At 61.2% G+C, this 56,236-nt stretch carries 51 protein-coding genes, 1 tRNA gene and 5 pseudogenes (2 of these 57 only partly in view); 32 read left to right on the top strand and 25 right to left on the bottom strand.

Annotated elements, in window-relative coordinates; genetic code table 11:
- From P2W41_RS18840 to P2W41_RS18880, 9 genes are all read left to right on the top strand, one after another.
- On the top strand, window positions 1-579 hold the 3' end of the coding sequence (locus tag P2W41_RS18840; RefSeq protein ID WP_223006663.1) for a multicopper oxidase family protein. The gene continues 807 nt to the left of window position 1, outside the view; 579 of the gene's 1,386 nt are visible here — the last part of the coding sequence; its start codon lies off the left edge, out of view; the stop codon is at window positions 577-579.
- A gap of 97 nt (window positions 580-676) precedes the next feature.
- Entirely contained in the window at window positions 677-961 is a 285-nt protein-coding gene (locus tag P2W41_RS18845) for a hypothetical protein (protein ID WP_404935022.1), read from the top strand.
- 58 nt (window positions 962-1,019) lie between these two features.
- Window positions 1,020-1,577 carry a L,D-transpeptidase gene (locus P2W41_RS18850; protein WP_240532833.1) on the top strand — a complete coding sequence of 186 codons (558 nt, stop codon included), beginning with the start codon at window positions 1,020-1,022 and terminating at the stop codon, window positions 1,575-1,577.
- The gene (locus P2W41_RS18855) at window positions 1,577-1,888 is read left to right on the top strand and encodes a hypothetical protein (protein WP_009452581.1); all 312 of its coding nucleotides are present in this window, start codon (window positions 1,577-1,579) and stop codon (window positions 1,886-1,888) included. Before P2W41_RS18850 ends, P2W41_RS18855 begins: the two co-directional genes overlap by 1 nt.
- Window positions 1,885-2,361, top strand: a complete 477-nt coding sequence (locus tag P2W41_RS18860) for a DUF411 domain-containing protein (protein WP_009452582.1) — start codon at window positions 1,885-1,887, stop codon at window positions 2,359-2,361. The genes P2W41_RS18855 and P2W41_RS18860 overlap by 4 nt, the downstream gene beginning before the upstream one ends.
- The gene (locus P2W41_RS18865; protein ID WP_255606518.1) at window positions 2,358-3,023 is read left to right on the top strand and encodes a L,D-transpeptidase; all 666 of its coding nucleotides are present in this window, start codon (window positions 2,358-2,360) and stop codon (window positions 3,021-3,023) included. The genes P2W41_RS18860 and P2W41_RS18865 overlap by 4 nt, the downstream gene beginning before the upstream one ends.
- A 14-nt stretch (window positions 3,024-3,037) precedes the next feature.
- Window positions 3,038-3,535, top strand: coding sequence for a cytochrome c (locus tag P2W41_RS18870; protein WP_255606531.1), 498 nt, complete (start codon window positions 3,038-3,040; stop codon window positions 3,533-3,535).
- Window positions 3,536-3,572: 37 nt separating this feature from the next.
- Window positions 3,573-5,066: a multicopper oxidase family protein gene (locus P2W41_RS18875; protein ID WP_223006661.1), complete on the top strand. Its 1,494-nt coding sequence runs from the start codon at window positions 3,573-3,575 to the stop codon at window positions 5,064-5,066.
- Between the two features lie 31 nt (window positions 5,067-5,097).
- Window positions 5,098-6,024, top strand: coding sequence for a cation diffusion facilitator family transporter (locus tag P2W41_RS18880; RefSeq protein ID WP_223006660.1), 927 nt, complete (start codon window positions 5,098-5,100; stop codon window positions 6,022-6,024).
- Between the two features lie 119 nt (window positions 6,025-6,143).
- Here P2W41_RS18880 and P2W41_RS18885 read toward each other — a convergent pair whose 3' ends face one another.
- Together P2W41_RS18885 and P2W41_RS18890 are read right to left on the bottom strand one after the other, a co-directional pair.
- A complete protein-coding gene (locus P2W41_RS18885; RefSeq protein ID WP_009452587.1) occupies window positions 6,144-6,608 on the bottom strand; it encodes a hypothetical protein in 465 nt (154 codons plus the stop codon).
- A gap of 218 nt (window positions 6,609-6,826) precedes the next feature.
- Window positions 6,827-7,690 (bottom strand): HNH endonuclease signature motif containing protein, encoded by an 864-nt coding sequence (locus P2W41_RS18890; RefSeq protein ID WP_255606517.1) that lies wholly within the window; start codon window positions 7,688-7,690, stop codon window positions 6,827-6,829.
- 273 nt (window positions 7,691-7,963) lie between these two features.
- Between P2W41_RS18890 and P2W41_RS18895 the strand changes: the two genes are divergently transcribed.
- The 4 genes and pseudogenes from P2W41_RS18895 to P2W41_RS18910 all read left to right on the top strand — a co-directional run bounded on the left by P2W41_RS18895 (window position 7,964) and on the right by P2W41_RS18910 (window position 10,972).
- Window positions 7,964-8,212 carry a hypothetical protein gene (locus tag P2W41_RS18895; protein ID WP_223006659.1) on the top strand — a complete coding sequence of 83 codons (249 nt, stop codon included), beginning with the start codon at window positions 7,964-7,966 and terminating at the stop codon, window positions 8,210-8,212.
- 8 nt (window positions 8,213-8,220) lie between these two features.
- Window positions 8,221-8,820 carry a cytochrome b gene (locus tag P2W41_RS18900; protein ID WP_404935023.1) on the top strand — a complete coding sequence of 200 codons (600 nt, stop codon included), beginning with the start codon at window positions 8,221-8,223 and terminating at the stop codon, window positions 8,818-8,820.
- A 429-nt stretch (window positions 8,821-9,249) separates the two neighbouring features.
- Window positions 9,250-9,972, top strand: a pseudogene (locus P2W41_RS18905) (DUF3991 domain-containing protein); the annotation flags it as partial.
- 88 nt (window positions 9,973-10,060) lie between these two features.
- Complete coding sequence (locus P2W41_RS18910) at window positions 10,061-10,972, top strand: LysR substrate-binding domain-containing protein (protein ID WP_223006657.1); 912 nt, start codon at window positions 10,061-10,063, stop codon at window positions 10,970-10,972.
- 109 nt (window positions 10,973-11,081) lie between these two features.
- Here the strand turns inward: P2W41_RS18910 and P2W41_RS18915 are convergent, their stop codons facing one another.
- The 7 genes from P2W41_RS18915 to P2W41_RS18945 form a co-directional block, all read right to left on the bottom strand.
- Window positions 11,082-11,819, bottom strand: coding sequence for an ABC transporter permease (locus P2W41_RS18915; protein WP_223006656.1), 738 nt, complete (start codon window positions 11,817-11,819; stop codon window positions 11,082-11,084).
- Window positions 11,820-11,825: 6 nt separating this feature from the next.
- The gene (locus P2W41_RS18920) at window positions 11,826-12,023 is read right to left on the bottom strand and encodes a hypothetical protein (RefSeq protein ID WP_223006655.1); all 198 of its coding nucleotides are present in this window, start codon (window positions 12,021-12,023) and stop codon (window positions 11,826-11,828) included.
- Window positions 12,024-12,295: 272 nt separating this feature from the next.
- A complete protein-coding gene (gene nadE / locus P2W41_RS18925) occupies window positions 12,296-13,306 on the bottom strand; it encodes an NAD(+) synthase (RefSeq protein ID WP_223006654.1) in 1,011 nt (336 codons plus the stop codon).
- Window positions 13,303-14,841 carry a class I adenylate-forming enzyme family protein gene (locus P2W41_RS18930; RefSeq protein ID WP_223006653.1) on the bottom strand — a complete coding sequence of 513 codons (1,539 nt, stop codon included), beginning with the start codon at window positions 14,839-14,841 and terminating at the stop codon, window positions 13,303-13,305. The genes nadE and P2W41_RS18930 overlap by 4 nt, the downstream gene beginning before the upstream one ends.
- Window positions 14,842-14,851: 10 nt before the next feature.
- A complete protein-coding gene (locus P2W41_RS18935) occupies window positions 14,852-15,106 on the bottom strand; it encodes an acyl carrier protein (RefSeq protein WP_223006652.1) in 255 nt (84 codons plus the stop codon).
- Between the two features lie 12 nt (window positions 15,107-15,118).
- Window positions 15,119-17,056, bottom strand: a complete 1,938-nt coding sequence (gene asnB, locus P2W41_RS18940) for an asparagine synthase (glutamine-hydrolyzing) (protein WP_223006651.1) — start codon at window positions 17,054-17,056, stop codon at window positions 15,119-15,121.
- A gap of 16 nt (window positions 17,057-17,072) precedes the next feature.
- On the bottom strand, window positions 17,073-18,185 hold the full coding sequence (locus P2W41_RS18945) for a hypothetical protein (protein ID WP_255612942.1): 1,113 nt from the start codon (window positions 18,183-18,185) through the stop codon (window positions 17,073-17,075).
- A 250-nt stretch (window positions 18,186-18,435) separates the two neighbouring features.
- Here P2W41_RS18945 and P2W41_RS18950 point away from each other — a divergent pair.
- Both P2W41_RS18950 and P2W41_RS18955 read left to right on the top strand, forming a co-directional pair.
- Window positions 18,436-18,511 (top strand) — tRNA-OTHER (locus tag P2W41_RS18950).
- Window positions 18,512-18,633: 122 nt separating this feature from the next.
- Window positions 18,634-18,900, top strand: a complete 267-nt coding sequence (locus tag P2W41_RS18955) for a hypothetical protein (RefSeq protein ID WP_255606533.1) — start codon at window positions 18,634-18,636, stop codon at window positions 18,898-18,900.
- Window positions 18,901-19,272: 372 nt separating this feature from the next.
- Here the strand turns inward: P2W41_RS18955 and P2W41_RS18960 are convergent.
- The 5 genes and pseudogenes from P2W41_RS18960 to P2W41_RS18980 all read right to left on the bottom strand — a co-directional run.
- A pseudogene (locus P2W41_RS18960) lies at window positions 19,273-19,491 on the bottom strand (hypothetical protein); the annotation flags it as partial.
- Window positions 19,466-20,347 carry a TniB family NTP-binding protein gene (locus P2W41_RS18965; RefSeq protein WP_223006649.1) on the bottom strand — a complete coding sequence of 294 codons (882 nt, stop codon included), beginning with the start codon at window positions 20,345-20,347 and terminating at the stop codon, window positions 19,466-19,468. The pseudogene P2W41_RS18960 and the gene P2W41_RS18965, both read right to left, overlap by 26 nt.
- Window positions 20,348-20,359: 12 nt before the next feature.
- Complete coding sequence (locus P2W41_RS18970) at window positions 20,360-21,979, bottom strand: Mu transposase C-terminal domain-containing protein (RefSeq protein ID WP_223006648.1); 1,620 nt, start codon at window positions 21,977-21,979, stop codon at window positions 20,360-20,362.
- A gap of 317 nt (window positions 21,980-22,296) precedes the next feature.
- Window positions 22,297-24,045: a phospholipase D-like domain-containing protein gene (locus P2W41_RS18975; RefSeq protein WP_223006647.1), complete on the bottom strand. Its 1,749-nt coding sequence runs from the start codon at window positions 24,043-24,045 to the stop codon at window positions 22,297-22,299.
- A complete protein-coding gene (locus P2W41_RS18980; protein ID WP_223006646.1) occupies window positions 24,042-27,608 on the bottom strand; it encodes an AAA domain-containing protein in 3,567 nt (1,188 codons plus the stop codon). Before P2W41_RS18980 ends, P2W41_RS18975 begins: the two co-directional genes overlap by 4 nt.
- 243 nt (window positions 27,609-27,851) lie before the next feature.
- Between P2W41_RS18980 and P2W41_RS18985 the strand changes: the two genes are divergently transcribed.
- Window positions 27,852-28,568 (top strand): hypothetical protein, encoded by a 717-nt coding sequence (locus P2W41_RS18985; protein WP_223006645.1) that lies wholly within the window; start codon window positions 27,852-27,854, stop codon window positions 28,566-28,568.
- Window positions 28,565-29,152: an RES family NAD+ phosphorylase gene (locus tag P2W41_RS18990; RefSeq protein ID WP_223006644.1), complete on the top strand. Its 588-nt coding sequence runs from the start codon at window positions 28,565-28,567 to the stop codon at window positions 29,150-29,152. The genes P2W41_RS18985 and P2W41_RS18990 overlap by 4 nt, the downstream gene beginning before the upstream one ends.
- Window positions 29,153-29,229: 77 nt before the next feature.
- Here P2W41_RS18990 and dinB read toward each other — a convergent pair whose 3' ends face one another.
- From dinB to P2W41_RS19005, 3 genes and pseudogenes are all read right to left on the bottom strand, one after another.
- Window positions 29,230-30,270: a DNA polymerase IV gene (gene dinB, locus P2W41_RS18995; RefSeq protein WP_255606530.1), complete on the bottom strand. Its 1,041-nt coding sequence runs from the start codon at window positions 30,268-30,270 to the stop codon at window positions 29,230-29,232.
- 119 nt (window positions 30,271-30,389) lie between these two features.
- Window positions 30,390-31,061, bottom strand: coding sequence for an SOS response-associated peptidase (locus P2W41_RS19000; RefSeq protein WP_223006642.1), 672 nt, complete (start codon window positions 31,059-31,061; stop codon window positions 30,390-30,392).
- 14 nt (window positions 31,062-31,075) lie between these two features.
- Window positions 31,076-33,146: pseudogene (locus tag P2W41_RS19005) on the bottom strand (ATP-dependent helicase).
- 191 nt (window positions 33,147-33,337) lie between these two features.
- On the opposite strand from P2W41_RS19005, the gene P2W41_RS19010 reads away from it, so the two are divergent.
- The 5 genes from P2W41_RS19010 (at window position 33,338) to P2W41_RS19030 (ending at window position 39,527) form a co-directional block, all read left to right on the top strand.
- Window positions 33,338-34,099 (top strand): ImuA family protein, encoded by a 762-nt coding sequence (locus P2W41_RS19010; protein ID WP_223006641.1) that lies wholly within the window; start codon window positions 33,338-33,340, stop codon window positions 34,097-34,099.
- Window positions 34,014-35,537: a DNA polymerase Y family protein gene (locus P2W41_RS19015; protein WP_223006640.1), complete on the top strand. Its 1,524-nt coding sequence runs from the start codon at window positions 34,014-34,016 to the stop codon at window positions 35,535-35,537. Before P2W41_RS19010 ends, P2W41_RS19015 begins: the two co-directional genes overlap by 86 nt.
- Window positions 35,534-38,827, top strand: a complete 3,294-nt coding sequence (locus P2W41_RS19020; RefSeq protein ID WP_223006639.1) for an error-prone DNA polymerase — start codon at window positions 35,534-35,536, stop codon at window positions 38,825-38,827. Before P2W41_RS19015 ends, P2W41_RS19020 begins: the two co-directional genes overlap by 4 nt.
- A gap of 29 nt (window positions 38,828-38,856) precedes the next feature.
- Entirely contained in the window at window positions 38,857-39,156 is a 300-nt protein-coding gene (locus P2W41_RS19025; protein WP_223006638.1) for a hypothetical protein, read from the top strand.
- Window positions 39,157-39,371: 215 nt separating this feature from the next.
- Complete coding sequence (locus tag P2W41_RS19030; protein WP_223006637.1) at window positions 39,372-39,527, top strand: hypothetical protein; 156 nt, start codon at window positions 39,372-39,374, stop codon at window positions 39,525-39,527.
- An 80-nt stretch (window positions 39,528-39,607) separates the two neighbouring features.
- Here the strand turns inward: P2W41_RS19030 and P2W41_RS19035 are convergent.
- Window positions 39,608-40,734 (bottom strand): annotated as a pseudogene (locus P2W41_RS19035) (cysteine desulfurase family protein).
- 993 nt (window positions 40,735-41,727) lie between these two features.
- Between P2W41_RS19035 and P2W41_RS19040 the strand changes: the two are divergent.
- The 4 genes from P2W41_RS19040 (at window position 41,728) to P2W41_RS19055 (ending at window position 44,030) form a co-directional block, all read left to right on the top strand.
- Window positions 41,728-41,928 (top strand): TetR/AcrR family transcriptional regulator, encoded by a 201-nt coding sequence (locus tag P2W41_RS19040; protein ID WP_404935024.1) that lies wholly within the window; start codon window positions 41,728-41,730, stop codon window positions 41,926-41,928.
- A complete protein-coding gene (locus tag P2W41_RS19045) occupies window positions 41,925-42,284 on the top strand; it encodes a hypothetical protein (protein ID WP_404935025.1) in 360 nt (119 codons plus the stop codon). Before P2W41_RS19040 ends, P2W41_RS19045 begins: the two co-directional genes overlap by 4 nt.
- 93 nt (window positions 42,285-42,377) lie before the next feature.
- On the top strand, window positions 42,378-42,989 hold the full coding sequence (locus P2W41_RS19050) for a class I SAM-dependent methyltransferase (RefSeq protein WP_223006635.1): 612 nt from the start codon (window positions 42,378-42,380) through the stop codon (window positions 42,987-42,989).
- Window positions 42,990-43,643: 654 nt separating this feature from the next.
- Complete coding sequence (locus P2W41_RS19055; RefSeq protein WP_404935026.1) at window positions 43,644-44,030, top strand: CBS domain-containing protein; 387 nt, start codon at window positions 43,644-43,646, stop codon at window positions 44,028-44,030.
- 89 nt (window positions 44,031-44,119) lie between these two features.
- Here the strand turns inward: P2W41_RS19055 and P2W41_RS19060 are convergent, their stop codons facing one another.
- Window positions 44,120-45,223, bottom strand: coding sequence for a permease (locus tag P2W41_RS19060; RefSeq protein ID WP_223006634.1), 1,104 nt, complete (start codon window positions 45,221-45,223; stop codon window positions 44,120-44,122).
- Between the two features lie 311 nt (window positions 45,224-45,534).
- On the opposite strand from P2W41_RS19060, the gene P2W41_RS19065 reads away from it, so the two are divergent.
- The 6 genes and pseudogenes from P2W41_RS19065 to P2W41_RS19090 all read left to right on the top strand — a co-directional run bounded on the left by P2W41_RS19065 (window position 45,535) and on the right by P2W41_RS19090 (window position 51,596).
- Window positions 45,535-45,663: a hypothetical protein gene (locus P2W41_RS19065; protein ID WP_255606511.1), complete on the top strand. Its 129-nt coding sequence runs from the start codon at window positions 45,535-45,537 to the stop codon at window positions 45,661-45,663.
- 30 nt (window positions 45,664-45,693) lie between these two features.
- Window positions 45,694-47,988 carry an NAD-dependent epimerase/dehydratase family protein gene (locus tag P2W41_RS19070; RefSeq protein WP_223006633.1) on the top strand — a complete coding sequence of 765 codons (2,295 nt, stop codon included), beginning with the start codon at window positions 45,694-45,696 and terminating at the stop codon, window positions 47,986-47,988.
- A pseudogene (locus P2W41_RS19075) lies at window positions 47,948-48,442 on the top strand (SDR family oxidoreductase); the annotation flags it as partial. The gene P2W41_RS19070 and the pseudogene P2W41_RS19075, both read left to right, overlap by 41 nt.
- A gap of 10 nt (window positions 48,443-48,452) precedes the next feature.
- Window positions 48,453-50,255, top strand: coding sequence for a glycoside hydrolase family 15 protein (locus tag P2W41_RS19080; RefSeq protein WP_223006740.1), 1,803 nt, complete (start codon window positions 48,453-48,455; stop codon window positions 50,253-50,255).
- A 117-nt stretch (window positions 50,256-50,372) separates the two neighbouring features.
- Complete coding sequence (locus tag P2W41_RS19085) at window positions 50,373-50,873, top strand: cytochrome b (RefSeq protein WP_255606509.1); 501 nt, start codon at window positions 50,373-50,375, stop codon at window positions 50,871-50,873.
- Between the two features lie 381 nt (window positions 50,874-51,254).
- Window positions 51,255-51,596 (top strand): hypothetical protein, encoded by a 342-nt coding sequence (locus tag P2W41_RS19090; protein WP_404935042.1) that lies wholly within the window; start codon window positions 51,255-51,257, stop codon window positions 51,594-51,596.
- 349 nt (window positions 51,597-51,945) lie between these two features.
- Here the strand turns inward: P2W41_RS19090 and P2W41_RS19095 are convergent, their stop codons facing one another.
- The 6 genes from P2W41_RS19095 to P2W41_RS19120 all read right to left on the bottom strand — a co-directional run.
- Window positions 51,946-52,449, bottom strand: coding sequence for a plastocyanin/azurin family copper-binding protein (locus P2W41_RS19095; protein WP_255606508.1), 504 nt, complete (start codon window positions 52,447-52,449; stop codon window positions 51,946-51,948).
- Window positions 52,450-52,486: 37 nt separating this feature from the next.
- Window positions 52,487-52,936: a pseudoazurin gene (locus P2W41_RS19100; protein ID WP_223006630.1), complete on the bottom strand. Its 450-nt coding sequence runs from the start codon at window positions 52,934-52,936 to the stop codon at window positions 52,487-52,489.
- Window positions 52,937-53,031: 95 nt separating this feature from the next.
- Window positions 53,032-53,343, bottom strand: a complete 312-nt coding sequence (locus P2W41_RS19105; protein WP_223006629.1) for a hypothetical protein — start codon at window positions 53,341-53,343, stop codon at window positions 53,032-53,034.
- Between the two features lie 151 nt (window positions 53,344-53,494).
- Window positions 53,495-54,106 carry a protein-methionine-sulfoxide reductase heme-binding subunit MsrQ gene (gene msrQ / locus P2W41_RS19110; RefSeq protein WP_255606507.1) on the bottom strand — a complete coding sequence of 204 codons (612 nt, stop codon included), beginning with the start codon at window positions 54,104-54,106 and terminating at the stop codon, window positions 53,495-53,497.
- Between the two features lie 35 nt (window positions 54,107-54,141).
- Window positions 54,142-55,086, bottom strand: coding sequence for a protein-methionine-sulfoxide reductase catalytic subunit MsrP (gene msrP / locus P2W41_RS19115; RefSeq protein WP_223006627.1), 945 nt, complete (start codon window positions 55,084-55,086; stop codon window positions 54,142-54,144).
- Window positions 55,087-55,429: 343 nt separating this feature from the next.
- Window positions 55,430-56,236, bottom strand: partial view of an arsenic resistance protein gene (locus P2W41_RS19120; RefSeq protein WP_255606506.1) — the 3' portion only. It continues 156 nt past the right edge of the window; only the last 807 of its 963 coding nucleotides appear in the window; the start codon falls outside the window, past its right edge; the stop codon is at window positions 55,430-55,432.

Consider the following 56,236-nt stretch of genomic DNA (forward strand, 5'->3'; position numbering starts at 1 on the left):
GTTGTTCCGGACGCTGATTTTGCGATCGAAGAGATTTCGGGCGATCAGCCATTCCCCCTGGTCGACGGGATCGTCGACGGGATATCGCGTACAGCGCAGTCGACGCCTTCAATTCCGGTAAACCTGATACCGGAGCCCGATGTGACGGGCGCCCGGAAAGTGAAGGTCGTTATGGAAGGTGGCGCCATGGGCGGCTTTGTGGACATCACCTACAAGGGCAAGCGCCTTGAAGGCGAAGATTTCCGTAAAACGGGCCAGTCCTGGGCATTCAACGGCATAGCAAACCTGGCGGAGGCTCCGCTTTTCACGGTTCGGCGCGGCGAAACGGTTCTGCTGGAAACGATAAATCAGACAGGCTGGGTACACGCCATGCATGTCCATGGTCATCACTTCCGTGTTCTCAGCCGATCCGGAGCCGACGTCGATGACGGCAAGCCCTGGCGCGACACATTCCTGATTGGACCTGAGCAGACGACGGAGGTTGCCTTCGTCGCTGGCAATCCCGGCAAGTGGCTGTATCATTGCCACATGCTGGAACACGCGGCGGCAGGCATGACCACATGGTTCGAAGTCAGCTGAGACGAGTGTAGAAAATTTACGGAACCGGCGTTACGTTACTGAAATGCGCAGACTTTTGCCATCGTTGATGATACTGGTTCTGGTCCTCGGGGCCATGATGCCGGCTGTGATCCAATCGCATGCCGACATGACATCAACGAAAGTAACCGATCAGGTTCATGAGGTTCTGGCCGCTGACAAGACGGCCGCGATGAAGTGCTGTCAGAAGTCGAAAAGCGGCATGGATAACCGCCAAGGCAATTGTGCGGCCGATTGCCATTATCTTCCCGAATTCACACCGCTGCAAAATTCGCCTGTCTTGGCGTCGGTTGAAATCCCGGCACAGTCCGAGACGCTTCTGGAAGTGATATATTTCCAGATGAGGCCCCCCATCTCGATCTGATCTTACTTCGCCAGCCATCAATGGCGTTCGTCGAGTAATTGGATTTGAGAGGGAAACCATGCTTTCCAAACGTAGCTTAATGCTTGGCGCTTTGTCGTCGGCATTCCTGCCTGCCTCGTTGGCACAGGCACACAAACGCGTCTTCAAACTTGATCCGCGGTTCGAACCGCAGACTGTTCGATTCTCCGGATACAGTCCCGGCACGCTGGTGGTCGATCCAGGCAACCACTTTCTCTACCTGCAAACAAGCCGGACAACAGCAAGGCGATATGGGGTCGGCGTCGGCCGAGCTGGTCTTGCCTTTCGGGGCTCGGCCACCATCGGTCGGAAGGCAAAGTGGCCAAGTTGGACCCCGACCAAGAACATGATCAGGCGTGAGCCGGGCAAATACGCCAGATATGCAAAAGGCGTTCCCGGCGGACCCGGAAATCCGCTTGGTTCACGCGCGCTGTATTTGTACCGCAGTGGCCGTGACACGATGTATCGGATTCACGGCACCACCCAGCCATCTTCAATCGGGCGCTCCGTTTCGAACGGCTGCATCCGGATGATCAATGCGCATGTCGAGGACCTGTATGAAAGGGTTCCGGTGGGCGCAAAGGTGGTCGTGCTGTGATGGCTCAGGACCCGCAAAAACTATCGCCCTATGCACTTTCCTCCGGGGTGCCGAGAATTCGAGCACATGACGTCACGGGCGTTCCCGAACCGCGGAAATTCGGCACCTGGATCATGATCGCATGCTGCATTCCAATGGTCGGCGGCGCCGGATTGCTGCTTTGGGGCATGGGCGCTGGCGCAGGTTTGGCTGAACGCCTCGGCGCATTGGCGCCAATCGGCTTTTGTCTTGGGGCACACCTCGTCATGCACAAGATCATGGGCCGGACCTGTCACGGCCATCAAACACACAAAGGACAAGACCAGAAATGAAAACACTGATCAAAATCGCGGCCGCATCATGGTTGGCCGGCAACCTGCTGACGCTGCATGCACATGCAGGCGAAACCGATGACAAGCATATCACCGTCTTCAAGACACCCTGGTGCGGGTGCTGTCAGGTCTGGGTCGATGCAGTCGAAAAAGCCGGCTACACCGTCGAAACAAAGGACATGGAAGACCTCTCCTCGATCAAGACGCAGGCGGGCGTGCCGGCAAAACTTGAAGCATGTCATACGGCCGCCATCGGAGGCGATCGCAAATACGTTCTCGAGGGACACGTCCCGCTTGCAGCGATCAGCAAGCTCATGACTGAACAACCGGATATTCGCGGCATTTCCACCCCGGGTATGCCGATGGGCTCTTTGGGCATGGGAGAAGATCCGAAGGCGAAATACGACGTCCTCGCCTTCACCGGCAAAACCGGAGAGACGCCGACCCTGTATTACCAGGCCGGCAAGCAATGAATCGCAGGCAACTCCTGGGTGGGGCAGGCAGCCTGTCGTTGCTTGCCCTTTCCGGCTGTACAACCACCACACCCGAACAGGCGCTCGAGCCGCAACCGGCACCGAGAATCCCAGGCACGTATGCAACCATGTATGGGCCGATGCCCGGAGAGCGTTTTCCGATACCGGCCGTCGATCTGAACAAGGTCCCGGAGAGGTTCTGGCGTCGTCAGGTCGACTATTCGGGGCCTTATGCGGTTGGCACCCTGATTGTCGATACGCAGACGTTTTACCTTCATTTGATCCAGGAGGGCGGCAAGGCGATGCGGTATGGCGTCGGACTCGGCAGAGCGGGATTTTCGTGGTCGGGCCGCGGGGTCATCCAGTGGAAGCAGGCTTGGCCGAAATGGACTCCGCCCGAGGAAATGATCGCGCGGGAGCCGGACCTCGAAAAATGGAGCGCACGCAATGGCGGCATGCCACCGGGGCTCGATAATCCGCTGGGAGCGAGAGCCCTCTACATTTTTCAGGACGGAGAGGACACGCTGTACCGGATTCACGGTTCGCCGGAATACTGGACCATCGGCAGGGCTGTCTCCAGCGGATGTGTTCGATTGATGAACCAGGACATTATCGATCTCTACAGCCGTGTCCCCAGCGGGTCTTCCCTGGTGGTCGTTTAGGTGAAGCCATGTCGATGAGACGATTGAAGATAATTTCCCTTGCCGGTCTGGCATTACTTGCGATCGGCGTCGTCGCCATGATTGGGGTCGGCCCAGGTAATGGGGAAAGCGCGGCTCTCCTTAGGCCGGATGACCAGGAAAAAGTGGCGCTCGGCCAACAGGTCTACACTGCCAACTGTGCGTCCTGTCACGGAGCGGAATTGCAGGGCCAGGCAGAGGATTGGCGTTCCCCGGGACCCGACGGCTTGATGCCGGCTCCGCCGCACGATGAAACAGGACACACCTGGCATCATCCCGACGAGTTGCTCTTCAAGATCACCAAACTTGGGGTCGCCGAAGCGGCCAATCTGAAGGATTACACATCCGCGATGCCCGCTTACGAGGCCATTCTGTCGGATGAGGAGATCGTCGCCGTCTTGTCTTACATCAAGAGCACCTGGCCCGATGAAATCCGCGCCGGCCATGACGAGATGAACAAGCGCTACGCATTGGAACCGCGGGACACGAGATGAACGCAGGTTGGGCAGAAAATGTTGAAGGGAGACGCCAATGACAACACGGCGCGGACTGCTTGCAGGAGGTGTGGCTTTGGCCGCTGGCGCCGCCGCCTACGGCGTTTTGGGCGCACGGCCGTCCGTGAACCTTGCCAGGGCAACCGGCTTCCCTCGGCTTCAAATGCCGCCATTGCTCGATACCTCCGAATCGGGGCGTTTCGACGTGACCGCACAGTTCGGCACGACCAGTTTCATCGGCGGCAGGGCGACACCGACAATCGGATTCAACCAGCCTTATCTCGGGCCGGTTGTTCGCGTTCAAAAGGGGCCGTTGCAGCCGAAAGTCGCCAACGCTCTGTCATGGCCTGTCAGTTCCCACTGGCATGGACTGCTCGTACCTGGCGAACACGATGGCGGTCCGCATTTGCCGATCGGCCCAGGTTCCGACTGGACGCCTGATATGCAGATCGACCAGCCGCCTTGCACGGCCTTCTTTCACACACACATACACGGGCGAACTGCACAGGATGTCTATGCCGGGTTGGCCGGAGTGATCCACATCGTCGATGGCCACGATGCGGAGCGTGGATTGCCAGAAACCTATGGCACGGACGATCTCACACTGGTCATTCAGGATCGCAGATTTGCCGGTGACGGGCGGCTGGCCTATGCGAATTCGATGATGGACATCATGCATGGCATGACCGGAGACACGATCCTGGTCAACGGCCAGATTGGAACGGCGGCGCATGTACCGACGGGAATTGTCAGGCTGCGGATTGTTAACGCTTCCAATGCCCGCATTTATTCGTTGCGCCTGAGCGACTCCCGCCCGATGCATCTCATCGCGACCGATGGCGGGTATCTTGCCCGGCCGATCGCACTCGAAACGCTGCGAATGGGTCCCGGTGAGCGTGCTGAGATCCTGGTCGATTTCACGAGCGGGCATGACGTTTCTCTCGTGAGTGACGGTGATCCCAATCAGGGAATGGGCGGCATGATAGGCCGCGCCCGGGGAATGCTCGATGGTTTGACGGGCGCGCGGCGTTTCGAGGTCCTGCCAATCCTTGTCGATGAACGCCTCCCGGTCGCGGTTGACAAAATCCCCGATACGATAGGAGGCAAGGCGCCCTCACTTGCAGATTTTGAAATTGCCAAAACCAGGCGCTTCTCACTCGACATGGGCATGGGAGGAGACATGATGGGAGGAGGCATGATGGGCGGGTTTGCCATCAACGGAGATCCGTTCGAGATGGCCGTCGTCAACCAACGCGTGCGTCTTGGCGACACAGAAAAATGGGTCGTCAGCGCAACCATGCTGGCCCATCCTTTCCACGTCCATGGCGTGTCGTTTCAGGTCGTCCGCGAAAACGGCCGTGATCCGCTGCCCGAAAGCAGTGGATGGAAGGATACTGTCGTCATTGATGGCGAAACCGAATTGCTGATGCGCTTCACGCAGCCCGCAGGCGATCGAACGCCCTTCATGTATCACTGCCACATTCTCGAGCATGAGGATGGTGGCATGATGGGGCAGTTTACTGTGGCCTAGCTCTGAACTGACCTGAGAGGAGGCAAAACCGATGTCAGAAAACCATGCCGGTCATATGCCATCAAGCGGCCGGGCGCTCTCGATTTCCGCGTGGCTGACGGGCGTCTATTTTATCGTGGAGCTCGGCATTGGATTGTGGACCGGCTCGGTCGCAGTCATCTCCGACGCCTTTCATACATTCTCCGCGGTCGGAGGCGTTCTGGTTGCAATCATCGCCGCCCGCATCGCGAAAAGGCCGGCGGACGAACAAAAGTCCTTCGGCTGGTTGCGCGCCGAGATCATCGGCGCGCTCGTGAATGGCGCATTTCTTCTGATCATGGCCTTGGTTGTGATTGTCATGGGACTGATGCGGCTCGGAAACCCGATCGATCTCCCCACCGGTCCGATGCTGATTGCAGCGGCGGGAGGCCTCGTTACGGAGTTCATTTCGCTGTATCTTTTGTACCGGCAACAGGGCAGTGATTTGAATGTACGGGGTGCCTATTGGCACATCATACAGACATTCGTCGGCAGTCTAATAATCATTGTCGCTGCACTGGTGATCCGATTTACCGGCTTCCTCGCAATTGATCCCTTGTTGGGGATTATCTTCGGGTTTGTGCTTCTGTGGGCCAGCTGGGGGATACTGCGCGACGCCATTCATCTTCTCATGGAGGGAACGCCTGATGAGATTTCGCTTGCCGAAGCCAAGGCCGCTCTCGCGGTAATTCCGGGTGTGAAGAATGTTCATCACGTCCACGCCTGGGCACTTACAAGCGGCAAATATGTGTTCTCGGCACATGTCATGGTGGATAAACGCGCCGAAATTGATTCGGACGAGGTCTTGACGATTGCACAAGGAAAGCTCGTGGATGAGTTCGGATTTTTCTTTACCACAATCCAGGTGGAGACCCGATGTCATGACGAGGAACGAGCGCGCGCAATCGATACGCTCGTTGATCGGTCGATGGCGACGTGAATGCGATCACTTCATCAGATATTTGACCAGGGCCGCAATCGCCAACAAAACGAGGATGCCGATCAGCAGCATCCCGATGCCACCAAATCCCATCATGCCGCTTCCCAGACTGTTGTCCATCATTGCTCGGTTTCCTTGACCTTGATTCCGACGATCTGTCTTCGCGTGATCCACAAGACAACTGTTGGAACGACCAGCCACTGCAACAGAGGGCTCAGACCTGTTCCAAACGGTGGCACCAGAGGCATCAATTCCGAATAGGTCCAGCGCAGCGAGACCTGCGTGTAGTAATACTCGAAACCGACTGTCAGGCCGATCCCGATGCCGAGATACATCAGATACTGCCAAGCGGCAGGACGGAGAAACCACTGACGCGTCCGCGCTGCCAGGCTTGTGAGACCGAAAGCAACAAGGGCAAAGCCGACATCACCGAATGTCGCCGACATGCAAAGCTTGATGCCGTCCCAATGGTTCATCTCGATCATCCCGGCATAGGTAGGTGCCTGGACAAACTCCCATACGAAATGGAGGAGAAAGGAGAATACGACGATGTTGAATTCGGGCTGGTACGTTATTGCGCGCATGGAAAGACCCTGGCTTTGGTTTTGCGGAAAAGCCTAAACGCTCCGGTGGGTGGAAGGTCAAATCGCGCTGAACTGCGGCGCGATCGGCCCTATTCGTTCACCAACTTCGCCAACCTCCATGATTGTGTGCAGGGTTGTCTGTTCGCTTCCCGCGGTCCCACGCCTGCATTGCATCCGGCGACCAGGAGAAACGCCCGGGCCGAGTTCGTTGACGTCATTCACCCTTTGTCGCCTGACTTTTTGCCAAAATCGGCGAAGATCGTGAACGACCTTGCCCCTTTGGAAAGATTCGATTTTGCGATGCGCGTCTTGCCGATACGTTGCTGGAGATATGCACAAACGGGCTCAAAGTCCTCTATCGCCAGCATCCTCCAAGGCGCTCCGAAAGATTTCTCAACATTTTTCGAGATGGCGCCATAGCTGAATGTTGTTGCACGCGACCTGTCGGCGCTGGCGAACTGGTTATACCTGCTGATCAGGTACTGAACATACCGACTGGCCTCCTGATCGGCACCGATCGTTCCAGCTGCCGGTTGGATATGTAGCGCTTTGCGTGTCGTTCTCACATTGACGGTGTGGGCCTGAATCGCTCCAGGACTGTCGACAATGACATTGCCGCTGTCATTGTTAACGATGACGCGCCTTAGGTCGCCGAGCAGGATCTTTGCAAAGAAGGCGTCTGTCGCCTGTTCGGGCCTACCCATTTCCTTTTCCCGAATTTTCTTGAGTTCTTCCAACGCCTCTGCCGAAAATGCCTCTGGTTGCGAGTCGACAATTCGGTGGTGACGTCGGCACAGCAGGATAAGGTTGTCGAATCCGTGGCGATCTTCCTCGGTTTGGCTGCTGTCAAATCGAGGTCCGCCTGCTTTCTGCGCATGAATGTGACAGATCTCGCCGGTGATCGTGCCGGCGCTTTCCACGATGGGAAGGGAAAAACCTGGAAACGCACAAAGATTGCCCGATAGGGCGAACAGCCTCTTAATTGTTTTTTCTGTCGGCCCCAAAAGCGCACACTCCTGTTGTCCTAGATCTCTGCCGCTTTGAACAAGCCTTGCCGACCGGCTCGCTTGAGTTTGTTCCATGCCAGTCCGGAATCCTGATCTTACTAGGCCGACGCGTGATGCAAAACTCTGTTCGGATCTATCCAATCCGGCGCCCTCATCATTTGGCGACTTGATGGCACGCGTCTTCGGCAAGCGGGAATGGGATTAAACCTCGGTCAGCATCAGGTCCGTGTCGCAGGACCCATCTCGTGAACCGGCCTGGTCGGTGTCCCGCGCGTTTGTTGGCGCTTGCCGCTTGACCTTTCCTGCGCTGGAAGGCGTAGGCTTTGATATGGCAAGGAGGCGATGCGCATGAGATCAGAGACAGAGCAGATGGAACGGGACATTCTTCGCGTCTATCGTTGTGCCCGCGGGCAAGAGCGTCCGGATATTGCCGAATTCATGTTGGCCGCGCTGGAAAAGCTCGATCGAGAACGGGAACGTTTCCCGCTGACGGAGCGGCCCCTGATGGAAGCCTATCGGGACATCGCCAGTCGCCTTGGCGAACCGAGATGTGCGGCGCAGCGACTTTCCACCTCGAAGTCTGAGCCTCACAGTTAGAAACGCCCGTGTGGTCGATCATCGGAGGCCATTGGCGAGGAGCCAAATATACACGGTTGCAGATCGCCGTTCACTGGTCTGTGGTTCTGTTGCTGATCGGGCAATGGTATACCTCCGACGCCATACCCCGAACGCATAATCCGCTGCTGCCTCCGTCCGAATCCGACCTGTTCCAGCATGCTGTCCACAATTATGCCGGGCTGCTGATCGGTGCGTTGGTGCTGTTGAGGATCGGGCTTCGAATGTTCCTGCCACAATCGCTGCTGCCGCGACTGACGAACTGGCGGGACCGCACCTCGCATGCAGTCCATTGGGCGCTGTATTTCTCTCTTCTCGGACAGGTTGCTGCCGGGTTTGTAACCTCCTATCTCTGGGCGCCTGCCGCGCGCTTTCATGTACTCTTCTGGAATGTCACGTTGATCCTGGTGGGGCTCCACATCGCCGCAGCCGCTTATCACGCGCTTCGGGGAGACGGTGTGGTCTGGCGCATGATCCCGAGCACCCTCGAACTGCTTATCCGCCCGACCATACGAAGTGAGGAACGGAACGCAGCTCACGGTTCCGATGCCTCTCGCACCGGACAATCCGGCACATCCTCCTCGGAGTAGCGCGGGACAGTCGTCACTCCCTTTTCTCCGTTTATGATCTGCGATCTTCACATGCGCGTTCTTGGGGCATGGATAGTCTTCACTTACTGGTACGCTGGCATTGGATTTACGTTTGGGCGTCGCCCTGCGGGCCGGGCTGTTGGCAAGGCTGAAGCCCGTAAGCGGTCTTCCCCCATCCGGGCTGCCATCCCTGACGCCGGGGGCGGCCGGAAGGATTGGAGAGCTGCGAGAGCACCTTGGTGCCGCTCGCGCGCGGCGGCCGGCAAGGGAGGCTTCACCGCTTCTGGCCGAGAAAACTGCGACCCGGCACAAATGCCGGCTTGCCAGACGCGCCCTTGTCCTGCCTTGCTCTTCGCGGCCTCCGGGATCGGCCCCTAAAGAACAGGGAGCGGAAACCGGATAGAGGACCGCGCAAGACGCGGAAAGAGAATGGAAAAAGCCGAGCTCGAAGAGCTGAGAGACAAGGTGAATTGCGGGGCGGTTCTCGAAACCGCCGGCTTCGCCGTCGATCTGAAGGAAAGCACCCGCAAGGCGGTCAAATACCGCCGTGGCGACGACATCATCATCGTCATTCACGAGGGCAAAGGCTGGTTCGATCCACTGTCGGAGGCCAAGGGGGACGTCTTCCGTCTGGTCGAACATCTTGACGGCCTCCCGTTCGCGGCCGCGCTCTACGTCGTTGCCGATCTCATCGGTTTCGTCCCCAAGGAGCATGAATGGAAGCGACCGTCACGCGTGCACGCGCCTGATCTCTCCATTCCCGAACGCTGGAACGCGCGGCGCAAGCCTTGGCGCGGATCAGCCACATGGCGCTATCTGCGCGACGAGCGTGACATTCCAGAAGCGATTCTGAGATCGGCCATCACCCAGGATATCCTGCGCGAAGGCCCCCGGGGGAGCATGTGGGCGGCGCACCGCGATCGCGCGGGCGCCGTGACCGGCTGGGAAGAGCGCGGGCCGGACTGGCGTGGTTTCGCGACCGGCGGCGCGAAAGTGCTTTTCCGGCTCGGCCCCGTCGATGGGCCGCGGCTTTGTGTCGCCGAGGCGGCGATCGACGCCATGAGCCTCGCCGCGCTCGAGGACCAGCGGCCCGACACGCGCTATTTGAGCACCGGAGGCGGTTGGTCGCCGGCGAGTTCCGAGGCCCTGCGAATTGGCAGCGTTGTCGCGTGACGTGCAAACGATTAAGTTGATCCGATTTGTGAGCTGAGATCACATGAGAAGACGCCGGCTGCCATCCTTGAACGCACTGCGATCCTTCGAAGCCTATGCGCGCTTCGGATCGATGGTGATGGCCGCGGAGGAGCTTTGCGTCACGCACGGAGCGGTAAGTCGTCAGATCAGATCCCTTGAAAAGGAGCTGGGCGTGGTACTTGTCTCGGGACCGCGACATTCTCTGCGCCTCACAAGGGCGGGGCTCGAACTCGCGAACGCCCTGCGGGAGGGGCTGGATCGGATAGCGGAGGGTTTGCCGGCTTCAGGAGAGGCTGACGATCTCGTCGTCTCAGTGCCCACGACGTTTGCCATGAAGTGGCTGATCCCCCGCCTGTCGACGTTCCATGAGAGTTTTCCTGGCGTGAACGTCCGCATTATCGAGGCTTCGGCCCGGACCCTGTTCGATGGTGACGATGGAGCGCGGGCGGCGATCCGCCTGCTGGAAGACGCTCCACCGCCTGGCCTCGCCGCTACGGCTTTTCTGGAGCATGCCTACGGCCCCGTTGTGGCCCCCGCGCTCTTCGAGGCGGACGGGGGAGATCCGGCAAGAATTCTCAGCCGGCCGAGGCTCACGAGCGACACATTTTCACATGGATGGAGCCAGTGGGCCGAGGCGTACGGAGTCGACTTGCCGAAGGCTTCCGCCGCGCGGAGATTCGAGCACAATACGTATCTCCTCGAGGCCGTTGCCGGTGGCCTTGGCGTCGCCGTGACAGCCTGGGCTTTCGCGGAAGCCGACATTGTTGCGGGACGGCTGATCGCGCCTTGGGGGTTCTGCCCGCTTCCCACCCGGTTTACGTTCCTCCGACCGTCCCGGGGCGGTCACCCTGCCGCGCCCCGGCTTGCGAATTGGCTGGTCAGGGAAGGGCGGAGATCCGCACCGTTTCCACGGGCAAAGACACACGCGCCATCCTCATCTTCCAGGCTTGACAACTGATCTCGCCTAATCGGCGTTGGGGAACAGGTAGCGCGCCGTTATCGCCGAAGCTGACAAGTTGCTCGGCGAACACGCGGCGCATGGCGCGAACAAATTCGTGCAGGATCGCTCACGAATAGCGGTCTTCCACGCGGCGGCGTCCGAAGTCCAGGACCGCGAAGAACGCCCAGCCGAGAAACGACAGCAGGATGACCATGCCTATGACGGTTGCAGTGTCGGCATTCTCCTGGCCATTTGCCAGCAGGAAGCCGACGCCCTTGTTGGCGCCCATCAACTCTCCGATTACGGCGGCGGTCATGGCCAGCGTCGTCGCGACGGTCGCGCCCGCGAACAGGGTCGGTATCGCCGCAGGCAATTCAATGTGTCGAAATCTCTGCCACTGGGACAGGCGCAGCACGCCGGCCAGGTCGGAATAGGATTTGTTCATGTAGGTGATGCCGGACAGCATGGCAGTCATCACCGGAAAGAACGTGACAATTGCGACCAGCACGATCTTCGGTGCGGCGCCAAGTCCAAGCCAGAGCAGCAACAGCGGTGCAATTGCGATTTTCGGAGTGGTCTGCAGCAGCAGGATGAGCGGTGTCGTCAGGCGCAGCAGGAGCGGGGAACGGGAGAATGCGATCGCGGAAGCCACCCCGACGACCGCTCCCAGCAGGAAGCCCCCGAGGATCTCCGAAAGGGTCACATAGATGTGCCAGAGGAGATTAGCATGTTGGAATAGAAACACGATGCGTTGGGCGACTGCCCACGGTCCCGGAAGCAGGAAGTCGGGTACCTCGAAGATGTGGACCGCCGCGCTCCAGAGCGCGACGATTCCGATCAGGCCAATCAGGCTGCGCTTGAGCACGGCTACCTACTTGATCGAGGACGGATCGACGACGAAGTCGACAGCCTTCGGCGCCTTGTCGATCACGCCGTATTCCGCCAGGATGTCAGCGTTCTGCTGCCAGGCGTCGAAGTCGGCGGCGCCCAGGCCCTTCTCCTTCGTCAGCGCGCTCTGCCAGACCGACGCGACGAAGGTGTTTTCGAAAGCCGTCGTCAAGGTGTCCATCTGATCGGCCCAGGTCGGTGTGTACTTGTTGACCTGCCCCCCGTTTTGTCCGCGTCTATGAGTTAGCCCTGTTTACGTTTGAAGTGCTACCCAACGTGTCCCCGTTCGGAGTCAGAGTTTCCGCCCGCCGATACCCGAAACCATCATCCCGTTGGACTGTAGACCGGCCATGCACTAACAATCTCATTGGATCCGTCAAATAGGGTTGTTCATGACACCTGCTTAGCTCGTGTGCTGCGCATTGATAGACGTTTCGATTGGAACGGACTAGCCTAGTCAAACGGTCTCAAGAGTCCATGATTTGCAAGCACCGGCGACATGTGAAGATAGCGGGCGACCTTGCGCTTGGCCGCGATGTCGCTCCACACAGCCTCGACCTGCGCTTCGGAGAGACCGATGGAGGCGCCGGCCTCGACCGCGGGAACGCCGTTGTCGAGGGAGTAGAGGCAGGCGTCCATCTTGGCGTAGGGCAGCGCGAAATAGAACTCTTCCTGCGTCTGCGGCAGCGAATAGGTGTCGGTGGTCGGCGGGCGCTTGCGTATCTCTTCGGGCACGCCGAGATGGGCGGCCAGCTCATAAACCTGCGACTTGTAGAGATGGGCGATCGGCTTGATGTCGGCGGCGCCGTCGCCGTTCTTGACGAAGAAGCCCTGATCGTATTCCAGCCGGTTGGGCGTGCCGATGACGGCGAAGTTCAGCCGGTCGGCATGGTAATATTCGAGCTGCTTGCGCGTGCGCTGCTTCATGTTGGTGGCAGCGACGATGCCGAGATAGGCGTCGGCCGGCAGGCGCAGTTTGCGCATGGCGCCATCGGGCGCGCGCACCACCAGAGACGAGATGTTGTAACCGTCCGCCGTCAGCGCATTGTCGAAGACGATCTTGCTCGACCAGCCCGCGCCGTAGTCCGGTACGACCCGGCGGATGGCGTCGTCGCGGCGGCGGTAGCAACCCATCGCATCCAGCGCCGGGCCGATATCCTCGACTGCGTGCCCGATGCCGAAGGTTTCAGCCACGGCCTCGCCCAGCCGGTTACTTTCCGGATCGGAATCGTGTTCCGGCATCAGCAGGCCGAAAACGCGTTCGGGACCGACGGCGCGTACCGCCAGCCCCGCGCAGACGGCGGAATCGATTCCGCCGGAAATGCCGATAACGAAGCCGCGCTTGCGCAGGTCACCGCGCAGGATGTCGCGCATGCGCGCAGCGATGCGGTCGGCCTCGGCTTCGGCCTCAATGGAAAGGGCCGCAAGGGTGAAGGCCGGAGCCCGTGCGCTCGTTTCGTTCATGGCGTGGTGCCTCCGTCCGATGCGAGACGGCGGCTGAGCTTGCCGCTGCCGGTCTTCGGCAGTGCCTGGCAGAACTCGACTTGCCGCGGTACCATGAAATCGTTCAGCATGCGGACGCAGTGACGCAGGACGTCCTCGGCGGTCAGTGTATCGGCCGACTTGACGATCATCGCCTTGAGCGTCTCGCCCAGTACCGGGTCCGGCATGCCGACGACCAGCGCCTCGACCACGCCCTCCAGATCGTAGAGCGCGGATTCCACTTCCCGCGGCGCCACCTTGAAACCGCCCGTCTTGATGATGTCGTCGCGGCGCGAGACGAAGGTAACGTAGCCGTCGCTGTCGGCAAAGAACAGGTCGCCGGTGTGGAGGCGCAGGCTTCCCGTCAGCGGATCAGGACGCAGGGCATCCGCCGTCGCATCGGCATTGTTCCAATAGCCGCGCATGATGTGCGGCCCCGAAACAACGAGTTCCCCGACGATACCGGGCGCAACCTCGATACCGGCCTCGTCGACGACCTGGATGGCGGTTCCGGGAATGGCGATGCCGGCGGAGGCCGGGCACAGGTCGATGTCGCCCGGCGGCAGCCATGTCGCCCGCACGCATTCGGTCTGGCCGTACATGGAATAAAGCTGCACGCCGGGAAGCAGCGCGCGCAGTCTGCGGATGTGGGCGACCGGCAGGGGAGCGGCCGCACTGGTGATGTAGCGCAGGCCCGCAAACAGGGCCGGGTCCAGCTCGTCCATGCGCAGCAGCAGGGCGATCATGGAGGGAACCATGGGGAAGCCGGTGACGCGCTCTTCGTGCAGGCGCTCCAGCACGGCGGCCGGATAGGCGAAGGATTTCTCCAGCACCAGCGTGGCTCCGACACGTACGCTGGTTAACAACTGCGTCAGCCCGTATCCAAACGACAGCGGCAGCACGTTGAGGATGACATCGCCCTCGACGTTTCCAAGATAGGAGACGATGGACGCGGTCGCGGCATCGATGTTGTCATGCCCCATCATCACGCCCTTGGGATCGCCCGTGGACCCCGATGTGTAGATGATGGCGGCGAGATCGTCGTCGCAAAGGGCCGGGTCGGCGGAGAACGGCCCGGTCTCCAGGCATTGCTCGAAATCGGCGGCCCCAGGCAGCGCCGGATGCGGGCGAGTCAGGACCGTTGCCGGGCGCGCTTCGGGGTTGATGGCGAGCGCATCCGCGACCGTCGGAGCGCCTCTGGCGTCGGCGACGATAGCCGCCGGCGAACAATCCGCGATGATGAAGGCGAGGCGCTTCGCCCTGGTGGACGGATTGACCGGGCAGGCCACGGCGCCCGCCTTCCACACGGCATAGAAAGCGACGGCGGTCTGCCAGCCATTGCCGGCGAACACAACGACGCGGTCGCCCCTGCCGACACCATTTTCGATAAACCATGCGGCGAGGCCATCGGAGGCGTTGCAAAGTTCCGCGTAGCTTACCCGCCGCGCGCCGTCGACAATGGCGGTCTTGCCGGCATGGCGCAGGCAGCTTACTCGGAGATGGCTTTCAATACGCATCGCCGCGCTTTCAGGCCGCCTTCTTGCGTTCGATGAAGGCGGCGATTCGGTCGATGGAATCGAGATTGGCCGGCACGATGTCGGCATCGGCGATCGTCAGCCCGAACCCTTCTTCAAGGAAGCCGACCAGTTCGAGGATGCCGGTGGAATCGACCATATCGCTTTCAATCAACGAAAGATCGCCGGGCAAAGGCTGACTGTCGTCACCGAACAGGAAATTCTCGACAATGAAATCGCGGATTCTTGTTTGCACTACATCAGACATATTGTCTGGTTCTCACCCTGTTTTCGTTCGGCGCGGCTGGCCTGCGGCAAAGGTCCGGTGCCACAGCTGCGTCGAGAGAACGCCCATGAAGGCCGTATTGTCCTTGAAGCTGGTTGCCCTTCCGTTAAGCGCCTTGCGTTTCAGCATCTCCACCATCTTGCAGTTGAACAAGCCCGCCTCGACCAGCGCGCTGTCGGAAAGCGCCCCATCCACTACGGGCCTGGCGGCGGGAACTGAGAATGTCTGGCTGTCAGGCGCACGATAGGGTTGCTTGGGGCGGTCGACGACCGCATCCGGCACCAGGCCGCGTGCCGCCTCTTTCAGGATAAATTTCTCTTTCAGGCCGCGCAGTTTAAGGCCCGGATGAAGCCCGGCGGCGAAAGTGACGACGCGGTGATCGAGAAACGGAAACCGGCCCTCCACGCCATGCGCCATCATCACCCGGTCACCCTGGCTCGACAGGATGTAGCCCGGAAGCAGGAAGCGGGTTTCGAGATATTGCGCCTGGTTTAGCGGATGCCAGCGGCCGAATTCTGCGGGCAGTTGCGCGGCGAGGTCGGCCGCCGCGTCATAGGTGCCGAGCGTGTCTTTCAGCGCCGGGGAATAGAAGAGCTTCGCCGCCGTGGTGGAGCGGAAGCGCGGACGGTGCGAGAACAGCGGATCGGTGAGCTCATCCGAGCCGGCAGAGAAGAAACGGGCGAGATAGTCGGCGCTCTGGCGCTGCAATTGCGGCAGATAGGGATAGAGTCGCTGGAACAACAGGGGCCGGCGCACCGAACCCGGCTGGCGGGCGCAAAAGCGCCGCACGGCGGCTTCGCGGAAGATGTCGTAACCGGCAAACACCTCATCGGCTCCCTCGCCGGTCAGCGCCACCTTCATGCCGTTGCCGCGAACGAGCCCGGCCAGCCTGTAAAGCGGCGCAGGCGCGGTGCGCAGGACGGGGCATTCGGCATGCGCGACGATATCCGGGAAATCGGCGGCGATTTCCTCCTCCCCGCAGAATACGCGATGGTTCGCGACGCCGAGCCTTTCCGCCACCTCAGCCTGCCAGCGGCTTTCGTCGTGCTCGGCGGAGCGGAAACCGACCGAGAAGGTCTCGAGGCACCCCGGCGCCAGCCGCGCGGCAAGGGCGGTGACGAGCGAGGAATCGAGCCCGCCCGAAAGATAGGCGCCGACCGGCACGTCGGCGCGCAGTCGGATACGCGTGGCGTCTTCCAGCAACGCGCCGAGTTCACCCACCGGATACTCCGAATTCTCGAAATCGCCGTCACGGGGAAATTCCAGCCGCCACCACGGGCGTACCATCCGCTCGCGTCCCTGCGCGATCATCATATGCCCGGGCGGCAGTTCGCTGACACTCCTGAAGGCGGTGCGCGGGGCGATCGGCGCCCATAGCGTGAAGACCTGATCAAGCGCGACGGGATCTAGTTCGGCCACAAAGCCCGGCACGTCCATCAGCGCCTTGACCTCGGAGGCGAAGAACAGCGTGCCGCCGATATCCGTGTAATAGAGCGGGCGCACACCCATGCGGTCGCGCGCCAGCCACAGGCTCCGACGCCGCGCATCCCACAGCGCGAAGGCAAAATCCCCGTTGAGTTCGTCGAGGCAGGCCGTGCCCATCTCGTCATAGAGATGGAGGATCACCTCCGTGTCGCTGCCGGTTAAAAAGCGCCGCCCGCGCGCCTGCAGGCGTTCGCGCAGTTCGACGTAATTAAAGATCTCGCCATTATAAGAGATGACCAGATCGCCGCGCGCATCAGCCATGGGCTGCTGGCCGTCGGCGAGGCCGACGACGGAAAGCCGCGCATGGGCAAGCCCGATGCCGGGTGCCGAATGGATGCCCTTCTCGTCCGGCCCGCGATGGCCGAGCCTGACGGCCATGCGCTGCATCAGCGCCGGCGCCGCATCGGGCGAAACGGTGGAGCCAAAAAAACCTGCTATGCCGCACATCGCGCTTGCCCGCCCGTCAATCGAAGCGGTCGCCGATGAGCCGCGTCCAGCTCTCGCCCGACAGGCCGTTGAGGAAGGCGCGGCCCTGCGTGGCGGCATCCGCCAGTTGCGGCCTGGAAGAATGGAACACGGTTGACGAGGCGTGCAGGAAGGCGAACTTGCGGTCGAGCATAGCGTCGAGCAGCGCCGGCTGGGTACGGCCACGAATGGCTGCAAGGCCGCGCGCATGGGCATCGGCGAGCAGGCGTTCCAGCACCAGCCCTTCCATGCCGGGCGCGGCCATGACCTGCATCGCGCGGCCGATGCCGCCGCGGTCGCCGTAATAGACGAACAGGCCAGCGAGCTTGCCGCCACGCGTGCGCAGGATGCGCTGGACGCGCGTGCCGTGCCTGGCCTTGACGCGGGCATGGGCGAGCATGCGCGCCAACTGTTCGTCGCTCCAGCGCGGATGCAGGCGATGATGCACCACCAGTTCCCCGATGGCGCCGGCAAGCGCGTCCTCGTCCGGTTCGGTCTCGGCAAGCGCATCTGTCTTGCCGGGACGCGGCTGGAAACCCGCCCAGGAAAGACCGTTAACGCCGGCGGCCGCCGCGCGGTCGGCCAGCCGGGCCAGCGGCGTAAATGCTCCCAGAAGGCCGAAGCGGTTGGCGGCCATGCGCGTGACGAAAGCGGCCGGACGGATGACGCGCAGATATTCCAAGCTGTAAGGCGCCAGCACATGGGCGCCCATGCGGCGCCACATCGCCGTTGAAAGATCGTTGGACGTCTCGCTGAAGGACAGGTCCTGCGGACCGGACAGAACGGCTTTCAGCAGACGCGCGCCGGCGAAGGGATCGGCCTGGTGACCGTCAACCATCCATGTGGTGCAGATGGCGGCGCGCAGGTGCTCGCCGTCCAGTTCCATCACCTGCGGCAGAACGCCGATGAAGCCGTTCAGCCGGCCGTCTTCGGTGACGTGAACGCGCGAAACGATCTCCCCGTCGCACCTGTATGGCCCGCAGAAAAGATCGTCGAGATAGACCGCGAGCGCCGCGCCGCCATCGGCAGAGGTTTCACGGCGCAGGATGCGCAGGAACATCTCCGCCACCGCCGGGGCGTCGTCGTGCTCGAATGGCCTTACCTGTGACACATGCGTGGTCCCGTCATGCCAGAGCCGGTCGGAACGCTGCGTCCAGCGCACAAACCGGCAACTGCAACTCCATAGGGCAACACGGTAAAGTTTCGCTTAGCAGCTTCGTAAGAGTGACTGCGACGGGAGACAAAAAACGTATACACGGCCCCAATTCATCAGTACGACAACCGGAGGCAATTGATTTCGCGGGTCTGGTGAGTTCGAAACTTGTTGTTTACTGGTTCAAACTAGATTTGGTGGTCAATGGGCCCTTGTAGCTCAATCGGTAGAGCACCTGTATTGTTGACAGGAGGTTGAAGGTTCGAACCCTGCCGAGGGCCCCAATTTCACGTTGTCGCTTTGCACTTAACCGTAAGAATGCGCTCGTTTCGGCGTGGCTTTCCATTTAATCATGAGAATCTGTTTGATGGGATTCTCAAATTAGCTGCCTTTGCGAGGCGTGCCTATGCCTGCCAGCCTGTGCGATGAGCTTCTCGGCGGCGTCGCTGAAGCGGGTCATGTTGTCGCCAATCGTGTGACGGCGAAGCATGCGGAGCATCTCGGGTCCGGCACTTTCTACCATGGCGACGCCCGCGAGAAGGGCCGCTCGCAGGTGGAGTGGCAGGATTGGTCGTGCAGGCGTAGGGAGATCCGTTCGACTCGCGACGAGGACGCGATCGAGATCGGGAATGATGACGCCGAGGACGCGGAAGAGATAGAGCTGCTGCTCTGATGGAACGGGGAAGACTATCCGCCGCATGAGCAGAAGACGGGCAATCTCGGTCGGTGAAGTCCAACGTCGGACGCCGTGCTCGATCTCATTGTGGAGCAGCTTCTCGCCCCGCATGGCCGCGCTGTGATACTGTCGGAACGGGGAGGGGGCTCCGTGCCAATCCTGGTCTCGAAGGAGGTCCCCGCAGCGAAGGCATGTGATCCGCCAACCCGTCAATTGGTCTCGCAGCACGGGTAGGGGCGCGGCTTGGATTGGGTTACAGTTCGTGCAGCGTTGCACCGGCCTCGCCGCGATGAACCGATGGAACGACGACGGGACGTTGGCGAAGGTCATACGACGTATGTCGGCCGGCGCTGTAAAGAACACCTTGGCCAGCCGGATTTCCTGATCTTCGCTCAAATGGAGATCGGCGACACGCAGCGAGCGAACTTCCGGCAGGCAATGCCGCAGCATGAGGAGCGGTGGAACCGCGTAGAAGGCGGCATGGCGGCTAATCCAAGACGACAGCAGCTCGTCGGGGATTGGTGGCAAAAGTACCGGCAGCTGCCGTTGCGCCGCCTCTGCGTCATGCGAATGCCGCTTCTGCCTCAAACTCGGGCTCCCAGATCTCGACGGCCTCGTTCGTGATCTGCTCGCTGCCGTTTTCGATGGCGTCGATCGCCAGGCTGTTGACCATGTGGAAGATGTTGGCCGTGATGCCCTCGGTGATCTGCAGCATCCGCCGCAACGATTTCGGGGTGAGCACCGACGGCCGGCGTAGCGGTGTGTTGCGCAGGATAGACGCCACCAGGGTCTCGAACTGTTCGTTCGCAGCCCATCTGTTCAGGGTGAACTGCTCGAACCGACGGGCAAGCTGGACGTCGCCGCTGATCGCCTCACGCGCCTCGTTGACGCCGAAGCAGACCAGCGAGATATGCAGACGATTGCTGAGGAAGCGCAACGTGTTCAGCACTATGCGCTGCTCCCGGTAGGTTCCGGCGAGGATGTTGTGCACCTCGTCAATGACCAGAACCTGCACGCCGATAGCCTCCATGATGCGCAGGGAGGCCTGTTCCATCTGGGCGATGTCAGCGCGCGGCCGCTGGGGCGCGCCGAGAAGGGTCAGGAGCTCGGCATAGAACCGCCGTTCGCCGGGCCGGCTGGTCATTTCCATGGCGAGGACCGGGGTCTTCAGCGTTCCCGTCACCGGATTGAAGCTCGGCGGGTGCTCGTCGCGGAAGCGCTTCATGATCATCGTCTTGCCCATGCCGCTATCGCCATAGATCGCAATCGAAGGCATGCGCGTGCCACGCGGGTGGTCGAGGAGGGCGCTCAGACGATCGAGAGCCTGTTTGGCCCGTGGGTAGAGCACCCAGCGGCGCGACCGTATCGCGCGAATGCGCCGCTCGTCCGTTTCGACAAGCAACGCCGCCGCGCCTGTGGTCAGGTGAGAGATTTCATCGTTCATATTCGCTCCAGCTCAATCCGTATCCTCGACAAAGGGTACCGGTTTGCTGGAGTCGACGCCGCGAAGCGAGCCCCATTCGCGATCTTCCACTCTTGGCTTGCGGCCGACGGTCTTTCCGCGCCGCGCGGCGGCAGTCATTCGTTGTGCGTCATCCATCATCTGGCGCCGGGCAATGGCGGTGCGCACAATGGTTCCCATATCGATCTCGCGCTTTCCCTTCGCCAGCAGCCACTCTCGCGACGACTTGGCTTCAGCAAGCGTGATCGAAGGCAAGGTGATGTCGGCATAGCGGGCCTCCACGAAGTTGCCCGAAAGACGGCGGACGAATATGCGCGACAGATCTCGCGGGTCATATTTGATCAGCAGCCGCCGCTTGCCGGTCCGTCCGACATCCGCAGCCAACGCGGCGGACCAGTAGCGCAGTCCGAAGATGTGGATGCCGTTTGGCCGCAGCGTCCGTTCATCTTCGGGCAGGAAGGTGAGCCAGAAACGCATTCGGTCCTGAGGGAGCCGTAGCGGGATTGTCCCCTCATGCTCGCGCCATACGGCGATCGGCGGCCGCTTCAGGCTGCTGTGGATCGATTGATGGTAATCGCCGACAATATCGAGAGCGATGTAGCGCTCGAGTTCGCGCAAGGTGAATGCCGAATGTCGACGCGAATCGTACTCGCCCAGTTCGTCTGGATCGCTGAATGTAGTGCCGGGAAGCAGATGAAGCCTGCCCATCTGTGTGCCGATCAGGCGCTCGATGTGCCCTCCAAAGCGCGGTTCGCCAGGGGGCCGCCAGTCAATCGCGATACCCGCATCCTCGCAGCCGCGCTGGAATGCGCGGCTGCGAAAGTCGCGGCCGTTGTCGACATGGAGCCGATCCGGTAGGCCGGCGACGGGCCAAGGGTCTGCGATCTCGCGTTCGCGAAGCCACGCAGATTTGTCAAACACCGAATGCAGCAAGCAAAGGCTTGTCGACAGCCGAGATGGCGCCGCCATGGTGAGGTAGAAGCCGGTGACCATCCTGCTGCAGACATCCATGGCCAGCGTCAGCCACGGCCGTCCGAGCGGTCGGCGATCCTCCTCATCAACAACGAAGATGTCTGCCTTGGTGTGGTCGATTTGGACAACCTGCAGCGGTCTCGAAACTTCGAACTTGCCCGGAACGGCCATGGTCGATTTCTCAATTTTGGGTTCACCGCGCGCCTTGGCGCGCTTGGCAAGATCAACGTCTTCGATACGTGCGACGATTGTTCTGCGATGGGGTGGCGCCAAGCCGGCCGCGCGACAGCTCGCGTTCACCTCACGCACCAGGGCTGATACAGATGGGCGGTTCTTCTTCAGATAGAAGCGCTTGATTTCGGCCCGGATGATTTCGTCACGCTCTGCGTCGAGAACCCTGTGGCCGACGGGGCGACCAGCCTTGCGTCCGACGAGGGATAGAACGGTTCCGCCCGATCGGAACAGCTTCAGCAGGCGATACGCCGATGCCTGGCTAAGCCCAAGCTCGTCGGCAAGTTCTCGTATCTGGCCTGTCGTTGTGGGCTCAGATACTCGACGCAGAAACCGGCGGATCACATCCGCCTTGCGGCAGGCCTCATCCCAATCAGTGTCATCGATTTCGTCGGCAAACGGCTCGAACATCTCGACTCACGGCGGAAAAACTAGAGATCGATCATTCTCGCGTTAAGTGCCAAAAGCAAGCCGCAATTATCATCATTAACTGCCAATTATCAAATTAAGTGCCGGCGTAACGCATTGATATCATTGTAAGTAGATTCTTGAGGTTTAATGGAACGTCACACCTGAGCTCGACAGCGCTTGCTCCCGCGAAGCCGGTCGCATAGCCACCGAAGCTGGCCAGACGAGCCCCCAGAAGCCACGCGTTGAACCCATAGCTTGGCGCTGGCGCTATCGAGCCTGGGGATGTTGTAGCGCTGGGCCAATACATTGACTATCGCTCATGTCGTGACCGCGTGTTTAAAATGCCCGACGTAGTTATCCGCGACTTTTGGAGCGGTTACCAGCACGCCAATCTCCCTGAAGGGCTTGGTCTCGGACGGATCGGCCGACAGCCAGTTCAAGCTCGAGATTGCTAGGTAATCGTCATCCCACCCGAGGACCTTGGCGTGGATCCGCGGTTTGTGAATCGGCTTCACCTGAAGTCCCGCCTTTGCAAAAGATCTAACGAGGTCGGCGCCAGCTTCACCTGATAGTGGCCCCGTCGTTCGGCCGTAGAAGAACGAAGCGTCGATCCCACGCTCCTTCACGGCAGCGAGTGCAGGAAGGAGTGTCAGGGACTCCGCCGTGATTCCGATGCGGTGGCTTAGCGCAAATATCCGGCTGATAGCATCGTCTCGAGCCTTCAAAACGAGTTTTGCATGATCGGCTCCATATAGAAGGCGCATTGGAACCTTTCTTCCTCCCGGAGAGGGAGTGTCCATGATGCGCCTTCCGAGAACCGCGAGGTCGATCGCAAAATCGTTCCAAACCCCGGGCCTGCCTTGTGCAAGCCCAGCGAGCTTTCTCATCAGTTGCCCGACAAGCATGGGCTCTCGAAGCCGAAACGAGGTTTCAAAGCTCTTGTAGTCGGATGCCAACCAATTGCAGGATCCAATGAGGGCATTCCAGCCTTTGTGGGAATCGGCAAATACGATCTTGGCATGGGAATTCGTCGAGAACTGATGAACCCTGATCGAGCCGTTCCTCCCTGCCGCCTCTATCTCAGCTTGCATTTTTGCGGCGGCAAACTGCGAAGATCGGGTTGAACTTCCAAGATCGTCCTGACCCCAAAGAACGTCTACTTTCACACCGCGTTCGGCAGCGCGCAGCAGCAGTGGTAATACTGCCGTTGCTCTTTCCCCGCTAATGAACGTCGAGTGGATGATAACTCTTTCCGAGGCAGCCATGATGATGCGTTCGAATGACCGCCAGTGGTCATCTCCATCAACGATTAGGTCCGAGGAATCGTAGGCACCGGGGACCGCTGCCGGGACTTCTTCGTCCGCCTCCTTGATTACTATGACTGGTGCAACCGTTTTGCCATTCTCGGAGAGCTTCGCCGAGGCATGGTTTGCCGCTGACAGGATAGCAAGGCGCAACTTCTCGGGCGCCCGTCCGGGTAGTCCATCGATCTCACCGTCTTTGACCGTTACGATCGCATATCTCTCCGCAAGCTTCTCGGAGCCGCGATCCACGCCGATGATTATCTCATCTTCTCCCTCGATCGTGGTGAACACCTCGCTCATGTCCTCAAGAAAATGCGTTGGTGACGCGGCGAGGTGAACGACAGGAGTTTCCTCAGTGTGAGCGGGAACGCGGCTCTTGTGGTAGAGGTCGAGCTCCCTTCCGCGATAAACGCTCCCACTCACCTGCTCGATAGCAAATCCCCTCCAACGCGGTTCCCGCACGGTCGCTGAAGGAAGTTGCTCGTATTGGACGCGGGAAGCACCCGCCGCAGTGATTTGAAAGAGGGGGCCTCGCGGTGTTGATACGATTTCGACCCAGCCAGCTCGCATCAACCTGATGAACGCCTCGACGACTACACGACGAGGGAGATTTGACCGCTCGGCCAAGTCTGACGCCGATGCCGCCCCTCGCGACACGGCATCTAGAAGGAGGTGCTCGATAACACTCCATCGCCGTCCGCGTTCGATGATGAAGCGCCGGCTTCCTTTTAAGACCGGAATAACTACCTGCACCGTCGTCATTTCTCGGCCCCCTTCATTGTTCCCCAGGGAACGACCGCTGCGTACCCGGCGGTCCTTTCCGCTTCGAGGGCTGCAAGGAAATCGGACAGAAAGCCAATGTCCTGATCCGGCAAGCGATCGGCCACTGAGACGACATGCTCGTAGAACGAGAGGCTACCAACGATGATCAGTCGCCACTTCGCGCGACTGAGTATTACATTCATCCTTCTGTTGTCCCTAAGGAACCCTAGCGCCCGCGCGGGAGTGGCATGATGATTATTGCGAACCATTGAAATCAAGACGGCATCGGCCTCGCCCCCCTGAAACGAGTCTACCGTGCCGCAAAATGTGTTCGAGTTCACCGCTGGGGTGAATCCGGATAAATTCGACAGCAGCCCACTCCGATTTCGATCGAATTCCCGCTCAATGCGACGGACTTGTTGCCAGTACGGCGATAGAACTGCGAGTGATGGACTAGACATCGCATCGGATGGCGCAATGAGGCTCAATGCACGGATGACGGCCTTGGCTTCTTCCGGATTTGACCAGGGCGGGGTCCTTTCCCCCCCGCGGCCACCTGGGCCCTCCGCTTGAGCATAGGGCATATCGATGAAGACAATCGGCTTGTCCGGCAATACAGCGGTGTTGGTACTTGCAACCGGCGAAGCCTCGTTCGCGAACTTTGAGGCCTGCTTGGCATTCGTTTCCAGTTCACCATCGTAGAAGCACTTCGAAACGATCCGGGCGATCGCCGGATGCATTCGATACTGCTCGTTGAGGCGACGTGCGATGCGAGGGCCTGAGTCATTCCTTTTCTGGCGGGACAGCTCCCGTTCTACAAATGTTTCGAACAAGATCAGCAAGGACATAGCATCGGCGCAAGTGCGGCCAAAATCGTCGCCAGCCCTTGAGACCTCCTCGAATGTTTCGTCGATGCTCGGATCCTTGAGATATCTCGAAATCAAATTGTCGACGAGGTTGACGACCTCCTGCACGGACGAGGTCGATGATAGAAGGCGGGACATCTTTTCGATATCGAACGGTGGGAGCTGCTTGTGGTCGCCGATCATAAGGCGGCGATGGGAAAGCAGCAGTGGAGACAGCAACTCGCCACCCGTGGCTTTGCCTGCTTCCTCGACGATCGTCCAGTCAAAGAGACCTTGTTCTTCGATCAGCCTTTCGACCGCGGCCGAGTTTGTGGTGGCAAAGACTAGATTTGCAGACCTTAGGATCATTCCCTCAAAGGCACGCAGCTCGGCGGCTACTCGTCTGCCTGTTGTATTATCCCCGCCTGTACGACCAACCCGGCCGCCTGTCCTCGCAGCGACCAGTGCGTCCACCTTTTCGGCCAAACGGGGAGAGGCCTCGTTCATCAAGGGGCTTACAGCCAGGTCACGAAGCAACTTGTCGGCTTGGACATCGACCTCGAGCTCACCCGCTTCATCATCGTCTGCGGCTCTTGCCCGCACCATCAATGGTGCGCTGTCCGCGTCTGAGGACTTAAAGATCTCCTGCACCTCGTTCATCAAATGGTCGATCGCCGAATTGCTCTGGGCAGAGAGGAGGAGGCGTGCAGTGCCATCCTCAGCCATGCGGCGTTCTACAAGGTCACCTACGAGATAGGTTTTTCCGACCCCGGGCGGTCCCTGTAAAAGAAAGAGTGGTATGGTCGATAAAATCTCGCGCAGAGCGTTTTGCTTCGACTGATCGAGGCGTTTGAACGCTTCCGACGTTTCGTCCAAGGGATCTTGGCTGTTCTCTATACGAAGCCGGGGATCTGCAAACATCCGAAGAAGCTCACCGTGGTCCTTGAGGGCTGTCAGCGCCTTCAAACGGCGTTTGAACTGTGCGATCCGGCCTGCCATGTCGCCTGGCAGGAGAAACCCAAAGGAGCGCATCTCCGGCAGCGATTGCCCTTCGAACTTCATGCACTCGACATCGTCAAGTTCGTCATAATCCAGAAAGCGCCACAACGATCCCGGAGCACTCCGATCTCCAAGTGTGCCGGGTTCTGAGAAGATCCATCCTTCCTCCGCACTAGGCGTTTCGGAGTTCAACAGCTTGCGCAACCTGATTGCCGGAGCGTCCAAGCCCAGGAGTGACGACAAGGACGCGCGTGCGCCTTCGTTCCTAGAAACAACATGTATGACTTTCTGATCCGCTGTTTCGCCGACGCCCTTCGAAACCAGTTCGATCGGGAAAATATCCGCCGCCGCGTAGGCCATTTCCAGGATCAAGAGTAGCGCGAAACTCTGATGCATCCTGACCAGATCGGATCTCTCGGTCAGTTTCTCAGTCGTACGCCTGATATAGTCTTCCCAGTGCTGAACTTTTCCTCGCCTGCGTGGGAAAGCTTGCCCAGCGTCGGTATGCTTGACGATGTCCAATGCATCAGTCGGGATGAGGGTCTCACCGATGACCTGCGATTTTGCTGGTGGATCGAGTTCAACCCTGTCGCAAAAAGCAAATTCCCAACTGGCCGCATCCTGCGAATTCGGACGACGATAGGGCAAGAGACGGTAGGTCAGGCTGTTTCCAAGCAGCACGTATCGTGGTGCTGCGCCTTCCCCGAGACCAATCAGTTGGGCTTGATCTCCCAGATCATCTCGGATGAAGCGGAGCTGTTGGGTGGTGTCGGAAGCCTCTATTTCGCTGTTCGAGGCCTTTCTGATCGCTTCCGACAAAGGGCTGCCAGAGCCCAGTCTGGCCGCGAGGCAAAGGGCGGCATCCTTCCCAGCGACCTCCGCCGCGATTTCATCAATAATCGCTTGGACCCGAGCAGCGATGTAGTCACCGTCGAGACGCTCGACGCGTTCCAGACCCAACATCGCCCTAAGGAGTCTGACCTCAGCTGCAGGGACGTGGTCGGCCACGCGTGAGGCGATGACCCGAAGGTCACTTAACGGAGCCAGTGGAATGTCGAGAATGAGCGCCGAAAGATGAGCCAGATCGCGCCAGTCTCGCGCGAATGAAAAAACCCGCTCCTCACGGGGCGATTTCATATTCTTCCCGCCGCTTGCGCCGATCGCGATGATCCGCATGGACCATTCGAAGCCGGTCAGTAAGAAATCCGGTTCCTCGCCTAGGGCGGTTACGACGGACCAGGGATCGATGTTCCTGTGAATGATTCCCTGAGAGTGTAAGAGTTCTACTCCATTCACCAGCCGCAGAATATTGGCCCAGAGTTGCCGGCGTACCCGCGGTTGTCGGGCCTGCGCCAGCAGAGCCGGTTTTCGGTTTGCGTTGAGCAGTACTTCAAGGGGACTTCCTTGCCCAGGATCCAGAATGAGATAGAATCCGTCTCTGTCCTTACCGCTTGTTACCATTGGAACGAAAAGCTCGTCGGCGCGGGGAATTGCCGACAGGCGCTGTAACTGCCGGATTTCGCTTCGCCAAATCATCTCGAGATCCTGATCGTCAGTGCCTTTTGCGCGAGGCCAACTCTTGATCAGTACATCGAGACCTTCACGCGTGCGTGCGGTGTCGATACCCGCCCTTCCGAGTTTTCGGTCCGGCTTAAGAAGGTAACGGTCGTCGAGTGTGTAATCTGAAAGAAATCCGGATTTTGACTTTCGCCGGGCCATGGTCCCCCCAATATGTACTCGCGAACGATTACAACGTGTGAAAACGAGAGCAAGCTAGAATTCCGACCATCTCGCCGTCCGTCCGCTCAAATCGGCCCGGTCCCGCGCTAGATGAGGCATTGAACGAGCCTCTGGCCTGTCGTCGCACAATCCATGGTGACGGCTTTTGCACGAATGAGACATACTAGACAAATGGCACAAAGGGGCCTATCTATGGCCTGAAACCCGCAAGGAGTGCCTCCTATGGTTAGGTCAAATGCTCAAACCGAGCGACTCGATCAAAACATCGCCGATCGTGTAGCCGCTAAGGTGTCGAACGCCCTCAAGACGGAGAAGGGCTTCGGCCCCGGTTCGCTGGCTTTGTCAGCCCTTATCGCTGGCGAAGTTGCTGAGGTTGTTGCCAGGCTGCCGGCTGAACAACGTCAGGAACTCAACGCGCACAGCGCTGAGCTCAAGCAGCGCATCCGCCGTGTGTTCGAGAGCTTCGGACGCGAACGATCCGGCAGAATCTCTCTGAGTGTTCCTGATGAAATAGAGCCCTCGAAAGGTGAAGGCCTTGGAGCCATGGTCACATCAGATCAGGGTCAGAAGGGCCTGGCTGCGATCGCCGTCCACCGGAAGCTTGAGGACTGGGCGGGACGCGTGGCTGGCGCCACGGAGCTTAGCCGAGAGTATGGAGTGGCGCGTTCGTCCCTCAACCGCTGGCAACACGAGGGCGACGTCATTGGGTTGCTCAAAGGGACCAGGAAACATGTCTATCCTCTCGAGCAGTTTATAGATGGTCGACCCGCGCGCGGTATTCGGGAGATCATGCAGCTTGCCAAAAGCGAGCGCACGGCCTGGCTCTGGCTGAGCCAAAGGAACCCCGTTCTAGCTGGCCGCAAACCTATCGATCTGCTGAAACAGGATCGTGTAGGTGAGGTTGTCGATGCCGCCGCGGCGTATTTCGCCGCCCAATGACCCTCGATCAACAGATCCTGCAGAGGCTGGTCGTTCGGGTTCGCGTCGATGACTACGTGCGCATCCTCGCCCGAGAGCATGCGGCGACTCCGCTTGGCATGGGGTTCGGCAAGACCCGCTTTTCAAGCCCGCGGGACAAATTCAAGCTGCTCTATCTGGCGCAGGACGTGAAAACGGCGGTCGCGGAGACCATTATCCGCGATCGCTTCGAAGGGAAATCCGAGCGCCTGCTCCTGCAGGAGGAGTTCGATCGATATTCCATCACCAGCGTCCGCAATGCCCGTCCGCTCTTCTTGCTCGATCTGCGGTTCGAAGGTGCCAGCCTGTTGGGTGTCTCGACGGACGCCGTTCGTGCGAAGGCACAGGCAGCGGGAAGGCGCTTCAGCCAGAAACTCTACGACCAAACAGACGTCGATGGAATCATCTACATGTCGCGCATCACCAACAAGCAATGCGTGGCCGTCTACGACCGCGCCGTCGAGACCAGTCTCGACGCCGACAGCCCGGCAGCCGATCTGCCCGAACTCGCCTGCCTTCCGTCCGTCGTCGAAGAACTTCACGTCACGGTCATAAAGAGACCGTGACTAGCGAGAGCCTGGATGCCCCGCCCTGGGTTGAGGCACACCCGAGGTCGGCCGGAGGTTGTGCTGGCTCTGCCCAATCAGAAAAGCGCCAATTGGTCTGGTGCCGCGCCGCTATCCCTGGCGTCCAATGACGACAGCGTCACGCCGAGCAGTCGAATGCCCTTCTCGAGGGGAAACAGGTCGGCGAGCATCGATTGCGAAACATCAATCATCTCGTCCGCGCCACCTATGAACCTCGGCAGCGTTCTGCTGCGGGTGATTTGCTGGAAATCGGCGAACTTCACCTTCAGCGTCACAGTGCGTCCGGTAATCTCCTTGGCCTCGCAATGCCGCCAGACTTTTTCGGCCAGCCGCACCAGTTCAGCGCGCGCCGAATCGAGGTCGAAGATGTCGGCCACGAAGGTATCTTCGGCGCCGACGGATTTCCGCGGGCGGTTGGGCTGAACGGGTCGTTCGTCGATCCCGCGCGCGATCCGGTAATACCAGCTCCCGGATTTCCCAAAGTGCTCCTGCAGGAAGGTCAGGGGCTTTTCTCGCAGGTCGGCACCGGTCTCGATGCCGAGCCGCTGCATCTTGGCAGCCGTCGCCGGTCCCACGCCGTGGAACTTCTTGACCGGCAGGTCGGCCACGAATTCGGGGCCCATTTTCGGGGTGATGACCGCTTGACCGTTCGGCTTGTTAAGATCGCTCGCCATCTTCGCCAGGAACTTGCAGTATGAGATCCCAGCCGAGGCGTTGAGGCCGGTCACCTCCTTGATGCGGGCGCGTATCATGGTTGCGATATCGGTGGCGACCGGCATGTTCTGCTTGTTCTCCGTGACGTCGAGATAGGCTTCATCGAGCGAGAGCGGCTCGATCAGGTCGGTGTGCTCGGCGAAGATCCGTTGGATTTGCGCCGACACTGCCCGATAGACGTCGAACCGGGGTTTGACGAAGATAAGGTCGGGACAGCGGCGCTTGGCCGTCACCGAAGGCAGCGCCGACCGCACACCGAAGGCGCGCGCCTCGTAGCTCGCGGCAGCCACCACGCCGCGCGCCGCCGATCCGCCGACCGCGACGGGCTTGCCTCTCAGTTCGGGATTGTCGCGTTGCTCCACCGAAGCATAGAAGGCGTCCATATCGACATGGATGATCTTTCGAACCGGAAGATCTTGGGCCTTCGGTTCGCTGACACCATCATCGGCATGCCTGTCTCCGGTGATCGTGAGCATTCGCCCGTCCGCCTCGGTCTCACCGCCTAAAGAAGAAGCTCGTCGTCGTGTTTTACGGGCGGCTCGACCACGACGAGTATGTTGCCGGGCAGGGGCCGCTGCAGGTGCTTGACTGCGTCCCACTCGCCGGTCAGCCAGAGGTCGACCTCTTCCGGCGTGGTCAGGATCGCCGGCATGGCCTTTTGATGGATCGGGCTGACGATCTCGTTCGGCGAAGTCGTGAGGAACCCGAACAGCTCGAATTCGCGCTCGCCGTCACGAACCTTTCTGACGCCCTTCCATGGTGTCCAGAATCCCGCAAAGAACATGAGCGGCCGGTCGGCATTGCGAGCGAACCAGGCATTGGGAACGCGGCCACCCGGAACCTTGCTGGCCGGATCGGGCTCGGCGAAAGAGGTGAACGGCACGACGCATCGGCTGGTCGGGCCGAGCCAGCGTCGCCAGTGAGGCGAGTTGACGTTCCTGATGTTGGTGACGCCGGGATCGTAATTGCCCTTGATATAGGCTGGAGGCGTGGGCATGCCCCAGGTGGCGCTCGCGATCTCGCGCTTGCCGTCGGCGCCGACACGAACGATGGGCGCCAGGGTGTTCGGATAGACGTCCAGTGACGGTTCGTTCCAACCTGCCTTGTCGGCAAAAGCCTTGGTGAATTCCATCACGGCGTCGCGCGTCGTCGTGAGATTATAAAGATTGCACATTCTCCCTCTTCCTTTTATCGCCACATGCCGCGCATCCTCGCGCCGACATCGAGGCGAACCTGCCGTGGGCCGACATGCGGCCCCTGTCCGGGGGCAACGACGGGCCAGGCACGGCATTCGAACAATTCCAATAGACTAGCGGGAATGAACCGCGTTCGCGAGGCATAGACATGCCGGTCGCCCGTCGCGGATTGGCCATGGGTGAAGAAGCGCTGCGGGACGAGGAGGTTGAGACTGTCCTTTGCCCGCGTCATGGCGACATAGAGCAAGCGCCGTTCCTCCTCGATCTCGTCGGACGTTCCGACGCCGAGATCGGAAGGAATACACCCGTCCACCGTGTTGAGCACGAAGACCGAGCGCCATTCCTGGCCCTTGGCCGAATGGATGGTCGAAAGGATCAGATAGTCCTCGTCGAGCAGCGGCACACCCGCCTGTCCGGACGTGGCGTCCGGAGGATCGAGGGTAAGCTCAGTGAGGAAGCGCTCGCGGGAGGGATAGCCGCCGGCGATCTCCTCGAGCTTGGAGCAGATCGGCCCGCCGCATCTCGAAATCCTCATGGATGCGTTCAAGATGCGGTTCGTACCAGGCGCGGACCTGTCCGATCTCGGCCGGCCAGCCTGACGATCCGGATCGTAGCCCGCCGAGCAGCTCGATGAGGCCCGGCCAGTCGGTCTGGGCACGGGGAGGGCAGGGGAGGTTATCAAGTGTGTCGATCGGTTCAGTGCTCTCGGCAACGGCGTCGAGAGCGGTCTGTGCCGTCGCCGGCCCGACGCCGGGCAGCAGCTGCATCAATCGGAAGCCGGCCACGCGGTCGCGCATGTTCTGGGCAAAGCGCAGCGCGGCCAGCATGTCCTTGACATGGGCGCTGTCGAGGAATTTGAGCCCGCCGAATTTGACGAACGGGATGTTGCGGCGGGTGAGCTCCACCTCGAGCGGACCGCTATGGTGGCTTGCCCGGAAGAGCACGGCCTGATCCTTGAGCCGCATGCCGGTCTCGCGGTTCTCCAGCACCGCGTCGGCCACGAATCTCGCTTGGTCGGCCTCGTCGCGAACGGTCACGAGACACGGTCGTTCGTTCGAAGCGCGGTCGGTCCAGAGGTTCTTGGTGAACCGCTCGCGCGCAAGGCCGATCACGCCATTGGCGGCAGCAAGGATCGGCTGGGTGGAGCGATAATTCCGTTCGAGCGTGATGATTTCGGCGGCCGGCGAGAATTCCTTCGGGAAATCGAGGATGTTCCTGACCGTGGCCGCGCGGAAGGAATAGATCGCCTGGGCGTCGTCGCCGACGACGGTGAGGCCCCGTCCGCCGGGTTTGAGGCCGGTCAGGATCGTCGCTTGCAGGCGGTTGGTGTCCTGATACTCGTCGACCAGAACGTGATCCCAGCGGCCGCCGATCTCGTCGGCCAGCGCCGCGTCGCTCATGGTCTGGGCCCAGTAAAGCAGCAGATCGTCGTAATCGAGCACGTTCTGGACCTGCTTGGCCTCGACATAGGATGCGAAGAGCTCGCGCAGTTGCATTTCCCAACCGGCGCACCAGGGATAGTTGGCGCGCAGGATATCCTCGAGCGGCGCCTGGGCATTGACCGTGCGCGAATAAATGGAAAGGCAGGTCCCCTTCGCCGGAAACCGGCTTTCCATCCTTGAGAAGCCGAGTTCGTGCCGGATGAGGTTCAAAAGGTCCGCCGAGTCCTCGCGGTCATGGATGGTGAACTGCGGATCGAGCCCCAGCTCGACGGCGTATTCGCGCAGGATGCGCGCGCCGATCCCATGGAATGTGCCCGACCAGGCGAGCGCGTCAGTCAGGATGCCGGCCTTGTCGCCGAGCACTCTGGCGCAGATGCGCTCCACGCGCTTTCCCATTTCGGCAGCCGCGCGGCGGGAGAAGGTCATGAGCAGGATGCGGCGCGGATCAGCCCCGGAAATGATCAGCTGCGCCACGCGATGGGCCAGCGTGTTGGTCTTGCCCGAGCCCGCACCCGCAATGATCAGCAGCGGGCCGCCCACCTGGCCATCGGGCAGGCCGATGCCGTGAATGACCGCGGCGCGTTGACCGTCGTTCAATTTTTCCAGATGCGCCGCATTCATTCCGTCCCGCTCCTATCGCCCTGCGAATCAACGACAATCGGCCAATACTGCGCCGTTGCTGCCGTCTCGTCCCCATCCGCACCGGAAAGACTCATCGCGGAGTCTGATTGACTCATTATCGGAAACGGAACAAATAATGAACATAACAGCGCCTTGAGGCGTTGCAAAGCCCTCAGGAGAACTGGACTTACATGGCCGATCGCGCGGCAAACGCTGTCATTGCTGAGCTCCAGGAGCGCATTGCGCACCTGGACAGCGGTGCCGGCCGTGCGCGCGAGGTCCTGCCCTTCGGCGTCGCCGAGATCGACCGGCGGCTTCCGGGAGGAGGTCTGGGGTTGGGATGCCTGCATGAGGTGGCCGGAGGCGGGAATGGCGCCGTGGACGGCGCGGCCGCCGCGCTGTTCGCGGCGGGGATCGCCGCGCGTACAAAAGGCAAAGTCCTCTGGATCGTAACCCGACCCGATCTTTTTGCCCCGGCGATCGCCCAGGCAGGTCTGCCGCCCGACAGCGTGATCCATGTCGAGGCCGGTGATGAAAAGGCGTTGCTCGCCTGCTTTGAGGAAGGGCTGCGCCATGGCGGACTCGGGGCCGTGGTCGCCGAAACCGCCCGCCTTTCAATGACCGCATCCCGCCGGCTGCAGCTTGCGGCGGAAGGCTCGAACACGATCGGTCTCGCCGTCCGGCGCTGGCGGCGTCAGACCGAGGCGGGGGATTTCGGGCAGCCCACGGCCAGCGTCACGCGCTGGCGGGTTTCCGTTCTCCCCTCTGCACCGCTGCCAGTTCCCGGTCTCGGGCGGGCCCGCTGGCTGGTCGAGCTGATCCGGTGCCGGGCCGGGGAAAGTGCTGATTTCGAAGTGGAGGCCTGCGATGCCCAGGGTCGTATCGCTCTTCCTTCCAAGGTGGCCTACGGATCGCCTCAGAAGGACGTCGGACGGCGCGTCGCTTCCGGCTGAGGCGCCGCTCGTCCTTGTCGGCCGCACCGGCCGGCGCCGGCTGATCACCGCTCTTGACGCCAATGCGCAGGCCCTGGGCGTTAGCGTCGGCATGGCCGTCACCAAGGCGCAGGCGCTGGTGCCCGGTCTCGTCGTCCTCGATGCCGACCCCGCGGCCGACGCCGAAGGGCTCGACAGACTCGCGCTCTGGGCGTTGCAGCGCATCTCGCCCGTGGTGGCACCCGATCCGCCGGACGGGCTGGTGATCGACACAACCGGCGCCGATCATCTCCATGGCGGCGAGGCCGCCATGCTCACTTCGATCGTCCAGCGCTTCGCGGCCTCCGGCGTCGAGGCGCGGGCGGCGATTGCCGATACATGGGGTGCGGCCCATGCCGCGGCACGCTTCCTGCGCCGCTACACATCTGTCATTGCGCCCGGCGAGACAGAAGCGATGCTCCGGCTGTTGCCGCTGGCAGCGCTGCGGCTCGAGCCCGACACGGTTGCCGGGCTACGCACCCTCGGCTTCGAGACAATCGGAGACCTGATGGCGCAACCGCGGGCGCCGCTTGCCTTGCGCTTTGGCCCCGAGATCAGCCGCCGGCTCGACCAGGCGCTGGGACGCCTCGCCGAACCCGTCGATCCGGTTCGTTCGCCCGAGCTGGTCGAGGTGCGCCGTGTCTTCGGAGAGCCGATCGGCGCGGCCGAAACCATCGCCCGCTATACGGCCAGGCTCGCCGAAGCCCTTTGCATAGAGCTGGAAAAGCGTGGGCTCGGCGCCCGCCGGCTCGATCTGCTGTTCCATCGCGTCGACAACACCAAGCAGTTCATCCGCGTTGGCACGGCCCAGCCGGTGCGCGATCCAAGGCGCCTGACCCGTCTCCTCTGCGACAGGATCGAAACCGTCGATCCAGGCTTCGGCATCGAGATCATGGTGCTGGCCGCGGTTCAATCCGAACCGCTCAAGGACAAGCAGACGATTTCCTCGCTCGTCGAGGAGCCCGAGCCGGATCTCTCGGATCTGGTCGACGTGCTTGCCAATCGCGTCGGTGAGAACAGGCTCTACCGGTTCAAGCCGGTGCAGAGCGATGTGCCGGAGCGCGCAGTCACGCGAGTGCCGGCGCTTGCGCCGGAGAGCGGCGCCACCTGGGAGGGGGATTGGCCACGCCCGCCGCGGCTGCTCGCCCGGCCCGAACCGATCGAGACGATGGCGCTGCTGCCCGACAATCCACCTGTCTGGTTTACCTGGCGCGGCGTGCGCCGGCGCGTGCGGCGTGCCGACGGGCCCGAGCGCATTCGCGGCGAGTGGTGGAAACGCGACGCCGAGATGTCGACGGTTCGCGACTATTTCCGCGTTGAGGACGAAGCCGGCGAGCGCTACTGGCTGTTCCGCTCCGGCGACGGTGAACGTGGTGAGAGCGGGTCCCAGAAATGGTTCCTGCACGGGATTTTCGCATGACCGGGCCGCGCTACGCCGAGCTGCAAGTGACCAGCCATTTCTCGTTCCTGCGCGGGGCGAGCAGCTGTGAGGAGCTGTTCGCCCAGGCCGCCCTGATGGGCATCGAGGCGCTCGGCATTGTCGACCGCAACTCACTGGCGGGAATCGTCCGGGCATTCGAGGCGGCCAGAACCACCGGCGTCCGCCTCGTCGTCGGCTGCCGGCTCGATCTCGCCGACGGCATATCGGTCCTGGTCTATCCGACCGATCGGCCCGCCTATGCGCGGCTTTGCCGCCTGCTCTCGCTGGGCAAGAAGCGCGCCGGCAAGGGCAAATGCCATCTCGAATGGGCGGATCTCGTCGCCTATGGCGAGGGCCTGATCGCCGTGCTCGTTCCCGACATCGCGGACGAGACCTGCGCGCTGCAATTGCGACGCCTGCGGGAAACCTTCGGTGACCGCGCCTATCTGGCCCTGACGCTGCGGCGGCGGCCCAATGACCAGATGCGCCTCTGGGAACTGTCGAACCTGGCGGTGCAGGCGCGGGTGCCCACCGTCGTCACCAATGACGTGCTCTTCCACGAACCCGGCCGGCAGCTCATGCAGGACGTGGTGACCGCCATCCGGCACAATGTCACCATCGACGAGCTCGGGCATCGCCGCGAGCGGTTTGCCGACCGCTACCTGAAGCCACCCGAAGAGATGCATCGGCTGTTCGACCGCTATCCCGAAGCCCTCGCCCGGACCATCGAGATCATGGACCGGTGCAGGTTTTCGCTCGACGAGCTGGCCTATCAATATCCGGAAGAAAAGCTCTATCCGGAGCTGACACCCCAGCAGGCCCTCGAAAAACTCACCTGGGAGGGCGTGCCCGAGCGCTATCCGGAGGGTCTGCCCGACAAGGTGCGCGCCAATCTCCAACACGAGCTCCGCCTGATCGAGAAGCTGAACTATGCGCCCTATTTCCTGACCGTGAACGCCATCGTGCGCTTCGCCCGCTCGAAGGGAATTTTGTGCCAGGGCCGGGGATCGGCGGCGAATTCGGCTGTCTGCTTCGTGCTCGGCGTCACCTCGGTCGATCCCGACCGCAACGATCTTCTCTTCGAACGCTTCGTCTCCGAGGAACGGCGCGAGCCGCCCGATATCGACGTCGATTTCGAGCATGAGCGGCGCGAGGAGGTCATTCAGTGGGTCTATGAAACCTACGGCCGCGAGCGGGCCGCGCTCTGCTCCACCGTCATCCGCTATCGCGCCAAGGGCGCGCTGCGCGATGTCGGAAAGGCACTCGGCCTGCCCGAGGATCTGACCATGACCCTGTCCTCGCAGGTCTGGGGCTGGTCTGAAGGCGTGGAGCAAAAGCACGCCGAGGGTCTCAACCTCAACATGAGCGATCGCCGGCTCCGGCTGGCGCTCGAACTCGCACACCAGCTTGTCGGCACGCCGCGCCATCTCTCGCAGCACCCGGGCGGCTTCGTTCTGACCCGTGACCGGCTCGATGAGCTCGTGCCGATCGAGCCGGCTGCCATGGAGGACCGCCAGGTCATCGAGTGGGACAAGGACGACATCGATGTGCTCAAGTTCATGAAGGTCGATGTGTTGGCGCTCGGTATGCTCTCCTGCATGCGCCGCGCCTTCGACCTTTTGGCCGAACACAAGGACATCAGGCTCGATCTCGCCTCCATCCCGGCCGAGGATCCGCGCACCTATGCGATGATCCGCAAGGCGGACACGCTCGGCACCTTCCAGATCGAGTCCCGCGCCCAGATGGCGATGCTGCCGCGCATCAAGCCGAGAACCTTCTACGACCTCGTGATCGAAGTCGCGATCGTGCGGCCGGGTCCGATCCAGGGCGACATGGTCCATCCCTATCTGCGCCGCCGCGAGGGCAAGGAGGATGTGACCTACCCAAAACCCGAGCTCGAGGCCGTGCTCGGCAAGACGCTCGGCGTGCCGCTGTTTCAGGAGCAGGCCATGCGCGTCGCCATCGAATGCGCCGGCTTCACAGCCAACGAGGCCGATCAGCTGCGCCGCGCCATGGCGACGTTCAAACACACCGGCGGCGTCTCGAAATTCGGGGAGAAGCTGATCGAGGGGATGGTCGCAAACGGCTATGATCGCGATTTCGCCGAACGCACTTTCAAGCAGCTCGAAGGCTTCGGGTCCTATGGCTTTCCCGAGAGCCATGCCGCGAGCTTCGCCCTGATCGCCTATGCCTCATCCTGGATGAAATGCTGGCATCCGGAAGTCTTCTGCTGCGCGCTCCTCAACGCCCAGCCCATGGGCTTTTATGCCCCGGCCCAGATCGTGCGCGACGCGCGCGAGCATGGCGTCGAAATCCGGCCGGTCTGCGTCAACAGCTCACGCTGGGACTGTACGCTCGAGGCGATCGGCGAGGACGGCGATTTCGCCGTCCGGCTCGGCCTGCGCATGGTCAAGGGGCTGGGCAATGCGGAAGCCGCGCGCCTTGTCTCCTGCCGGGAACATCTGCCGTTTGCCTCGGTCGACGACCTCTGGCGCCGCGCCGGCATTCCCGCCGCGGCCCTGGTCGAGCTGGCAGAGGCCGACGCCTTCAGGTCCGCGCTCGGCCTTGCGCGGCGCGAGGCGCTCTGGGCCATCAAGGCGCTGCGCGACGAGCCGCTGCCGCTCTTTGCCGCCGCCGCGGCGCGCGAAGCCGGTATCGTGCCCGAGCAGATCGAACCGACAGTGTCGCTGCGCCCCATGGCGGCCGGAAGGGAGGTGGTGGAGGATTACAGCCATACCGGGCTTACCCTTCGGCAGCACCCCGTATCCTTCCTCCGCGCAGACCTGTCCCGCCGGCGCATCATGACCTGCGCCGAGGCCGTCGCATCCCGCGATCGCCGCTGGGTTCATGTGGCAGGTCTTGTGCTCGTCCGCCAGCGGCCCGGTTCGGCCAAGGGCGTCATGTTCATAACGCTCGAGGACGAAACCGCGGTCGCCAATCTCGTGGTCTGGACCAAGGTGTTTGAGAAGTACCGGCGCGTCGTGCTCGGGTCCGGCATGCTCGGCGTCAAGGGCCGCATCCAGCGCGAAGGCGACGTGGTGCACATCGTGGCGCAGGAGATCTCCGATCTCTCCGCCGAGCTGGCCAGCATCGGTGCGCGGGAGGTGGGATTTCCGGTGCCGCATGGGCGCGGCGATGAGGTCCATCACGGCTCGCCCATGCCCGATCCGCGGGGAGAGCCGAAGGCGAGGAACTTGGTCGATCCCTTATGCCGTATTCGGCATAAGCGCTCTGATCCCGAGCCGGAGACTATGCCGACTAAGCTGCCTAGGCCACGGGACTTTCGATAAGAACGGCCGCGCGCGCTCGCAATCGCATTTTGCCCTACAGCCGCCAGCTTTGGCGACGATTGGACGGGTGGATCTTTCGAGGCAATGTCGATGCCTACATCACTCGAACGCGGGCTTCCGGCTATCGAACGCAAACAGTCTACCGAGCCACGAGGGCGCCGGGCTACGCCCACCGGCTCATTGATCATCATTACGACGGGAATGACGTTTTTCGCAAGACGGTCTTCAGTTCCTTGAGCTACCGGAGAAAGATCGGCAAGCTGCAAAACGGAGAAGGCAATCGCTTCAAGCCCGGCGACGAACTGCTGGCAATCTTGAATGCTCTTTGATTTCTAAATGTCGGCGCCGGACAGCGACCTGCCCCGCACTCGATCCTCCGGCGAGGTTGCTCGCGGTAGGCGATCCCTCTCAGGCCGAGGGTCGGCAAGTTTGATCCATCCTCGACGGGCCACCCACGGAGCGGCCCCAGCGCCGATATCGGAGATGCCGGTGACCTATGCAGGCAGTTCACGACCCTTGGCGCTGCTTCCTTCAAAAGCCTCAAATGGCCATTGACGATCGCCGGTTCATAGCCTGGAGCGTCGATCCTTATGTCATCGTCTTCCCCCTGGTCCTGCTCCTCAATGGAGATCAGAAGATTGCGAATCAACTCCATGTCTCTTTTCATTTGCCACCCATCCAGTTCGTCGACATCGTGTAGCACCTCCTGCTGGAAACTCTGGTGCCAAGCCGGAATTTGCCGTTCATGCTCCTAGTTCCCGAAAGTCGTCCAAGAAGTCGTCACGAAGGCAGATTGGCGGTGACCAGGTCCACCACGGAATCGATTTCAGCCTCGGTGGTCGCCCGTCCGAGACTGAAGCGGACGGCGCCCATTCCGATCTTTTCTGGTACCCCCATGGCCGCGAGCACAGGAGATAGCTCGACCCGGCCGGAGTGGCAGGCTGCGCCGGTCGATGCGGCGACCCCGTCGAGTGTTGCCAAAACGTCGGTACCGATCAGGCCGGCAAAGGAGACGTTCAGGGTGTTTGGCAAGCGATGCTCCGCATGGCCGTTGAGCACGACCCGATCACCAAGGTGCTCCTGTAGTCCCTGCCACAGGCGGTCACGCAGCACCTGAACACGCGCCATCGGCGCGGGGTTCTGAGCCAGGATACAGGCCCGGCCAAGGCCGCAGGCAAGCAACGCACTTTCGGTGCCCGCGCGCCGGCCTTGCTCGTGACCAGCGCCATGAATCAGCGGCTCCAGATCAAGTCCCGGCGGATATAGAGTGCCCCGACGCCCTTGGGCGCGTAGAGCTTGTGGCCGGCGATGGCGAGCAGATCGACGCCGAGCGTTTCAATCTTCGTTGGAATCTTCCCGACTGACTGCGCCGCATCCGTGTGAAACCGAACCCCATGCTCCCGCGCAATAACCCCGATCTCCTCGATCGGCTGGACCGTGCCGACCTCATTGTTCGCGTGCATGACGCTGACCAGAACGGTGCGCCGGTTGATCGCTCGGCGTACATCTTCAGGAGCGACGCGGCCCGTCCTGTCTACAGGCAAATAGGTAACTGTGGCGCCGAGCCGCTCGAGAAAGCGGCAGGGCGCGAGAACGGCGGGATGCTCGATCGCCGTGGTGATGATGTGGTTGCCTTTGTCGCTCAGGGCAAAATACGTGCCCTTGATGGCAAGGTTGTTGGCCTCGCTGCCGCCGCTTGTGAACACGATCTCATCGGTTTCACAAGCAAGTAGCGCCGCAACCTGGCTGCGGGCCTTATCCAGTGCAGCCTTCGCCGGTGCGCTTGCCCAGTGTCCGCTCGAAGGATTGCCGAAGCCCTTGTCGAGGAGCGGCCGCATTGCCGCTGCGACCGCCGGATCGATCGGCGTGCTCGCATTGTAGTCGAGATAGATCGGACCCGTTCTCATCACCGCCCCGACATGAGGTACTTCACCAACGCGGCGATCCCCAGAACAAGCAGGATCAGCACGAGAAGACCAATCAGGCCCATGCCCCAGCCCATTCCCTGCATTCCGTCCATCATCATTGCTTACTTCTCCATTGAGCGAGTTTGAACATCAGCGCCTTGTCGGCCGCCACCACAGGCACCGGCAGTTCGTCGATCTCCCTTCCTACTCCGCCCTCCCTTGTAGTCCGGCGCCTTGCGCGCTCGTGAGCCCGCGCATAAAAACGGCGGCGACGAGGCCGGAGAGAAACGTCAGTGCGGCGATGGAGAAAATCGCGGACGAGAGGCCAAAGCGATCGGCGATGAGACCGGCCGATCAGGAAGTCCAGGCGGTCATCGCATTCATCAAGGGCACCTGGCCCGACCGCAAGCGCGCCTACAGGGCGGAACTGAGCCGGCGGGAGCAGACGAAATGAAGGCTGCGCAAATTCATTAAGCGACAGATCTGGCCGTATTTGCCAACCTCGGAGGAGCATCGCTAAATGTCGAAATGACTTGAAGGTTCGAAAGGCTCTTCTCCCAGCAAGATTGGATGTGGAGCTCAGATGTTTCTTGCGGTTCGTTGCTTGTCATCAGCTTTTTGATCTGGGCTTCGGCGTGCCAGCGTCCTCGCGCTCGCAGTGAGGGCAGATCATCCTGTACGCCTTTTCGACAACTCCGCCACGTCCCGCTGTGCGGTCCAAGCACTCCAACGCGGACAGAAGGTGCTCCGCAACCTCCAGCTTTCCCTGATCGTGCGCAACCTTGAAGGCGGCCAGTATCGAACTATCGAGACTGCGGTCGGGCTTCGAGATCGTAGCCATAGGGGAAGTGTGCACCTTCCAGCTGGGGGAAGGTCAAGTTTTTCGTCTCGGCAACAGAATGATCCACGAATCCCCGCCGACAATTCCTGCCGCCCTTGACCCCGAACCTCTGGCGATAATACCGTCCAGACGGAATTCAATTGGCTGCAGGCATGGGACGCAGGCCGATCACCTCTCGCGACGTGTTGCTGGACTCGGCTGAGGCCGTGGTGCTCGAGGAAGGCGTGGCGCATCTTATCCTTGATGCGGTCTCGGCGAAGGCTGGAGTGAGCAAAGGCGGGCTGCTGTATTCGCTCCCTATCAAGGAGGCCTGGTGCAGCGGCTGTGCGACCGTTTCGAAGTGGCGCAGTTGACGATCAGGTCCGAGCGCTCCACGCCGGCTGATAGACTTAAGGCTTATGTCATCGCCACCTTCACCGAGGACGACACGACCCGCGACGTCGCCGCCGGTCTTCTCGCGGTGGCTGCCAACGACTTGGGGCTGCTCAAGGATGTACACGAGCACCAGCGGCCCGACCTGGATGGTCTCGTCCAGAGCAGCGGAACCCAAGCGCGCGGCCGTGGTGTGGCTGGTGACGATCGGAATATGGCTGCTGGAATTCTGAAGACTTCGCCGCTCGCGGCGGACAGGCGCCAGAAGGTTCTGGAGGAACTGCTCAGGCTTGCCAACGGGATCGGAGACGAGCAGCAAGCGCCGCCGCAGTCCTGAGCAGCTGGGCCGCCCGGGAGCCACCGCCTTGGAATGCTGTGATCTCGGCTGAGGAACACGCCCACGCGGAAATCAAGACCTAGGGAGTGAAAGATGAGTTTCTATCACGACCACATTCTGCCGCATCTTATCAATCTTTCGATGCGCAACCGCTATCTTGTACCTTATCGCGAGCGGGTGCTCTCCGCGGCCGAGGGTCGAGTCCTGGAGATCGGAATCGGCTCTGGCTTGAACCTGCCATTTTACGGTCCGAAGGTGCAGGATGTCATGGGCCTCGAGCCTTCTGCCCGGCTCCTCGAGATGGCCCGCAGGGCCGCCGATAGCTCGGCGTTTGAGGTGAACTTCGTCGAGGGATCCGCCGAAGCGATCCCGCTCGACAACCGAAGCGTCGACACCGTCGTGACGACCTGGACGCTGTGCACGGTACCCGCCGCCATGCAGGCACTGCACGACATGCGCCGTGTGCTCAGGCCTGGCGGACAGCTGCTGTTCGTGGAGCACGGCCTCTCGCCCGATGCCGGCGTGCGCATCTGGCAGAACAGACTGACCCCGGTCTGGAAGCGAATCGGCGGCGGCTGCTATCTCAATCGGCCGATCCAGTCTCTGATCGAGATGGCCGGCTTCCGCATGGACCGGATGGAGACCGGATACGCGAAAGGCCCGAAACCAATGGCCTTCATGTACGAAGGCCGCGCCCGACCGTAGCGTGAGTCGGCAGATTGAGTCCATGAAGCGGCGAGGAAGCCAACGCCATCCTTCCGCTGTTTTGGACTGCAACACAGATACGCCGATACCGCCAGCAGTTCGAGATTTTCAGCGACAAGTTGAAGCGCTTGATCGGCGGATGCCAGCGACCTGTAGACCTCGCCCAGGCGTGCCTTTCGAACGAGTTGCGGCCCCGCTCGATCTTGCGCAGCGCATTAGCAGGGAGCGGGGTCGGATGCTCCAAGTTGCTCATATACTTAGCTATAAATTGGCAAATAACAGAGACGAGCACCAAGGTCATATATGATGTCTTTATAGCTGCCGATGCATGATGGCTTAGGAGTGATCGCGACCACTTCTCCAGTCGGCCTGTCGCGACAAACTCGCGCCTGGCCCGAAGCGGAAGCATTCTGGTCCGCTTAGCTGGTCGATCCGACTTCGGGATCTCTGCGGAAGAGCCTCGATCACTGCCCGGTCCGGTGAGAAGTGAGAGTGTTGGTGTCGATTGGAACCTTGGGTTCGGAGATGGGTTTCGATGACGATGACAAGGTCTGCCATTCAGGCGGAGCATTTTCGACGAGCAACAGGAAAAGCGCGATGCAAGTGCAAGACGTAATGACAAGCAATCCGGCCTGCTGTGGCCCGGATACATCGATGAAAGAGGCAGCCAAGCTCATGGCAGAGCATGATTGCGGCGAACTTCCCGTGGTCGACGACGAGGGTCGACCCATCGGTGTGGTAACGGATCGAGACATGGCTTGTCGCGGTGTCGCCGAAGACAAGAATCCTTCGACGCCGGTACGCGAGGTGATGTCATCTCCGGCCGTGACAGCCACGCCCGACATGGATCTCGATGATTGCTGCAGCACCCTTGAGGAAAATCAGATCAGGCGTGTACCGGTGGTGGACGAAAAAGGTGCCTGCTGCGGCATGGTCTCGCAGGCCGATATAGCGCTGCATGGTTCGGAGCATGAGACGGCCCAGCTTGTCCGAGATGTTTCGAAGCCGAGTTCCGAACCTTCACGGGCAGGCTGCTGCTGAGGCCTCGTTCACGAATACAGTGCGCAAGCTCGGAACGACCGAACGACGGAATCGCAGCTGATCGCGCAGATGAACTTTTGTGATCCTGCTCACAGGTCAGGGTGCCGACGATTGCGCCACCATTCCCATAGCAGCGCGCCTGACACTGCGATTGCCGCCAGATTCAGGAAGAAGACATAGTCGATGCGGAACTGCGCGAGTTGCTGCACGGCGCCGGCCTGTGGCTCGGGAATGAGACCAAGAAGCCAGAACAGTGTGTGCATTATGATACCTGCGCCGATGGCCGAAGCGGTGAAGATCGCCCCCAGGTAGGCCGCGAAGCGCCAGCCGTAGTAGGTCGTGTTGATCCGTAGCGACGGGATCACGACAAAGTCGGCATACAAGAAGGCGATGATACCGGCGAACAGAACCCCGTTTTCCCACAGCACCGCGGCGAGCGGACCGTTTCCCATAGAGCCGATGATCGTCAGCAGCGCCAACACCGGTCCGAGGAACGCGTGGACGACAATAAGCAAGACGGGCGTCAGCCCCTGCGGGAAAATCGCCTGAAAGACCGCGTCGGGGACGAGCACGGCAACTGCGCCGGCAACGAGGAACCCGAACAAAAGGTCTTTCCAGACCATGTTCCATTCGCGCACATAGGTCGTGCCAATGCGGCGCCAAGCCTTTCCGCTTGCCAGCTTCTCGCGCCAAGGGCGCGGCAGTCCCTCCGAGGGGTCACCCATTCCCTCCATCGACGACTTGGAAGCGTCTTGCCGGGCACGCTCCACCATCTCTTTTGGATAGGTAAGGCGCACTGCGGCCGCCATCACCAAAACGTGCGCGATGGAGCCAACAACCACGGCCAGCGCAAACTGCCAGCCAAGGAAGATCCAGGCGAGCGCTGCCACTTGGGGCGACAGGTTGGTGGCGCCGAACAGAAAGGCCATCATCGGGATCAGTGCTGCTCCCTTTGCCAGGAGAGCACGTCCGGCCGAGAGCGCCGCGAAAGAACAGGATGAAGATGCTGGCCCTAAAACCATCGCGAGGGAGGTCTCCTTAAGGCCAGGGCGCCCGAGGTGTCTGGCGACCACTTCACGTGGCACCAGCACCTGGATGAGCGACGAAAAGGCATAGCCGAACGCCAGCGCCCAGAACGCCTTCCAGAAAAGGCCAGCGCTGACATAAAGTGACGTGCCGATCTGCTCGATCATAGTGCTTCCTGAGAGGTAGCAGTCGCCGGGTTCCTCACCCAACGTGCGGGATGCTATGCCGTTCCCCCGACTTGTTTTCTACCGCTAGCGCGCTCGCAAGGATCCGCCGAGAGACGGGAGCAGTCGGCGGTCGTGCCCATCCGGAATTGGAACCATGTCGGAACGCGTCGGTTTCATTTAGAATTTAGCCGCGGAACCGTCGCGGGGAAGTAGAGAGTTTCGGAGGTCGAGTCCGGGAATCCGGGCACAGTTCAGCGCCGGCATGCGCTTGGTGATCTGGAACGGCTGGAGATCAGACGGAGAGCGCAACCATGATGATGGAGTGCATGGGTATCGAGGGCGCGGGCTGGATCATGGCCGGCGTAGGCTTATTCTGGATTCTGCTCCTGGCGCTGATCGTTCTCGCGATGGTTGCGCTCGTGAAATATGTGAGAAGCTGAGGCTTATTGTTTGCGCTTTCGGAGGGGAAGGTGAATTCCGAGAAGGACGTGGTGGTCGTCACAGGAAGCAGCGGCTTTATCGGATCGGCACTGATAAAGAAGCTGGCAGGACACTTTACACCGGTCGGATTTGACCGCGACATGCCGCCGCATCCTCCGGCGGAGGCAGAGTGCATCTGCATCGACCTCACCTCCGACAGCAGTATTGAGGCCGCGTTAGAGCGGGTGCGACTCGGCTATGGCAACCGTATCGCCTCAGTAGTCCACCTGGCGGCCTATTTCGACCTGACTGGGGAACGCAATCCGCTATACGAAGAGGTTACCGTGCGCGGGACGGAACGGCTGCTGCGCGGGCTTCAGCAATTCGAGGTGGAGCAGTTCGTCTTCTCGAGCACAATGCTCGTTCATGCTCCGGGCAGGAAGGGAGCGCCGATCGATGAGGACTGGCCGCTCGATGCGAAGCTGCCGTATCGGGAGTCCAAGATACGCACTGAAAAGCTGATCCGGGAGCAGAGGGGAAAAATTCCGGCGGTCATGGTGCGCCCGGCCGGCGTCTATGACGATATTGGCCGCGCGACCTTCCTCTCACACCAGATCGCACGCATCTACGAGCGTCAATATGTCAGCCACTTCTACCCAGGCGATCTCGATACAGGGCAACCATTCCTCCATCTCGACGACCTCACCGCGGCCCTGATCACGATAATTGAGCGCCGGAAAGAGTTGCCGCCGGAAATGGCGCTGCTCCTGGGCGAACCCGATACGCCCACATTCGACGAATTGCAGCGCAAGATTGGTCTCTTGATCCACGACGAGGACTGGGAGACGCGGCACATTCCGAAAGGCCTCGCCCGAACCGGCGCCTGGGTGCAGGGCGAGGTGCTGGATCAGGACCCCTTCATCCGGCCCTGGATGGTCGACATCTCGGACGACCACTACGAAATCAACATCTCGCGCGCAAAGGAGCATCTCGGCTGGGAACCGAAACATTCCCTGCGCGAAACACTGCCCAAAATGATCGCCGCACTGAAGGCCGACCCAGTCGGATGGTACAAGGCGAACAAGCTGAACTCGGCCGCGGTAGCGGCGGAGCAGGTAGAAAACGAATGGAACGAGGCAGAGCAGGAGCCCGAGCAGTTTGGCGCCATGATGAGAAAACACATGCAGCACATGCGCATGATGCATTTCGACATGCTCTGGGTGCACTTCCTCAACATGCTGCTGGGCCTGTGGCTGGCAACGAGCCCGTTCGTCTTCGGTACGTTCGGCGCAGACACCTTCAGTGACGCCGTAATGCGCGTCACGGAAGAGCGTGGGCTCTGGGACCCGTCATTGCGCAATTCTCTCACCGCCTGGAGCGATCTCGCCAGCGGGTTGCTGATTATGGCGTTCTCGGCGCTCTCGCTTTCGCCGCGCTTCAGTTGGGCGCAGTGGGCGAACACGGCGGTGGGCATATGGCTTCTTTTCGCGCCGCTCGTCTTTTGGGCACCGAGTGCCGCCGTCTATGCAAATGACACATTTGTCGGCGCGCTTGTCATCACCTTCGCCATCCTCGTGCCGATGATGCCCGGCATGAGCCACGAGGGCATGATGGACGACTCCGACATGCCACCCGGCTGGAGCTATTGCCCCTCCACATATCTGCAGCGCCTGCCGATCATCGCGCTCGGCGCAATCGGCTTCGTTGTTGCGCGCGTTCTTGCGGCGTACCAGCTCGGCCATATCGAGAGCGTTTGGGAGCCGTTCTTCGCGGGCGAGGGCGGCCGGAACGGCACCGAGTTTATCATCACCTCCGACGTTTCCAGGGCCTGGCCGATCGCCGACGGCGGGCTGGGCGCGACCAGCTATATGTTCGAGATCCTAATGGGGATCATGGGCGGACGAGCGCGCTGGCGCACCATGCCCTGGATGGTGCTTCTGTTCGGCATCGTCGTGGTGCCGCTCGGCGTCGTGTCGATCTATTTCATCATCATCCAGCCGATCATGATCGGCACTTACTGCACGCTGTGCCTGCTGGCGGCGCTCGCCATGCTCATCATGATCCCCTACGCGCTCGACGAGCTCGTGGCGATGGGCCAGTTCCTCGTTCTCAACACCCGCCGCGGCCGGCCGTTCTGGCGCTCCTTCTTCAGGGGCGATGCACTGCCGGGAAGCGGTAAGGACGTGCAAAGGCCCGGCTTTGATATGCCGCTTTGGGAACTGGTCCTTTCGGCGGCGCGCGGCGTGACTGTGCCGTGGACGCTGGTTGGGAGCTCCCTGCTCGGTGCCTGGCTAATGTTCAGCCGAAATGGCGGTGGAGCAGTGGCGGCGTGTGCTCGACGTTAATCTCACGGGTCAGTTCCTCTGCGCCCGGGAAGCCATTCGCTGCTTCGACCAGCAGAAACCCAGCCCCCGTTCAAAAGCGGCAGGCAAAATCATCTGCATGAGCTCCGTGCACCAACTCATTCCCTGGGCAGGGCACGTCAACTATGCAGCCTCCAAAGGCGGACTGATGTTGATGATGAAGACGCTGGCGCAGGAAACAGCGCAAAAGCGCATTCGCGTGAATGGAATTGCTCCGGGCGCGATCAGGACCCCGATCAACCGCGCGGCCTGGAAGACACCTGAGGCGGAAGCAGATCTGCTGAAGCTCATCCCCTACGGGCGCATCGGCGAGCCCGAGGATGTCGCCGAAGCCGCACTTTGGCTTGCGTCAGACCTTTCGGATTATGTCACCGGCGCCACACTCTTTGTAGATGGTGGCATGGCGCTCTATCCGGAATTCCGTGACGCTGGGTGAGGACGGGGCGGTGGCGGCGCGCATAGAAGATTATGCACTGATCGGCGACTGCCGGAGCGCCGCGCTGGTGAGCTGTGAGGGGTCGGTCGACTGGCTTTGCTGGCCCCGTTTTGATTCCGACGCTTGCTTTGCCGCGCTTTTGGGCAGCCCCGCGCACGGACGATGGCTTGTTCGACCGGCGACAGAGACCGCGCGCGTCACGCGCCGCTACCGAGGCCTGACGCTTGTCCTGGAGACGCAATTCGAGACGGACGAGGGAGCCGCCACTCTCATCGACTTCTTGGCGATCGGTCGGGACCATCCCAGGCTGGTCCGAATTGTGAAGGGCAGCCGCGGGCGCGTCGCAATGATGTCTGAACTTGTGATCCGCTTTGGCTACGGTGCCGTTGTGCCTTGGATCACGCACCTGGAAGATGGCAGGCTGCGTGCGATCGCTGGGCCCGATATGGTCACGGTCCAGGGCGGTGGCCCTTCCCTTCACGAGGACCAGAGGACCGCCTCTCGATTCACGATTACTGCCGGCGAGATCGTAGCCTCCGTTTTGAGCTACTCGCCGTCCCATCTGCCACCGCCGGCTCCAATCGATGCCCAGGAACTGCTCGACGAGACTGAAGCCTTTTGGCGGAACTGGGGAGGGCGCTGCCGCTACAAAGGGCCTTGGGAAGACGCGGTCGTCCACTCGCACGTTGTCCTGAAGGCGCTGACTTATGGCCCCACCGGCGGAATCGTGGCTTCTCCGACGACGTCGCTTCCGGAACTGATCGGCGGCCAACGGAACTGGGACTACCGCTTCTGCTGGCTGCGCGACGCGACGTTCACGCTGCTCTCGCTGATGAATGCCGGCTACTACGATGAGGCGAAGGCATGGCGCGACTGGCTCCTGCGTGCGGCCGCCGGTACGCCCACGCGCTTGCAGCCGATGCACGGCGTCGCTGGAGAACGTCGCCTTACCGAATGGGAACTGCCATGGCTGCCCGGATATGAAGAGTCCCGGCCGGTCCGGATCGGCAATGCTGCCCACGGCCAACTCCAGATAGATGTCTTCGGCGAAATCATGGACGCAATGCACCAGGCACGGCGCGGCGGCCTTGAGCCAAGTCACGAAGCATGGGAATTGCAGCGGGCGCTTATTGAGCATCTCGAGACGATCTGGGCCAAGCCCGATGAGGGCATCTGGGAGATTCGCGCCAGGCGACGCCATTTTACCCATTCCAAGGTGATGGCCTGGGTGGCGCTTGACCGCGCGATCCGTAGTGCCGAGCAGTTCCGGCTCGGGGGACCGCTTGAGCGTTGGAGAGCATTGCGCGCGCGGGTCCATGAGGAGGTTTGCCGACGTGGATACAATACCGACTTAGGCGCATTCGTGCAGTGCTACGGAGGCAAGACCCTGGATGCCAGTCTTCTGCTTCTGCCGATTGTCGGCTTTCTTCCGGCGGATGATGACCGGGTACGGGGTACTGTGGAAGCCATCCAGAAGCGTCTCATGGTCGACGGATTGGTTCTCAGGTATGATTCCGCGGTCACACAGGACGGACTGCCGCCAGGGGAAGGAGCGTTCCTCGCCTGCAGCTTTTGGCTTGCCGACAACCTTGTCCTGCTTGGCCGGCAGAAAGAGGCCCGCGCGCTGTTCGAGCGGCTGCTCGACTTGCGCAACGATGTCGGCCTGCTCGCGGAGGAATATGATCCGCGGGCACGCCGGCATCTCGGCAATTTTCCTCATGTCTTCAGTCATGTGGCATTGGCCGATACCGCCCTGAACCTGACCAAGACGGGTCAGCCGGCACGACAGCGATCGCAGGAAGCGGCCGTGTAGGATAGCTCAAACTCGATCGCAGGCGTTTGGAATCATCTAGTCACCGCCTGATTTATCCCACATTCGCCGGCTTTCCAGAAGCGTTGGTCCGCACAGACGAAAGACAACAGAGCTCCCATGTCCTCGGTTGCACCAGATAACCAAAAAAGCACCCGATATACGCGACTGCAGATCGCCACGCATTGGGCGGTTGCGCTGTTGGTCATCGAGCAGTGGTACACTTCCCGGGCTATACCCCGAACGCACAATCCGCTTCTGCCACCATCCAGTACCGACCTGCTTTTGCACGCAGTCCACAACTATGCGGGCCTGCTGATCGGCGCGTTGATGCTCGCGCGGATCGGGCTTCGATTGTTCCAACCTCGTCCTGCGTCATTGCAGATTCAGGGCTGGCTGGAACGACTTTCGCAGGTCATCCATTGGGGGCTTTACATCTCACTGCTCGGACAGGTTGCTGCAGGGTTCGCGGCCGCCTATCTGTGGGCGCCCGCCGGGCGAATCCACATCCTGTTGTGGAACGTCACACTTGTGCTCGCCGGCCTTCATATAGCAGCGGCCGTCTACCATACGGTTCGGTGCGACGGGGTAGTCAAGCGCATGGTCCCCTGGCCTCGCTGACGGAGCAGGGCGGCCGTCGCGGTAAGCAGTAGGCCGGGTTCGCCGCAGCGGGCAAATGTCTGGCGTCATCCGAACGGACTGTGCTCGGTGCCGTATCATGTATGCCAATTCAGTTGGGGTTCGCGGATCAATTCGGCGCCATATATAGAAGGCAATCAGGGTATCGAGCGCCGCGCCGGAAGAGCTGCCAATGGACGAAGCGGCCCTTCCAGAACCGGCGGTCGAAGAAGACGGTGGACCGTGGACGGGAAGACGGATCAGGCAAATATGGCGCAAGGCTTGCCCAATCGCAAAGTTGATGATCCGCAACCGGCGGCAGAGGCTGAAGAAGTGCTGCTGGTCTACGATCGGGAATGTCCGGCCTGCGATGTTTACTGCCGCATGGTGCACATTCAGCCATCCGCAGGCACGCTGCGGATTGTCAATGCGCGTGACCCGAACCCGGTCATGGAGGAGATAACCGAGGCCGGGCTTGATATCGACCAGGGAATGGTCGTCAAGAAGGACGGACGGCTCTATTACGGCAGCGAGGCCATTCACGTTCTCGCCCGCCTCAGTAGCCGGACCGGCGTCTTCAACAGAATAAGCTACTACCTGTTTCGTTCCAGAACGGCGGCGCATTTGCTCTATCCGCCTCTCCGGGCATGCCGGAACCTTCTGCTGAAAGCCTTGGGCAAGGCCAAGATCAACAATTTGGGGATCGAAGGAAACGACCGTTTTTAGAGCTCCAAGAGCTTGTCTTCAAGTGGTTGGCAATGGGATTCGTGGTCGACGTTCAAAGATCAGTTGGGTCCGAGGAAAATTGAAGGTGACCGACAACGGATACGGTCACCATGGGCTCTAGTTGCCTGCGGGCGTACGAGAGTGTTGACCCTTCCCACGGCGGAGAGGTCCAGACAGAACCATATGTGAGCAACTGGCGGGGACGAAAGTACTGCCGGTGGGCATCTTTCGATCAATGCCGAGGGTGCAAGCAGGCCGTCCTACGACCGACGAGCAAGACGACGTGGGTCGCAACAAAGCTCAACCCCGTTCTGTCAGTCAGACCGGGGTTGAGCCGTTCTATGTCATCTTACGTGTCGACGTCTGCTTCTGCTACGGTGATCGGTCCGTGCATGCCGGCTTCGTAATGGCCGGGGACATTGCAGGCAAATTCAAATCGCCCGGTCTTGGAGAAGGTCCAAATCAGTTCTCCCGTCTCACCTGGCTTGAGGAACACGGCGTTGGCGTCGTCATGATCCATCATGCCGGACGACGACGCCATCATCTCCGTCATTTTGGCGCGATGTTCCGCCTGCGTGGCCTGATCGCCGATCGTGAAGTCGTGATTGAGCTCGCCGCCATTCTCGATCACGAAACGGATGGTCTCCCCAGCGCGTACTTGCAAGCTGTCGATCCCGTAGCTCATCCCGTCCGCGGTCAACTCGATGGTACGGTCGACTTCAGCGGCACTGCCCGGTTTACCGAAGCTCACGGTGCCATGCCCGGCATCGGCCCAAGCGACAGATGCATGGGCGAGAAGCGAAGCACTGAATGCGGCGAGAATGGGGAGGCTGTGAATGGAATTTTTCATCATGACAATCTTTATCCTGGGTTTAACGAGTGGATGTCGGTCAAAGCTGGGAGAACAGCTCTGACATGCGTTTCTTTGCCTTGGGAGGGAGCTTGTCTGCGGCGGCCGCGGCCGCATCGAGATTGGCTGGATCGCCGACCACCACAAGAGCGACCATGCCCAAGCCAACATGCGGGGTGCATTTGATGCCGTAGACACCCGGCTCGGTCAGGGTGATCTCCCCATCCTTGTTGAACGGGACATTGATCGGCTCGGCACCGGAGGGAAGCATGCCGCCTATCGAGACCGCATTGTGCCCTTTGTCAGTGGCGGCGATCCTCAGCGTATCGCCGGGTTCGACGCGAACCAATGGCGCGGAATAGACGAACCGCTCATCGCCCTTTTTGTTCAGCATTTCGATAGTCGCCGTTTCCGCCGATGCCGAAGCAACACCAGCCACAGCTGTGGCGGCGGCGAACAACAAGGCTGCTCGCATGCGTTTTGCGCGCATTGCATTCTCCATATTCATTTGTTCGGTTGAATATCGACCGCTCGACAACTGCGTTTTGGACGCGCCGAACGGTCGCTTCTAGAGGCCTGCGTGGATCAGCTCCGCGGCACCGGCGGGTCGATTCCTGGCAAGAAAGGGCGTGGTTCGCGCTCGGCAAGCGACAGAGCAAATCCGCCCGAGTTACCCGCCAGTGCGGAATCCGGGACTGGCTTTAGAGTCAGCAGCGCGTGCGCACAGGAAATTTTCGCCGGACAATGACCAGTGCTTTGTCCCCGCGGATGGCCATTGGCGTCACCCTGTGTTTGGGCAATCGCGACTGCCCCACCCATATGCCCATGTGCGATGGCGGATATCTGGGTTCCGATCAGTCCCAGAACAATCATGAACGTGAAGAGAATCTGCCGCATGCTTGAAGGGGCGCAATTCCTTGGTCATTTCATCATGGTTCGGCTCGCTACCAAACAGCATGAATGTGATAAGAATGTGTAAACTCGATGATTATCGTTTCCACGAGCTTGCGTGTTCTTGTGGCAGGGTTGAATGTCTTCTTAGCTTGCTTCACGCTGCGGAAGGCCGCCGGTGCCTGCGACGGTGCAGGTGCTTTCCGAGCCGATAGGCAAGAAGCACAGCGACGATCGCGAAATAGACGAGCGGCTCTATGGGCCAGGATTTCACCACCAGCAGATAGTGCACGGCCGCCGCCGCGGCTGCCAAATAGACCCAGCGGTGAAGCTTGGTCCAGGCGCTTCCCATGCGCCGCACCATGATGTCGTTCGATGTGGCGGCAAGCGGTACCAGGATAGCCAAGGCCAGCATGCCGAAGGTGATGTAGGGGCGCTTGACGATGTCGGCCGCGATCGCCTGCAGGTCGAGCCGGTAGTCGATCAGCATGTATGTCGCGAAATGCAGAAGGGCATAGTAGAAGGTCAGCAGTCCGAGCGTGCGCCGGTAGCGCAGAAGGCTGATGCCCATGAGGTCGCGCAGCGGCGTCACCGTGAGTGTGGCGATCAGGAAGCGCAGCGTCCAGATGCCGAGTTCCTGTTCCAACGTCCTGATCGGATTTGCGCCGAGCTGGTTGGTGAAGCCCAGATAGAAGACCCATACGGCCGGTGCGAACCCTACCCAGTAGAGCGCGGCGCGCAACAGGCGGAAGCGCAGCGCTTTGGACAATCTTGGCTTCCTCGCGACGTCAGTGATCTGAAGCATCAGTAGAACTTGGTGAGGTCCATGCCGGCGTAAAGCTGAGCCACCTCATCGCCGTAGCCGTTGAACATCAGCGTCGGCTTGCGCTTGGCGAAGAGACCCTGCCCGATCGGCAACTCCGTCGCTTGGCTCCAGCGCGGATGGTCCACCTCCGGATTGACGTTCGAGTAGAAGCCGTATTCGCGCGGGTTTTGCTTGTTCCACGAGGTCGGCGGCTGCCCCTCGGTGAGCGTGATCCTGACGATCGACTTGATGCTCTTGAAGCCATATTTCCACGGTACAACCAGCCGGATCGGCGCGCCATTCTGGTTGGGCAGGGTCTCCCCGTAAAGGCCGACCGCCAGGATGGCGAGCGGATGCATGGCTTCGTCGAGCCTGAGCCCCTCGACATAGGGCCAGTCGAGCACGTTGAAAAACGCCCGCAGGCCCGGCATCTCGTCCGGCCTCACGACAGTTTCGAACGCCAGGAACTTGGCGCTGCCCAGGGGCTCCACGCGGTTGAGCACCTCCGACAGTGGGAACCCGACCCATGGGATGACCATGGACCATCCTTCCACGCAGCGCAGCCTGTAGATGCGCTCCTCCAGCGTCACCGGCTTCAGGAGGTCGTCCAGGTCGAATTCGGCCGGCCGAGAGACGAGGCCGTCCACCTTCACCGTCCACGGTTCCGTGGTGAGGGTGTGGGCGTTTTTCGCCGGGTCTTCCTTGCCGGTGCCGAACTCGTAGTAGTTGTTGTAGTTCGTGATGTGTTCGAGCGCGGTCGGCTCCTCGTCGGTCGACAGCGGGCTGGGCGATGCTTCAAGCTGCGCCGCCTCCGCGCCCCGTGGCGCCATGGCGGCGGAAAGCCCTGCGGCGGCTGCACCCAGCATCAGGCTGCGACGGTTGAGATAGACGCCGCGCGGCGTGATCTCCGACGGACGGATAAGTGGTGCATGCGAAATCAACATCGATGAATCCCTGAGGTAGCGATCCCTAAGGAAGGCTGGTCATATAATAGCATCGGGCCCGCTTCTGGAAATTCATATCTGCACACAATGTCGTGTCTGCGGCCGCGTCTCGTTGGCTCAGACCCGGGCATGAACAGTGTCGCCAATCAAAGAGCAGACCGGAGGCACCATAGGCAGCTCTTCGGGCGAGAAATCTTCTCCTGCTTACCGGGCTCGCACGCTCTCTTGGCAAAATCCCCGATCGACTCGCGTAGCTGCCGGCTTTGACAGCTTGCGCGCGACATGGTTGGAGAGGCAGGGTGCGATCGCCGCACTGACGTACAGCTTCCTTGTTCTCGGCCTTTCAGTTCGGCGACCCGGCCATGATCGGTATCCAGCGCACATAGACGAGCTCGCTCACCAGCTCGATCATCGTCTGCGTGACGACGACGGCCGGAACGAGCGGTACACCGCCCGGCACCGCAAAGGCGAGCGGAAGGATGACGAGCGAGTTGCGCGTGGCGGCGCTGAACGCCACGGCCCGCATAGCGCCAGGGGCAAGGCGGCCGCTGCGCGCGGCGATCCAGCCAAGCACCGGCGCCACGATGGCATAGGCCAGGTAGATCGGCGCCGCGGTCAGCGCCGCGCCCGCGGCCTCTCCGATCTGCGGCATGACGGCGGCCAGAACGAGGAAGAGCACGAGGGCCGTGGCCGGCACCGGCAGCAGGCCGAGGGCAGTCAATGCGCGCTCGCCGGTTGCCGTCCGGGCCGCCACGAGCTGCACGCCCGCCGCAAGCAGCAGCGGCACGGCGATCAGCCACAAGAAGGCGTGGAGGAAGGGCTCCGGGCGGACGAGACCGGAGGCGTCGCTACCGAGCAGCAGGTGCAGATAGAGCGGCAGCAGCGCCATCTGCACGAGCAGGAGCGCCGGCGTCGCCGCCAGCAGAAGCCTGGCGTCGCCACGTCCGAGATGTGTGAACGTCACCACATAGTCGACGCACGGCGTCAGAAGCACGAACAGCACCGCCAGCCGCAGCATCGGCTCGTCGGGCAGCAGCTGCACCAAGAGCGCCGTGGCCGCCGGCATCAGGATGAAGTTCGTCGCAAGCAGCACACCCAGGAAGCGCGTGTTGCGCATCGCCGATCCGAGTTCCGCCAGTGGAACCTGGAG

It is taken from the genome of Nitratireductor sp. L15S-10 (genome assembly GCF_045011005.1).
GTDB lineage: Bacteria > Pseudomonadota > Alphaproteobacteria > Rhizobiales > Rhizobiaceae > Nitratireductor.

What these genes read in the sequence shown, in the direction of transcription:
- P2W41_RS18845 (WP_404935022.1), top strand. Translation starts at nt 677, where the DNA reads ATGCCGGCTGTGATCCAATCGCATGCCGACATGACATCAACGAAAGTA.
- P2W41_RS18850 (WP_240532833.1), top strand. Translation starts at nt 1,020, where the DNA reads ATGCTTTCCAAACGTAGCTTAATGCTTGGCGCTTTGTCGTCGGCATTC.
- P2W41_RS18855 (WP_009452581.1), top strand. Translation starts at nt 1,577, where the DNA reads ATGGCTCAGGACCCGCAAAAACTATCGCCCTATGCACTTTCCTCCGGG.
- P2W41_RS18860 (WP_009452582.1), top strand. Translation starts at nt 1,885, where the DNA reads ATGAAAACACTGATCAAAATCGCGGCCGCATCATGGTTGGCCGGCAAC.
- P2W41_RS18865 (WP_255606518.1), top strand. Translation starts at nt 2,358, where the DNA reads ATGAATCGCAGGCAACTCCTGGGTGGGGCAGGCAGCCTGTCGTTGCTT.
- P2W41_RS18870 (WP_255606531.1), top strand. Translation starts at nt 3,038, where the DNA reads ATGAGACGATTGAAGATAATTTCCCTTGCCGGTCTGGCATTACTTGCG.
- P2W41_RS18875 (WP_223006661.1), top strand. Translation starts at nt 3,573, where the DNA reads ATGACAACACGGCGCGGACTGCTTGCAGGAGGTGTGGCTTTGGCCGCT.
- P2W41_RS18880 (WP_223006660.1), top strand. Translation starts at nt 5,098, where the DNA reads ATGTCAGAAAACCATGCCGGTCATATGCCATCAAGCGGCCGGGCGCTC.
- P2W41_RS18885 (WP_009452587.1), bottom strand. Translation starts at nt 6,608, where the DNA reads ATGCGCGCAATAACGTACCAGCCCGAATTCAACATCGTCGTATTCTCC.
- P2W41_RS18890 (WP_255606517.1), bottom strand. Translation starts at nt 7,690, where the DNA reads ATGGAACAAACTCAAGCGAGCCGGTCGGCAAGGCTTGTTCAAAGCGGC.
- P2W41_RS18895 (WP_223006659.1), top strand. Translation starts at nt 7,964, where the DNA reads ATGAGATCAGAGACAGAGCAGATGGAACGGGACATTCTTCGCGTCTAT.
- P2W41_RS18920 (WP_223006655.1), bottom strand. Translation starts at nt 12,023, where the DNA reads ATGGACACCTTGACGACGGCTTTCGAAAACACCTTCGTCGCGTCGGTC.
- nadE (WP_223006654.1), bottom strand. Translation starts at nt 13,306, where the DNA reads ATGAACGAAACGAGCGCACGGGCTCCGGCCTTCACCCTTGCGGCCCTT.
- P2W41_RS18930 (WP_223006653.1), bottom strand. Translation starts at nt 14,841, where the DNA reads ATGCGTATTGAAAGCCATCTCCGAGTAAGCTGCCTGCGCCATGCCGGC.
- P2W41_RS18935 (WP_223006652.1), bottom strand. Translation starts at nt 15,106, where the DNA reads ATGTCTGATGTAGTGCAAACAAGAATCCGCGATTTCATTGTCGAGAAT.
- asnB (WP_223006651.1), bottom strand. Translation starts at nt 17,056, where the DNA reads ATGTGCGGCATAGCAGGTTTTTTTGGCTCCACCGTTTCGCCCGATGCG.
- P2W41_RS18955 (WP_255606533.1), top strand. Translation starts at nt 18,634, where the DNA reads ATGCCTGCCAGCCTGTGCGATGAGCTTCTCGGCGGCGTCGCTGAAGCG.
- P2W41_RS18965 (WP_223006649.1), bottom strand. Translation starts at nt 20,347, where the DNA reads ATGAACGATGAAATCTCTCACCTGACCACAGGCGCGGCGGCGTTGCTT.
- P2W41_RS18970 (WP_223006648.1), bottom strand. Translation starts at nt 21,979, where the DNA reads ATGTTCGAGCCGTTTGCCGACGAAATCGATGACACTGATTGGGATGAG.
- P2W41_RS18975 (WP_223006647.1), bottom strand. Translation starts at nt 24,045, where the DNA reads ATGACGACGGTGCAGGTAGTTATTCCGGTCTTAAAAGGAAGCCGGCGC.
- P2W41_RS18980 (WP_223006646.1), bottom strand. Translation starts at nt 27,608, where the DNA reads ATGGCCCGGCGAAAGTCAAAATCCGGATTTCTTTCAGATTACACACTC.
- P2W41_RS18985 (WP_223006645.1), top strand. Translation starts at nt 27,852, where the DNA reads ATGGTTAGGTCAAATGCTCAAACCGAGCGACTCGATCAAAACATCGCC.
- P2W41_RS18990 (WP_223006644.1), top strand. Translation starts at nt 28,565, where the DNA reads ATGACCCTCGATCAACAGATCCTGCAGAGGCTGGTCGTTCGGGTTCGC.
- dinB (WP_255606530.1), bottom strand. Translation starts at nt 30,270, where the DNA reads ATGGACGCCTTCTATGCTTCGGTGGAGCAACGCGACAATCCCGAACTG.
- P2W41_RS19000 (WP_223006642.1), bottom strand. Translation starts at nt 31,061, where the DNA reads ATGTGCAATCTTTATAATCTCACGACGACGCGCGACGCCGTGATGGAA.
- P2W41_RS19010 (WP_223006641.1), top strand. Translation starts at nt 33,338, where the DNA reads ATGGCCGATCGCGCGGCAAACGCTGTCATTGCTGAGCTCCAGGAGCGC.
- P2W41_RS19015 (WP_223006640.1), top strand. Translation starts at nt 34,014, where the DNA reads ATGCCCAGGGTCGTATCGCTCTTCCTTCCAAGGTGGCCTACGGATCGC.
- P2W41_RS19020 (WP_223006639.1), top strand. Translation starts at nt 35,534, where the DNA reads ATGACCGGGCCGCGCTACGCCGAGCTGCAAGTGACCAGCCATTTCTCG.
- P2W41_RS19030 (WP_223006637.1), top strand. Translation starts at nt 39,372, where the DNA reads ATGGCCATTGACGATCGCCGGTTCATAGCCTGGAGCGTCGATCCTTAT.
- P2W41_RS19040 (WP_404935024.1), top strand. Translation starts at nt 41,728, where the DNA reads ATGGGACGCAGGCCGATCACCTCTCGCGACGTGTTGCTGGACTCGGCT.
- P2W41_RS19050 (WP_223006635.1), top strand. Translation starts at nt 42,378, where the DNA reads ATGAGTTTCTATCACGACCACATTCTGCCGCATCTTATCAATCTTTCG.
- P2W41_RS19055 (WP_404935026.1), top strand. Translation starts at nt 43,644, where the DNA reads ATGAAAGAGGCAGCCAAGCTCATGGCAGAGCATGATTGCGGCGAACTT.
- P2W41_RS19060 (WP_223006634.1), bottom strand. Translation starts at nt 45,223, where the DNA reads ATGATCGAGCAGATCGGCACGTCACTTTATGTCAGCGCTGGCCTTTTC.
- P2W41_RS19065 (WP_255606511.1), top strand. Translation starts at nt 45,535, where the DNA reads ATGATGATGGAGTGCATGGGTATCGAGGGCGCGGGCTGGATCATGGCC.
- P2W41_RS19085 (WP_255606509.1), top strand. Translation starts at nt 50,373, where the DNA reads ATGTCCTCGGTTGCACCAGATAACCAAAAAAGCACCCGATATACGCGA.
- P2W41_RS19090 (WP_404935042.1), top strand. Translation starts at nt 51,255, where the DNA reads ATGGTGCACATTCAGCCATCCGCAGGCACGCTGCGGATTGTCAATGCG.
- P2W41_RS19095 (WP_255606508.1), bottom strand. Translation starts at nt 52,449, where the DNA reads ATGATGAAAAATTCCATTCACAGCCTCCCCATTCTCGCCGCATTCAGT.
- P2W41_RS19100 (WP_223006630.1), bottom strand. Translation starts at nt 52,936, where the DNA reads ATGCGCGCAAAACGCATGCGAGCAGCCTTGTTGTTCGCCGCCGCCACA.
- P2W41_RS19105 (WP_223006629.1), bottom strand. Translation starts at nt 53,343, where the DNA reads ATGCGGCAGATTCTCTTCACGTTCATGATTGTTCTGGGACTGATCGGA.
- msrP (WP_223006627.1), bottom strand. Translation starts at nt 55,086, where the DNA reads ATGTTGATTTCGCATGCACCACTTATCCGTCCGTCGGAGATCACGCCG.